The organism is Streptomyces sp. NPDC086147 (genome assembly GCF_040702165.1).
GTDB lineage: Bacteria > Actinomycetota > Actinomycetes > Streptomycetales > Streptomycetaceae > Streptomyces.
This window is the reverse complement of record NZ_JBFBJO010000002.1, coordinates 680,459-738,129: the sequence shown is the minus strand read 5'-3', so window position 1 is coordinate 738,129 and position 57,671 is coordinate 680,459. Positions and strand designations below refer to the sequence as shown.

The window sequence follows — 57,671 nt, the reverse complement described above, 5'->3', positions numbered from 1 at the left end:
ATCCTGGAGATCACCTGGGACGGGGAGGGCCGGGCCACGGGAATGACACCGCGGGAATGAAGCCGTGGGAATGACGCTGCGGACGCCCTGCGTGTTCTCTCCGCCGCGCGGCCCGCGGTGCGCGAGCATACGGACGCCGACACGAGCTCCCCACGCCGTGGGTCCGGTCGGGCGATCCCGGCCGGCGGGCGCCACGGCGCGTGACGAGCGCGGGTCGCAGTGCTCGACGCAAGAACACCGACACAGGAAGAAGGACGGACGTGTCCGGCAGCGAAAGCGAGAACCCGGCGATCCCCGCCCCCACCCCGGCCCCCACCCGGCCCCGGACGAACCGGGACTGGTGGCCCAACCAACTGGACCTCCAGGTACTCCACCAGCACTCGCCCCTGTCCGATCCGATGGGCGGGGAATTCGACTACGCGGCGGAGTTCGCCACCCTGGACCTCGACGCGCTGAAGCGGGACGTCTTCGAGGTGATGACGGCCTCTCAGGACTGGTGGCCCGCCGACTACGGCCACTACGGACCGCTCTTCATCCGGATGAGCTGGCACGCCGCCGGGACGTACCGCATCGCCGACGGCCGGGGCGGCGGCGGTTCCGGTGCCCAGCGCTTCGCGCCCCTCAACAGCTGGCCGGACAACGCGAGCCTCGACAAGGCCCGCCGGCTGCTCTGGCCGGTCAAGCAGAAGTACGGCCGGAAGATCTCCTGGGCCGACCTCCTCGTCTTCGCCGGCAACTGCGCCATGGAGTCGATGGGGTTCGAGACGTTCGGATTCGCTTTCGGACGGGAGGACATCTGGGAGCCGGAGGAGATCTTCTGGGGTCCCGAGGACACCTGGCTCGGGGACGAGCGCTACAGCGGCGACCGGGAACTCACCGGTCCTTTCGGCGCCGTGCAGATGGGCCTGATCTACGTCAATCCCGAAGGGCCCAACGGAGATCCCGACCCGCTGGCCGCCGCCCGGGACATCCGGGAGACGTTCGGCCGCATGGCGATGAACGACGAGGAGACGGCGGCGCTGATCGTCGGCGGCCACACGTTCGGCAAGTGCCACGGCGCGGTCGACCCCTCGTACATCGGCCCGGAGCCCGAGGCCGCCCCCTTCGAGCAGCAGGCCCTCGGCTGGCGGAACACGTACGGCACCGGCAAGGGCGCCGACGCGCTCACCAGCGGTCTGGAGGGCGCGTGGACCTCCCGGCCGACGAAGTGGGACAACGGCTACCTGGACAACCTGTACGGGTACGAGTGGGAGCTGACGACGAGCCCGGCCGGTGCGAAGCAGTGGACGCCCACGGACCCGTCGGCGAAGGACACCGTGCCCGACGCCCACGACCCGTCGCGCAAGCACGCCCCGATGATGCTGACGACGGACATCGCGCTGAAGGTGGACCCGGTCTACGGGCCGATCACGAAGCGCTTCCACGAGAACCCGGACGTGCTGGCGGAGGCGTTCGCCAAGGCCTGGTACAAGCTGCTGCACCGTGACATGGGCCCCCTCTCCCGCTACCTGGGTCCCTGGATCCCCGAGCCGCAGCTGTGGCAGGACCCCGTCCCCGCGGTCGACCACGAGTTGGTCTCGGACGAGGACGTCGCCGCCCTCAAGCGCCGGGTCCTCGACTCGGGCCTCTCCCTGCCCCAGCTGGTCACCACCGCGTGGGCGGCGGCGGCGAGCTTCCGCGGCACCGACAGGCGCGGCGGGGCCAACGGGGCCCGGATCCGGCTCGCGCCGCAGAAGGACTGGGAGGTCAACGCCCTGCCCGAGGTGGCCGGGACCGTGGAGGCCCTGGAGCGGATCCGGGAGGACTTCAACGGCGCGCAGAGCGGCGGGAGGCGGATCTCGCTCGCCGACCTGATCGTCCTGGGCGGCTGCGCGGCCGTCGAGCAGGCCGCCCGGAACGCCGGACACGACGTCACGGTCCCGTTCGCGCCGGGCCGCACGGACGCCTCGCAGGAGCAGACGGACGTGGAGACGTTCGCCGTGCTCGAACCTGCGGCGGACGGGTTCCGCAACTACCTCCGGGGCGGCGAGAAGCTGTCTCCCGAGACCCACCTCCTCGACCGCGCCAACCTGCTGACGCTGACCGCCCCCGAGATGACGGTGCTCGTCGGCGGCATGCGGGTCCTGGACACCGGTTTCGCGGGCTCCCGCCACGGCCGGTTCACCCACCGGCCCGAGGCGCTGACCACCGACTTCTTCGTCAACCTGCTCGACATGGGCACGGAGTGGAAGACGTCGGCCGCGGAGGAGAACGTCTTCGAGGGCCGCGACCGCGCGACGGGCGAACTCAAGTGGACCGCCACCCCCGTCGACCTCGTCTTCGGCGCGCACTCCCAGCTCCGCGCCCTCGCGGAGGTCTACGCCTCCGAGGACGCGGGCGAGAAGTTCGTGCGCGACTTCGTGGCCGCGTGGGACAAGGTGATGAACCTCGACCGGTTCGACCTCGCCTGAGCCCGTCGGCCCGTCCCGTACCGCCCGTCCCGGCCGGCCGTTCTCCGGCCGACCGGGACGGGCCGCGGGGTCCGCCGTGTCTGCCGGGGCGATTGCCGGGTATCCGGGTCCCGTACGGACGATGCGGGCGGCCCTCGAAGGAGTGAAGAGCGTGACGGTCAAGGCGATGGGGTGGGCGCACTCGTTTCCCGTGTCCGGAGGTGTGCGGGCCGGCCGGCAGTGGACGCGGGAGCACCTCGACTCGCTGCCGTGGACGGCGGCGGAGCCCGAGACGGTGGACTCCGTGGTCCTGGCCGTCTCCGAGCTGCTCACCAACGCCCACATCCACGCGCACAGCGACGCGCAGCTCGTACTCACCTGGGACGGCGACTGCCTCCACATCAGCGTCCACGACGAGGACCCGGCGCTGCCCCGCCCCCGCGAGGCGGCCGAGGGCGCGGTCTCGGGGCGGGGCGTGAGCATCGTGCGGGCCCTCGCCGACGAGTGGAGCATGCGCTGCCAGCGGCACGGCAAGACGGTCACGGCGTGCTTCCGCCCCACCCTCCCCCAGGCGGACGAAGACCCGACCCCCGACGACGCCGGGCGATAGCCGACGGGCGGCCGGCCGGTGGCCGGCGGGTGCTCGGGCGGGCCGTCCCCCACGGGGCGGCCCGCCCGGCCGTCTCCCCCGTCAGGGCTTGTTGGCGAGGGCCCCGAGGTACTGGTTCATCTGCTTCAGCCGCGCGTCCACCCGGGTCTCCCGCTCGGACACGGTCCTCAGCTCGTCGCGGACCGCCAGCAGGGCCAGGACCACCGCCCTCGCGGCGGGATCGGACACGTCCTCCAGGGCCGCCCGGGCCTCGTCTGCCGCCGGAACGGGTCGGGATGCCTCTGCCATGGCTGCTCCTCCTGTCCGGCCGCCCATCGGCCGTTCCCGTACGTGTGCCCCGAAACTCCCCGTACGGACAGGGGACTGTCCGTACGGGGGAACCGGCCGGCGGCACGGGCGCCCGCGGCGGTCAGAAGGCGTACCGCACCCGCAGCCACGGGGCGCGCGCGTCGATCAGCCGGCGCAGCGACGCGACGGCGGCCGCCTTGGCCCCGGTGCGGTAGCGCACGTTCCGGGCGCCGTTCTCGGAGCGTTTGGGCTGCTGGAGGTCCGGGCGCCACAGGACCTCCTCGGCGCGGGGGTGCCAGCCGAGGTTGACCTCGTGGAGGTCCTCGTTGTGCGTCAGCATGATGACCTCCGCCGCGGCCTGGTCCTTCACCCTCCGGGGGAGCACGTCGTCCATGGCGCGGAGCAGTTCGTCCCACGCCTGTTCCCAGCCCGGCCGGACCACCACCGGGGAGAGGTTGAAGTGGACCTCGTACCCGGCGTCCAGGAAGTCGGCCGCCGCGGCGAGACGGTCCGGGACCGGGCTCGTCCGGACGTCGAGGAGCCTGGAGTCGTCCGGCGGCATCACGGAGAAGCGGATCCGCGTGCGGCCCCGAGGATCGAGCCGCAGCAGGTCCGGGTTGACGAACTTGGTGGCGAAGGACGCCTTGGCGGTGGGCCACCGGCGGAAGGCCCGGACCAGGTCGGCGGTGTTGTCGCTGATCAGGTCGTCGACCGAGCAGTCGCCGTTCTCCCCGATGTCGTAGACCCAGGCCAGGTCGTCGCACTGGGTGGGCTCCCGCTTCGGTCCGGCGGCGGCGACGTGCCGGCCCAGGGCGGCCAGGACGCGGTCCACGTTGGTGAAGACGGTGACGGGGTTGGCGAAGCCCTTGCGGCGCGGGACGTAGCAGTACGCGCAGGCCATGGCGCAGCCGTTGGAGAGGCCGGGGGCGATCCAGTCTGCGGAGCGGCCGTTGGGCCGGACGCCGAAGGACTTCCGCTCCCCGAGGACCAGGGTGTCGCGCTTGATCCTCACCCAGCGCTCCACGTTTCCGGCGTTGCCGTGCAGGTGCGGGACGCGCCAGTGGGACTCCGTCTCCACGATCCGGGCCCCGGGGAAGCGCGCGATGATCTGCCGCCCCCGCAGGGAGTCCGCGGCGGCGCGCTCGGCGTGGATCTCCGCCACGTCGAGCAGCCGGCGCGCCCGCGCCCCGTCGCGGAACGGGCGGTCGTCCGTCTCCCCGGCGGGAGCGGTCACGAGCTCGCCCAGGTCGAAGAGGCCCTCGGCCCCGTCCCCCGGTCCTTCGGAACGCCGTCGCATGTCCACTCCGCCGTGCTGGGCCGACGCGCGCCGCCGGGGCGGGCTCTGTCGGCGGCCGGGCCTGTGCCGCGGCGTCCTCCAGTGTAGGGAGCCGGTCCGCCGGAGGACCGCACGCGGCGGCTCAGGAAGGGGCGGGTCCGCCGTCCCGGTCGGACGGCGGCCAGACGTACGGGAGGTCGTCGGGCACCCCCGGGAAGAGGTCGCGGTAGATCTCCGGGGCCTTGCGCAGCAGCGCGGACCGGTGGCTGCGGTGGAACGCGGGGTCGCCGAGCCAGGGCGGCAGCTCGCCGGCCGCCGCGAGCTCGTCCTGTTCCCTCACCCCTCCCTCCGGGGCCACGGCGAGGTAGTCGCGCGTCAGGGTGGCGGCGCAGGTGTCGGAGCGGCCCCCGGCCGTCCAGACGCCGCAGACGTCGAGGCCGTAGCGCACCAGGGCCTCTTCGTAACCGGCCCACATCCGCACCGCGGGGTGCCGGCGCCAGCCGTATCCCGGGACGGTGAGCCCCCGGAGGACCTGGAGGGCCTCGACGCGCTGCTTGCCCAGCCGCTTCGGGTCGAGCACGGCGGCCGAGTCGGCGAATCCGGCGTACGGGAGAAAGGTCTGCACGGAACAGCCCTACCCGTTCTCCGGCCCCACCTGTTCTCCGACGGCCTCCGTGGCGTTCGGGAGGGACGCAGGAGGGGCCCGGCGGACGGGATCCCCCGGGAGGGGCCGGTGCGCCCGGGCCGGGCGGAGCCCTAGCCCGTCTCCTCGGGAGTGGCGGTGTGGTCGCGGTGGCCGTGCGTGCGGCGTCGCTCCTTCATCTCGGCCTCGTGGAGGTGGTCGCGGCCCTCGGCGAGGTCGGAGACGGCGTCGCGTTCGAGCGTCTTGAACGGCTCGTAGTACGTCCGGTCGTAGTCCTCGACGACCTGGTACGTCCAGCGGCCCGGGAGGACGTTGCGGCCGAGGACCTCCCGCTCGACGAGGTCGGCCCACTTGCCGTGGCCGGCCTTCCTCAGCAGCGCCACCGCCCTGTCGAGCTCCAGGTCGGCGGTACCGGTCAGCTGGTGGAAGGAGTACAGGTGGCCACGGGCCCGCTCGGTGGTCTCCAGGGCCTTGGAGAGCGAGCCCAGCGCCTCCACCGTGAGGTCGTCGACGTTCTCGGGCCGCACGCGGCGGTCCCGCTGATCACCATCGTTGTCCATGCCCCACCCCCTGCCCCCGGTCCGGGAGGGGCACACCCGGCCGGACCGCATGTGGTCCGGCCGGGTCAACCCGCCGGGCGGCGGGGAGGCGGATCAGCGGCCCTGCGGTCCGGGCCCTCCACGGCCGCGAGGCCGCCGGGCCCCAGCAGGCCCGTGGGGCGCAGGGCGCCCTTCTCCTCCAGGCGGGGCAGGGTCCTGGCCGAGGACCACGCCACGAGCGCGGGCAGGAGGGGGCGGACGGGCTGCACGAGGCGCAGCCAGGGGGGCGCGTAGACGGTGGCGGAGCGGCGGCGGACCGCCTCGGCCAGCCACGACGCCACCTTCTCCACGGGGTACACCTTGCGCGCGGGGCGCGGCATGTGGGCGCGGAGCTCCCGCAGGACGTCGTGGGCGTCCACGTCCCGCACCATGTCGGTGTCCGTCCAGTGCAGGTACGCGATGCCGACCGCGACGCCCCGGTGGGCGCACTCCGCGCGCAGCGACTGGGCGAACGACTCGGCCCCCGCCTTCGAGGCGCAGTAGGCGCTCATCATGGGGGCCGATCCGAAGGCGGCGGTCGAGGCCACCTGGAGGAAGTACCCCCGCGAGGCGAGCAGGCCGGGCAGGAACACCCTGGCCGTGGTGGCGCTGCCCATGAGGTTGACCTCGACGACACGGTTCCACGTGCTCGGGTCGGACGCGGTGAACGGGCCGCCCTCGGCGACGCCCGCGTTGGCGATCACGACGGAGGGCTCCCCCAGGTCGCGCGTCACCCGGCGGGCCGTCCGCTCCATGAGGTCGTCGTCCGTCACGTCGACCTCGTAGCACCGGCTGCCCGCGGGCAGCTCCCGCGCCACCCGTTCCAGGGTCTCACGCTCCCGGCCGAGCAGGGCGATCCGCATGCCCCGGGCCGCCAGGTCCCTGGCGAGGCCGGCTCCCAGGCCGCGCGCCGCGCCCGTCACGACCGCCGTCCGTCCCCGCAGGGGGTTGTCGTGCGACATGTTCCTCCAAGCGGTGGGCCGGGCCTTCCCGGTTCTCCTCCCCGCCGGTCGCGGGCTCGCCCTCCATGGCACCACCGGGCCCCGCGGGCCGCCCTCCGACTGCGCCGATTGCCGCACCGTTCCGATTTTCTCCACGCAGGTGTGAGAACGGGGATCGGGGGCATGCGTCGCCAGGGGTGTGGAGGTCGGGAGGTGTGTGATCGGCGCCCCTGACCGGTGACGTATCGTCGGGACGGATTTTCGGACGGCAGGACAGGGTGAGGGGAAGACTCATGGACAACGAGGACTCGAAGCGGTTGCTGGAGCTGCTGACCACGCGGCAGTCCGAGCTGGTGGCGCAGTGGGAGCAGACCGTCGGAGTCTCGTTGCGCGGGCGCGTGAGCGGCGCGGAGCTCGGCCGGGAGCTCGGCGAGCTGTACGACGCGATCACCGAGGCCGTCTCGCAGAGCGGGCTGGCCGGTCGCGGCGACGGGTTCGCCGTCGTGCGCAGCCTTCTGGTCGAGCTGTCGCGCACCCGGGCCCGGCAGGGGTTCACCCCGACCGAGACCGCCGTGAGCGTCTTCGCGCTCAAGGAGGTCCTGGAGCCCTTCCTCGGCGGGTCCGTCGAGGACGTGCGCGCCTACCTCCAGTTCTCCCGCCTCCTCGACGACCTCGGTCTCTTCACGGTGGAGGAGTACTCCCGGGCCCGCGAGGAGATCATCTCCACGCAGTCCCAGCAGCTCCTGGAGCTGTCCACCCCCGTGGTGAAGCTGTGGGACGGCGTGGTGGGCGTGCCGCTCGTCGGCACGCTCGACTCCGCGCGGACGCAGGTGGTCATGGAGAAGCTGCTCCAGGCCCTCGTGGACTCCAACTCGACGCACGCGATCATCGACATCACCGGTGTGCCGGCCGTCGACACCCAGGTCGCGCAGCACCTCCTCAAGACCGTCGTCGCGGCGCGGATGATGGGCGCGGAGTGCACCATCTCCGGCATCCGGCCCCAGATCGCGCAGACCATCGTGGCCCTGGGCATCGAGTTCGGCGACATCCCGACGAAGGCGACCCTGGCCGACGCCCTGCGCCACGCCCTCGTGGAGATCGACAAGGCCGCCGCGGCCCGTCCGGCGGGTCTGCTGTGAGCGACCGCGTACCGGTCCTGAAGATCGGCGACATCCTGCTGGTCTCGATCCAGGTGGACCTGGAGGACCAGATGGTGCTCGACCTCCAGGACGACCTCTCCCAGCAGATCGTCGCGACCGGCGCCCGTGGCGTGGTCATCGACATCTCGGCCCTGGAGATCGTCGACTCGTTCGTCGGACGCATGCTGGCCACCACGGCCTCCATCTCCCGCGTCCTCGGCGCGGAGACGGTCGTCGTCGGCATGCGCCCGGCCGTCGCCATGACCCTGGTGGAGCTGGGGCTCTCGCTGGGCGGCGTCCGCACGGCGCTCAACCTCGAACTCGGACTGGGCTATCTGCGCCGGGCGCAGGACACTCCTCCGGCACGCCGGTGAAGGAGTATCCGGCCGACGAGGCCTCCCGCGAGGAAGTGGACATCCGGTCCAGCGGCGACGTCGTCAAGGCCCGCCAGGCGGTGCGCGTCCTCGCCCAGCAGGCCGGCCTGTCCCTGGTCAACCAGACCAAGCTGGTCACGGCCGCCAGTGAGCTGGGCCGCAACACCCTCATCTACGGCGGGGGCGGCACGGCACGCGCGGTCATCGTCCGTGACGTGGCGCGCGTCGGCGTGTGGGTGAGCTTCTCGGACACCGGTCCCGGCATCCCGGACATCGAGCAGGCCCTGACCGACGGCTGGACGTCGGGCAGCGGCATGGGCCTGGGGCTCAGCGGCGCCCGGCGCCTGGTCGACGAGTTCGAGCTGGACACGGCGCCGGGCGCCGGAACCACGGTGACGGTGCTGAAGTGGGCGCGGTGAACCCGGTGGCCGGTTACGAGATCGAGGCCGAGGACGTCGTGTGGCTGCGCCTCGACGTGGCCGTCGCCGCGGCGGCCCGGCGTGAGGCGGCACGGTTGGCGCGGCGCCTCGGCATGGATCCGGTCCGCGTGGCCGAGATCGAGCTCGCCGTGACCGAGGCGGCCACCAATCTGCAGAAGCACGCCCGGGACGGCGCCCTGGCCCTGCGGGTGACCACCCTCCGGGGCCGGGCCGCCCTCGAACTCCTCTCCCTGGACAGCGGTCCGGGCATGGCCGACGTGGGCAGCGCGCTCGTGGACGGCGTGTCCGGAAGCGGCACCCTGGGCGTGGGGATGGGGGCGATCGCGCGGTTCGCCGGCGTCTTCGACGTCCACTCCCTGCCCGGTCGCGGTACGGCCCTGCTCGCGCGGTTCTGGGCGGGCGACGACCCCGGCCCGCTGCCCGGCGCGGACGAGCCCGAGGTCGCCGGTCTGACCCGCCCGATCAGCGGTGAGGAGGTCTGCGGGGACACCTGGGCGGCGCGCACCGAGCACGGCCCCGACGGCGCGCGGGCGGTCACGGTGATGATGTGCGACGGGCTGGGGCACGGTCCGATGGCGGCGCTCGCCGGCGAGCGCGCGCGGGCCGCCTTCCGGGCCGGGACCCACGGGAGCCCCCAGGACGTCGTGCGGGCCCTCCACACGGAGCTGCGGGGCAGCCGGGGCGCGGCGGTCACGGTCGCCCGGGCCGACTTCTCCCGGGGGATCGTCGAGCACTGCGGGGTCGGCAACATCAGCGCCTTCCTCGTCGGCGCCGAGAAGCGCGTCACCCTCCTGTCCCTTCCCGGGATCGTGGGCCACCAGCTGCCCGCCCTCCGGCCCTTCCGGACCGCCCTGGAGCCCGGCGCGGTCCTCGTCATGCACTCCGACGGTCTGAGCGACCGCTGGTCGCCGGCCGACTTCCCCGGTCTGTTCGCCCGGCAGCCGGCCCTCGTCGCGGCCCAGCTCCTCGGACAGGCCGGGGTGCGCCGCGACGACGCCGGCATCGTCGTCGCCCGGGCGGCCCGTAGATGAGGCAGGGGCACGTCGACAGTCTCTGCGTCCTTCCGCTGGCCGTCGAACGGGACGGGTTTGAACTGCGCAGGCGGGGACAGTTGGTGTGCCGGGCCCTGGGTCTGGAGGGCCACGAACTGGTGCGAGTGGTGACGGTGCTGAGCGAGGTGGGACGTGATCTCCTGGGAACTCCGGGGCTCCACGTGGACCTGTGTGTGGAGAGCCCCCTCGGGGAACCCGAGCTCTTCCGGGCCCGCTTCACCTGGAGCGGGCCCCGCGTGCCCGGCCGTGACGCGCTCGACGCCGCCGAGCGGCTCCTGGACCACTGCCGGTACGAGGCGTCGGCCGGGGACCACGCGTTGACGGTGGGTCAGCGGCTGCCCGCCTCCCAGGGGCCCCCGGGACAGCGGGCGGAGCACGCCCGCGCGGCGCTCCGCGACTCGGGCGACCTCAGCATGGGCGAGGAGCTGCGGATCCAGAACCGCCAGCTCCTCCAGGCGCTGGAGGAGTCGAGGGCCCAGCAGGAGGAGCTGCAGCGGCTGAACGCCGAGCTGGAGGAGACCAACCAGGGGGTGGTCGCCCTCTACAGCGAGCTGTCCGCGGAGCTGGAGGAGACCAACACGGGTGTGGTGGCCCTCTACGCCGAGCTGGAGGACAAGACCCGGCAGCTGCGTCTGGCGAGCGAGGCCAAGACCCGTTTCTGGGCCAACGTGAGCCACGAGCTGCGGGCCCCGGTCAACTCGGTCATCGCGCTCGCCCGTCTCCTGCTCGCGCCCGGCGCCGACCCGCTGACCGAGGAGCAGCGCCAGCAGATGTCCCTCATCGCCGGCTCCGGCAGCACGCTCCTCGCCCTGGTCGAAGAGCTCCTGGACGTGGCCAAGGCCGAGTCGGGACGGCTCGAACCCCATCTGGTCCGCACCGACCTGCGGACCCTGCTGCACCAGTTGCGCGGAACGCTGCGCGGCATGGCCCGCGACGGGGTGCGCCTCGACATCCCCGACGTCGAGGACGTGCCGGAGCTCGTCACCGACGAGGTCATGCTCACGCGCGTCCTGCGCAACCTGCTGTCCAACGGCCTGAAGTTCACCACGGCCGGCGAGGTCCGCCTCACGGTCGGGACCGAGGACCGGGCGGGCCGCCCCTGGTTCGTCTTCACCACCACGGACACCGGCATCGGGATCGCCGCGGACCAGCAGGACCGCGTCTTCGAGGAGTTCTACCAGGTCCTGGGCACCCACCAGCGGGGGCAGCCGGGCACCGGTCTCGGCCTGCCCTACGCCCGGAGGCTGACCGGCCTGCTCGGCGGCGTCCTCACGCTGACCAGCGAGCCGGGCGCCGGGACCAGGGTGCGGGTCGAGATCCCGGCCTGTCCCGACCTCGCCTCCCCGGACGCGCCGTCCGGCGCCGACGGCGTCCGTACGGATTCGCTGGTCGTCGTGGACGACGACCCGACCTTCGTCGAGCTGCTGCGGCCGGTACTGGGCCGGGTCGCGCGGAAGGTGACGGAGGTGTCGGTCAGTTCGCGGGCCGTTGACGTCATCCGCGCGGAGCGGCCCGACGCGGTCCTGATCGACCTGGCGATGCCGGCCCCCGACGGGTACGTGCTCCTCCAGGTCCTGGCCCGCGACCCGGAGACCGCGCACATCCCGGTCGTGGTCCTGACCTCGACCGACCCCGGTGACGTGGACCGCTCCCGGCTCACCCACGCGCGGGCCGTCCTGGGCAAGACGCACCTGACGCCCGAACGCATCGCCCTGGCCCTGGCCCTCGACCCGGCCGGGCCCGACCACACTCCTCCGGCGAAGACCGGTGAGCAGCACACGTCCGGAGAAGCCACGCCGTGATCGCAGGCCAGCCCCCGTCCGACCACTCGCCCGCGCGCGTTCTGATCGTCGACGACAACCCGACCAACCGCTACGTCCTGCGGACCACGCTGTCCCGCGCGGGCCACACCGTCGTGGAGGCGGAGGACGGCACCGGGGCGCTCGCGCTGCTCAAGGACGCCGAGGTTTTGCCGGAGGTGGCCGTCGTCGACGTGCGGCTGCCCGACATGACCGGCTTCGAGGTCTGCGAGCGCATCAAGGCGGATCCCGCGACGGCGGCCCTTCCGGTCCTGCACGTCTCGGCGTCCGCCATCACCGTCGACGACCGCACCCAGGGGCTCAACCGGGGTGCGGACGCCTATCTGACGGAGCCCATCGCCCCGGACGAGCTCCTCGCCACCGTCACGGCGACCCTGCGCTACGCGCGGGCGCGCCGCCGGGCCGAGCGCCTCGCGGACCGCCTGCTGCACCTGAACGAGGCGACCCTGCTCCTCTACAGCGCGGACAGCGCCGCCGGGGTGGCCCGGGCGGCCGCGAGGGGCGCGGCCATCGTCCTGGGGGCACCCGCCGTGGCGGCGATCATCTCCCCGCACGGGGAGCCGGCCTCGGCGATGTGCGCCGACACGAGCGGGAAGGCCTCACCGGAGGCGGTCGCCGACGTGCGGCTCGACGTCCGCGACCTGCCCGCGTACCACGAGCTGGGGGACCGCACCGGGACGCGGCTGGCCACGGTCCACGCCCACGAGTGGCCCGGTCTCCCGCCCGGCCCCGTGCCTCCCGGCAGGCTCACCGCGGCGGTGGCGCGCGCCAAGCCCGGCCGGCAGCCGGTGTGCCTCGCGGTCCCCCCGGAGGCGGTCGCGACGCCCGACGACGAGCAGCTCCTCGCCCAGCTCGCCCAGGCGTGCGCCCTCGCTCTGGAGGCGCTGCGGAGCTACACCGAGGAACACGACCTGGCGCTGACCCTCCAGCGGAGCTTCCTGCCCGAGACGCTGCCGGACTCGCACCTCGCCGACCTCGCGGTGCGCTACCTGCCGGCCAGCGACCACGCGGAGATCGGCGGCGACTTCTACGAGGCCCTGCCGACGCGGGGAGGATTGCTGCTCGCCGTCGGGGACGTCGCCGGGCACTCCCTGGACGCCGCCATGCTCATGGGGCAGATGCGCCACGCCCTGCGCGCCTACGCCATCGAGGGGCATCCGCCCCACGACATCCTCCGGCGCCTCGACCACCTCCTGACGGCCGTCGGGGCGCGGCTGACGCTCACCCTGTGCATCGTCTTCATCGACGAGGCCACCGGTCTGCTGCACATCGCCAACGCCGGCCACCTGCCGCCGCTGCTGCGCGCTCCCGACGGGAGCGTCCGGTCCGTCGAGGAGCACGGGCCGCTCCTGGGCATAGGTCTCCCCCACCCGGTGAGCACCGAGGTGGCGGCGCCGCCCGGCTCCATCCTCGTCATGACCACCGACGGTCTGGTCGAACGCAGGAACGAGAACCTGGGGCTCTCCCTCGAACGCCTCGAATCCGTGCTCGGGGGCCTCCCGGCGGAGGTGGAGAGGATCTGCGACGGCCTCCTGGAGGCGTTCCCTCCCAACGGGGAGGACGACATCGCGCTGATGGCGGTGCGTTTGACCGGCGGTGGGTGATCCCACACATTGTGTGGCTTGTATGTGCATGTGTCGGACGGGTTGCGATTCCGGTGACGAGTACGAGACGGTTGCCCCAGGACAACTGTCGTCCATAGCAGGAAGGTGGTGAGGCACGCGTCACGCGTGCCTCCGTTTGTGTCTGCTTCCCGCAGTTCCTCCGCCCGTCCGCCCGGTACCGGCGTCCAGCTCGGCGCCACGTGGATCGAGGCCCCCTATCCCGTACTGGTCGTGGACCGGCACGGCGGTCTCGTGCGGATCAACGGGGCCGCGCAGCTCCTGCTGCCCGGCGCCGCGAGCGGTGACTGGCTGCACGACCGGGCGCCATCCTGGCTGGCGGACGCCCACCGGCGCATCTGCGACGGCCTGTCCGACGCCAGGACGGGTCCGCTGACCGGGCGCGTCCGCGACCGTCTCGTCGAGGCGCACCCCACCACGGGCGACGACGGCGACGTGGTGTGGTGGCTGGTCGACGAGACCGACCGGCGTTTCGCCGAGACGGCCCTGGCCGATGTGCAGACGCGTTCCGAGGTCCTCGCCGAGGTCTCCGGTTCCCTGCTGTCCACGCTGAACGTGCGTCGCTGTATGGAGGTGGCCTCCTCGATGGCCGCGGAGCACCTGGCCGAGGCCGCCGTCCTCGTGGCGCCGCCCCAGGGCCGGCGCCACTCACTGACCTTCGCCCACCGGGGCGGCCCCGTCACGCAGTCCGTCCGGCAGGTCGACGTCTCCGCCGTGCCCGGGCTGGCCGAGGCGCTGCAGGGCTTCCCGCCCGTGCCGGCGCGCTGGATCGATCCCGCCGACCTCCCCGACTGGGTGATCCCCGAGGGCTTCACCTCACCGGTCGGTTCCGTCATCGTCACCCCGCTCCCCGGCCACGGGGTGCCCGCCGGGGCGCTCATCCTGCTGCGTTCCGGCACCGAACGGGCCTTCAGCGAGAACGAGGAGGTCTTCGCGCGCCTGTTCGCGGCGCGCGCCGGAGCCGCCCTGTCCGCCGCCCGCCTCTACACCGAACAGGCCGCCATCACCGCCACGCTGATGAACGAGCTGCTGCCGCCGGTGCTGCGGAACGTCCACGGGGTCGAGTACGCCGGCGGCTACCGCGCCTCGAAGGACCACGAACGGGTCGGCGGGGACTTCTACGACGTCCACCCCTGCGCCGACCCCTCCGGGGAGACCCTCGTCGTCCTGGGCGACGTCGCGGGCAAGGGCCTGGACGCGGCGGTCCTGACCGGCAAGATCCGCAACACCCTGCACGCCCTGCTCCCGCTGGCCGAGGATCACCAGCGGGTCCTGAACCTGCTCAACGGCGCGCTGCTCTCCTCGCACCACACCCGCTTCGCCACGCTCGTGCTCGTCTCCGTGCACAGCCGGGACGGCCGGACGCGCCTGCGGGTGACCGGCGCCGGGCACCTGCCCCCGCTCCTCGCCCGCGCCGACGGCACGGTGGAGGAGGTCGCCACCCGCGGCACCCTGGTCGGCGCCCTGCCGACCGTCGAGGCCCGCACCGTGGAGACCGTGCTCGCCCCCGGGGAGACGTGCCTGCTCTACACCGACGGCATCGTCGAGGCGCGGGGCGGCCCCCTCGGGGACGAGTTCCTGGGCACGGAACGCCTGAAGAGGGCGCTGGCCGAGTGCGCGGGCATGCAGGCCGAAGCGGTCGTGGAGCGGATACAGATGCTGGCCGCCCAATGGCTCCGCGAAGGCCGGCACGACGACATGGCCGTCGTGGCGATCACGGCTCCCAGGGCATCGACACTCGCCACGGGCGACGGATACGGCCGGTACGGCGGGAGGAACACGTGAGACAGGCCACCGCGACGGACACGGTGGTGGAACGGCTGTGGACGGCAGCGGTGGAGGGCGACGAGCCCGCCGCCGCCTCCGTCGTGCACGAGGCGCTCGCCACGGGCGTGCCGGAGGAGACCCTGCTCCTCGACGTGCTCGCGCCGGTCCAGGCGAAGGTCGGCGTCGAATGGGCCGCCGACCGCATCACCGTGGCGCAGGAGCACGCCGTCACCGCCATCAACGAGCGGATCGTCGCCTCCCTGGCGCACCGCCGCGCCGGCGGTCGCGCCGCGCCCCACCGGGGCCGCGTCACGGTCGGCTGCGTCGACGGCGAGTGGCACGCCTTCCCCGCCCGCCTCGTCGCCGAGGTCCTCTCCCTGCACGGCTGGCGGGTCGACTACCTCGGGGCGCAGACCCCGACCCCGCACCTGGTGGCCCATCTGCACCGGAGCGATCCTGACGCCGTCCTGCTGTCCGGGTCGATCCCGACCCACCTGCCGGCCGCCCACGCCGCCATCACGGCCTGCCAGGCCGTGGGCGTCCCGGTCCTGGCGGGCGGCCGCGCCTTCGGTCCCGACGGGCGCTACGCACGCACGCTGCGCGCCGACCGGTGGGCCCCCGACGCGCGCGGCGCGCTCGCGGTCCTGGACGAGGGCGTGTCCCGGCCCGGGGTGTCGGCCGGCCGGCACGCGGTGGACGACCTGCCGCACCTGGCCGACCAGGAGTACACGATGGTCGTCCGCTCCCGGCACCAGCTGGTCAAGCAGACCCTGGTCGACCTGGAGGACCGGTTCCCCCCGATGCGCGCCTACAGCGACCTCCAGCGCGAGCGCACGGCGGAGGACATCGCGCACATCGTCGACTTCCTGGCCACCGCCCTCTACGTGGACGACCCCGAGCTGTTCACCGCGTTCCTCGTCTGGACCGCCGACATCCTCCGGGCCCGCCGCGTGCCCACCCGTTCCCTCGTGGCCGGTCTGGACGTCCTGGCCGGCCAGCTGCGCGACTTCCCCCGTGCGACGCACGTGATCGAGCGGGGCGCGGCGGCCCTGGGCGAGCACTCCGTCCGTACCGCACCCGACCCCGGCACCCCCTCATGAACGACTTCACCTCCACCGAGTTCGCCCTCGGTGTCGTCCGCGAACCCGGCTCGCTGCGCGTGCGCGTGAGCGGAGACCTCGACTACGACACCTGCGACGAACTGGTCGACGCGGTCACCGAGAAGCTGGCCGAAGGCGGGCCGCCGCCGCGGGGCATACGCCTCGACTTCGCGGGTCTGACGCACATCGACTCCTCCGGCCTGTCCGCCCTGCTGCTCGTCCACCGCCGGGCCAGTGCCGTGGGCGCCACCCTGTACCTGGACAACCGCCCGGACTTCCTGGAGCGCATGCTCCGGATCACCAACGTCCTGGACCACCTCACCGGCCCGGCGGCCGGTCAGCCGGTGGACTGACGGAGGCGGAGCCGGGCGACGACCTCCTTCCCGGTCTCCACGTCCTTGTGGTCCGGTCGCTCGCACAGCAGGCCGACCAGCCGGAGGCCGTGGCCCCCGGCGCGGCGGGCGTCCTCTTCCCGGAGGACCGGCGGGCGGGGGGACCCGTCGCGGACGGTGATGCTCAGCAGGGAGCCCCCGGGCGACAGTTCGAGGAGGATCCCGCCGGGACCGGGGGCGTGGCGGTAGGCGTTGGTGACCAGTTCGGTCACGACGAGCTGGGCGTCCTGGCTCACCCGGTGCCCGGGGGGATGTCCCGCCAGGGCCAGCAGGGCGCGGGCGGCGTGCCGGAAGTCCGCGACCGGTGTCTCCGCCGCCTCCCAGACGGCGCTGAACCGCAGGGACGCCGGCCTTCCCCGTCCGTCCGGGGCCGGTGCGGTCGAGTCGTCGAACGGGATGGCCATGGCTCCTCTCCCTCGGGTCGCGGGCCTCAGCTGGCCGGAGAGGGGCCCGTGCTGACGACCCGGAAGTGGCCGAGGGTCCCGCTGACGTCCAGGAGCCGCCGCACCGCGGAGTGCAGGGGGCCGATCAGCACCAGCTCGCGCCCGTCCGCCTCGTGGTGGCGCCGGGCTTCGAGCAGCGCGTTGAGGAGCATGCTGTCGGCGAAGGTGACCCGGGAGAGGTCCACCGCCGTCATCGGGGAGGCCGCCTCGACGGACGCCGCCCAGGCGGCTTCGACGTCCTCCGCGTCGTCGTGATCCATCTCGCCGTGCATCGTGATGACGAACACCTGCTCGTGGCTGGTGAAACGCACTTTTCTCTCGGGGGCCGCATGCATGCGGTCATCCTCACATCGGCGAACGCCGCCGCGCCACCTGCCCCCCTCGGATCACCCGACGGCCGCGCCCCCGGAGCCGTGCGGCTCCGGGGGCGCGGGCGGTGCGGGGCGGTGCGGGGTCAGAACTGGAGCGACCAGGCGTTGACGTAGCCGGTGTCGTTGACCCAGTTGTCGGTGACGCGGAGCTTCCAGGTGCCGTTGGCGGCCTTGGCGGAGGCGTCGACGGTGAACGTGCCCTGGACGTGGTCGGCACCGTCGGAGGAGTTGTAGTTCTTCAGTACGAACGCTCCGCCGTCGGGGGCGACCAGCTCGACCTTCAGGTCGCCGCGGAAGGTGTGGCGGACGTCGACGGTGACGGCCAGGTTCGCGGGGGCGTTGCCGGTGACGCCGGTGACGGTGATCGGCGACTCCACGGTGGCGTTGTCACGGATCTGCACGTCGTCGGTGTTCTCGAACCTGCTGCCGGTGGGCGGCGGGGTGGTGCTGCCGGTGCCCGTGTACAGGAGCTTGTTCGGGGAGCCGGTGCGGGGGTCGGTGACCTTGCCGGAGGTGGCGTCGGCGACCAGCTTGTCGCGGACCTGGGCCGGGGTCCAGGCCGGGTTGGCGGCGAGCAGCAGGGCGGCCGCGCCGGCGACGTGCGGGGCGGCCATGGAGGTGCCGCTCATCGACTGGGAGGCGGTGTCGCCGGAGTTGGACGTGGAGACGATGCTGTCGCCGGGGGCGAAGATGTCCAGGCAGGAGCCGTAGTTGGAGCCCTGGCCGTTGTTCCAGCCGGTGGCGCGGGCGTCCCGGCTGTTGGTGGCGCCGACCGTGATGGCGGACGGGGTGGAGGACGGGGAGTAGGAACACGAGTCGGCGTTGTTGTTGCCGGCCGCCACGACCCAGGTGACGCCGGAGGCGATGGAGGCCGCCACGGCGTCGTTCACGGACTGGGTCTTGCCGCCGCCGATGCTCATGTTGGCCACGGCCGGCTTCGCCGCGTTCTTGGTGACCCAGTCGATGCCCGCGAGGACCGGGGCCCAGGTGTCGCCGGAGGTGCCCTGGCAGTTCAGGACCCGGACGCCGATCAGCTTGACGCCCTTGGCGACGCCGTAGGAGCCGCCGCCGACGGTGCCGGCGACGTGGGTGCCGTGGCCCTGGCAGTCGGAGGCGTTGGAGTCGTTGTCGATGAAGTCGTAGCCGCTGACCGCGCGTCCGCCGAAGTCGCGGTGGCTCATGCGGATGCCGGTGTCCACGATGTACGCGTTCACGTTGGAGGCGGTGGTGCCGTAGGTGTAGCTCTTGTCGACCGGCAGGTCGCGCTGGTCGACGCGGTCCAGGCCCCAGGAGGGCGGGTTGGGCTGGGTGTCGACGGCGTACGCCACCGCGTCGGCCTCCACCCGGGCCACCGACGGGTCGGCGGCCAGCTCCTTGGCCTCGGCCTCCGTCATCCGCACCGCGAAGCCGCGCAGGGCGGCGGTGTAGGTGTAGCGCAGGCTGCCGGCGTGCCGCTCGGCGAGCGCCTTCGCGGAGGCGGGCACGTCGGCGCGGGCGACCGAGTCCTCGAAGGTGACGATGTAGGAGCCGTCGACCGCGCCGGGGCGGTCCGCGCCGACGATGCGGCCCTCGCCGCCGCCCGGCGGTACGGGGGCGGCCGTGGCCCCGGCGGTCGAGGCGGCCCCGGCGAGCAGGGCGGCACTGGCGCCGACGGCGAGCAGGCGCCGGAGGGCGCGAGCGTCGAACTCCATGGTTTCTCCCTTGAGAGGTGTCCGGGCCCGGCTCGGGCCCGGAGGGCGGCACCCGTCGCCCCGGTGGACTCCGGACACGCTCCGTCGGTGGTGGGAGGCGCGTGTCCGGAGGGGGACCGCCGGCGCACCGGGACGCGACCCCTGTCGGGATCATGACAATCGCCCGGTCGCGGCGGTCGTGCGGGCGCCTTCGGGTGTCGGCGCCCACGGCGGTGGGGGTGGGGCGGCGCGCCGCACGGAGTCGGCTCCGCACGGCACGGGTCAGGCCACGCCTGACGACCGCGTGGGGTGCGGCCGTCCCCGTACCTCCGTCGGCTGGGGACCACGGTGTACGGGACGGTGTCGCCGGACCGCCCAGAGCTTCGGCCAGGCGGGAGGAACGCAGCAATCCGTAGCGCTACCCAAAGAGTGGGAGCGGGCGGTCGGGACGGGCGCCCGCATTCCGTAGGTGGTGGACCCCTATTGCGACATCGGCCGTCCGGAGGGTAGACCACCTGCCCAAGTACGACGGGCCCTCCGGGCGAGTGGTCGGCGAGAGGCGGAGCCGTGGAGAGACGTTCCTCCGGTACGGGGTCCTGCGGTACGGAGTCCTGCGGTACGGGGCCTCGCGATGCGGAAACCTCCGGTACGGATCCCTTCCGTGCGGGGCCCTTGCGTACGGATCCCCTCCGCGCGGATCCCCGCCCTCCGGGGCCCGGCGGAGGAGCGGCCTGCGGGGGCGGGTTCGTCGGGCGGGCCGGGGAGCGGCGGCGGCTGCGGGAGGCACTGTGGGCGGGGCCGGGCCTCACCGTCGTACGGGGAGCGGCGGGGGCGGGGACGTCCCGGTTGGTGGACGAGGTGCTCGGCCGGGCGGAGTTCGCGCGGTGGACGCAGCTGCGCGGGACCTGCCCCGACACGGCGGACGCGGTGCCGCTCGGGCCCGTCGCCGACGCGCTGGCCGGACTGCCGTACCCGACCAGTCTCCCGGACCGGCCGCTGCCCGCGGTGACCGGGGCCGTCGGCCTCCTCGTACCGGAACTGGCCGACCGGCTGCCGGACCCGCCCGCCGCGGCGGCCGCTCCGGAGGTGCGGCGCGGGCTGCTGGCGCGTGCCATCGGGGTGCTCCTCGCGTCGGTCGGGGACGTCGTCCTGGTCGTGGAGGACGTCCACCGGGCGGACCCCGCGACCCTCGCCCTGCTCCACCGCCTGACGGACGCGATGCCGGCCGGGCTGCGCCTCGTCGTCACCGAGGACACCGCGGCCGGGCTGCCGGTCCTCGGCGTCCGCGCCCCGGAGGGCGTACGGGTCGAGGAGATCGACGTACGGCCCTGGACCCCCGGGGAGACGGGCGAGTTCGTCCACCGCTGGCTCGACGCGCACCGGCCGGGGCGGACGGACGAGCGGGAGGAGCTGGCCGCGCTCGTGCACGAACTGACCGGCGGATTCCCCGGTGACGCAGGGGAGTTGCTGCGGAGCGCCGGGGAACTGCTGCGGGAGCACGGGGAGGACGGCCCCTGCCGGAGGGACGGGACCGAGGGACCGACGGGGGCGTGGACGACGGACCGGGCCGAGCGGGGGGCGGGGTCCGGAGCCGGCGGGGCCGACGGGGCGGGAGATCCCTGGGCGGGCCGGATGGGCCGGGTGGCAGGGCCTCGGGCGGGAGAGGCCGACCGGGTGGCGGGTTCCCGGGCGGGCGGAGTCGATCGGGCGGATGAGGCCGGCCGGGCGGCTGAGGCGTGGACGGGTGAGGCCGGCCGGGTGACGGGGCCCCGCGCGGGCGGGCCTCCTCGGGTGGCGAACTCCCGGGCGGGCGGGCCCCCTTGGATGACTGACCCCCGGGCAGGCGCGTCTCCTCAAGTGGCGGGCCAACCGGGCTGCGGGAGCGACTGGGTGACGGGGCGTCGGGTGGTGGGGCCGGTGTGCGCCGCCGTGTGGGAGGTCGGGGTGCCCGTCCGGGTGCGGCGGGAGCTGGCCCGGCGGTGCGCCCCGCTCGCCGGGGACGCCCGGCGGATCGTCGAGGCGGCGGCCGTCCTCGGGCTCGCGGTGCCCGTCGGCGTGCTCGCCGAGGTCGCGGACCTCGCGCCCGAACGGGCCGAGGAGGCCGTGGACGCGTGCGTACGCCGGTCCGTGCTGCGGGCCGACGGCCCGTGCCCCGTCTTCCGGCACCCGCTGGACCGCCGGGCCGCGCTGGCGCTCCTCTCCGGGCCGCGGCTCGCCCGGCTGAGCCTGCGCGCCGCCCGGGCCCTGCGGCGGGAGGGCGGAGGGCCGCCGCCGCTGGCCGACCTCGCCCGGCTGTACGCGGCGGCCGGACGGGTGCGCGAGGCCCTGCGCTGTCTCGTCGCGGCCGCCGACCGGGCCGCCGCCGGCGGCGACTACGCCACCGCCACCAGCCTCTACACCCGGGCCGTCGCCGAGGACCCCCGCGCGGAGGGCCGGATCCGCACCGCCGCGAAACTGGCCCGCACCGCGCAACTGGCCCGCGCGGGCGAGCCGGTGGTGGCCGCGGTGCGGCGGGTCCTCGACGAGGACGACCCGCCGCCCCGGCTGCGCGGCGAGATCCGGCTGCACCTGAGCGTCGTGCTGCGCAACCAGAGCGGAGGGGCGCTCGACAGCCTCAACGAGGTCGCCCGCGCCATTCCCGACCTGGAGGCGTCCGACCCGCAGACCGCCGCCCGCGCCATGGCGGTCGCCGCCATCCCCTCCATCAAGGGCTGGCCCGTCGACCGCCACCGGGAGTGGCTGGAGCGCGGCGAGGCGCTCGCCGACCGGGTCACCGACCCGGTCGCCCGCGCCGCGATCGCCGCCAACCGCGCCACCGCCCTGATGCTGCTCGGCGACCCCGGGGCCTGGACCGCCGCCGAGGCCCTGCGCGGCCCGGCCGGGTCCGCGATGGAGGCCGCGCACCACGCCCGGGGCTGGACCAACCTGGCGCACGCGGCCAGCGCCCTCGGATACGGCGGGCGGGCCCGGGAGTTCCTCGACCGGGCCGCCGACGGGCTCGCCGACACCAGCAGCCCCTACCTGGAGGGGCTCGTCCAGACCGCCCGTCTGGTGCTCGCCTGGCACGAGGGCCGCTGGCAGGGGCTGCACGCGGCCGCCGACCGCACCGCCCGGCTCTACCGGGAGATACCCGACCTGACCTCCGAGGCCATGCTGGTCCGGGGGCTGACCGCGCTGCACGTGCTCGGCGACGTCCCCCGGGCCCGCCACGACCTGGCGGAGGCCGCCCGTACCACCCGTTACGACACCGGGCTCATCCTCACCGCCTCCGCCGCCGCCACGGCCCGCGTCCATCTGGAGGCCGGGCGGCCGGGGCAGGCGTGCGAGGCCGTGGAGGAGGTGCTGCACCGCCTGGAGCGAACCGGCGGCTGGGTGTGGGCCGGGGAGGTGCTGCCCGTCGCCGTGGAGGCCCTGCACGGCAGCGGGCAGACCGCGCGGGCCCGTCGGCTCGTCGCCGACTTCGCGGCCGGGACCGCCGACAGCGACGCGCCCGCCGCGCGGGCCGCCCTGACCGTGTGCCGGGCGCTGCTCGCCGAGGCCGGGGACCGGCCGGACGAGGCCGTCGGGCTGCTGGCCGACGCGGAGGCGCGGTGGCGGCTGCTCGGCCGCCCCTTCGACGCGGCCCGGGCGGCGGAGGCCCGCGGACGCTGTCTCCTCGGTCTGCGCGGGGAGGCGGCGGCCGACGGGGTGCAGGAGGTGGTCGAGGTCTACGGGCGGCTCGACGCCCGCTGGGACGTGGCCCGCTGCCGGCGGCTGCTGCGCCGTCACGACATCGTCACCACCCACCGCCGCGGCCGGCTCGGCTACGGCGACCAGCTGTCCCCGCGCGAGCAGGAGGTGGCCCGGCTGGTCGTCCAGGGGCGCGCCAACAAGGACATCGCCGAGAGCCTGGTCCTCTCCACCCGGACCGTGGAGCACCACGTGGCCCGCATCATGCGGAAGCTGAACGCCTCGTCCAGGACCGACATCGCCCTGGCGGGGTGGGGGGACGGCGGGGCGGAGCCGCGTCGGCGGTAGCCGCCCCGCCGGGGCCTCCCGGAGATCCGCCCGGAAGGAGTGTCGGACCCCTGTGGCAGGGTGGATCGCGGGCGGAGGGACCGTCCTCGACGGGCCCGGAAGCACAGGGAGCAGCACGTGGACGACCCCGGCACCGGCACGGACGGCCGCCGCGCGGCGCGGAGGCGCTCGGACCTCGCCGCGCTCACGGCCTGGTGGCGCGGGCTCGGCGGCGACGGGTTCCTCGTGCTCCCGCCGCCGACCCGGAGCCGCTTCACCCAGTCCGACGGCCACGAGGACGCCGCCGAACTCGCCTCGGTGCGGGGCCTCCCGACCCCGGTCTCCTTCGCGTACTGGCACTGGCAGTCCCACCGGCGGGCCTTCGACCGCTCCGGCGCCCTGACGGGCGAACTGCTGCTGCACTGGGGCGGCGACCACGGCACCGTCGCCGCCGGGCTCGGCGAGGGGCCGGCCGGCTTCCGGATCGTCGACAACGGGCCGGGGGGCGCCTTCGGTCTGGACCGGATCACCCGCCGGGACGACACGGGCCTGCCCGACCCGGCGGATCCCGACGGCGTGCGCCAGTTCCTCGACGCGCTCGACGAGCCGGTGGACCGCTCCGCCCTCTCCTTCGCGTACCGGCCGCTGTCCCCCGCCGAGACCGCGTGGCTCCACGAGCGGCTGCGCGGCCCCCTGGTCCTCTCCGCCGCGACCCGGTGCGCGGTCGCGCTGGAGCGGCGGGACGGGCTCGCGCCCGACGAGACGGCGCGGCTGCTGCGTGCCTGGCGGGAGGAGTACGAAGGACGGCCGGCGGAGTGGAGCGCGTGGCGGGAGCTGCTCCACGCCCTGCTGCGCCACGGCTTCGAGGAGGCGTGGGAGGTCGTCGCCGAGCTCGGGGCCCAGGCCGCCCCCGTCCTGCGCCGGGTGCCGTCCGAACGGGGTCTGGCCGTCGTGCGGGAGAGCGCGCTCACCGGTGACCGGGGTGCGGTCCACGCCTGGCTGGCGCTGCACCGCGCGCTCCACGAGCCCGACGCGGTACGGGCCGCGGCCGCCCTCGCGGCCGAACTGGAGGCGCACGCCGCGCCGGAGGCCTCGCTGCGCGGCCTGTACGAGGCGCTGGCCGGAGTCGTCACGGCCGACCGGCGCCGGGAGACGGGAGCGGACCACCGGGCCGGTCTGTCCTGGTCGGCCCTGACGGCGGTCCGCCTCAGCACCGACGAACGGCTGCCGCGCGCCCTGCGCGTCCTCGCCGCGGACGCGGCCCGCGACCGGGTGGACCACGTGCGGGAGGAGGCGCTCCGGCCCGGTCACGGCGTGTTCTCCGGTACCGACGACCTCCTGGCCGCCGTGGACCGCTACGAGGCCGCCCGGGACGGGCTCCTGTCCGGCACCGGACCCGACCTCACCGCCTCCGAGGGCGCGCTGGGCGACGTGTGGCATCGGTACCGGACGCTCACCGGCGCCGACGCGGACTGGCTGCGGGAGCGGGTGGCCGATCCCCGGACCGAGCTGCAGGGGCTCGGGTTCTGCCTCGAACTCCTCCTCGCCCACGGCCTGGCCGGGGAGTCCGAGGTCGGGGCGCTGCTGCCGCGCCGGCTGAAGGACCTCACGAGGAAGTACCGGACCACGTACGCCGAATGGCGCCATCCGCTCGTCACCCTGACGTGCCTCGCCCTGGACCTGGACCATCCGGCGGCGGGGAGGCTGGTCGCCTGGTGGAACGGGTCCCGGCCGGTCTGGAAGGACGAGCTGCGGCTCCTCACCCACCTCGGCGCCCCCGACGAGGCCAAGGCCGCCGAGCTGTGGGACTTCGTCACCTCGTCCGCCCACGACGTGGGCCAGCTCATGACCTGGGTGCTGGTGCGGGCCTGCCTCGACGGGGAGCATCCGCTGTTCGTGGCCGACCGGCTGCTCGGCACTCCCGGGATCCACCCGCACACGCTGCGGCGGGTGCTGATCGGCGTGGCCGACCCCGGACAGCCCCTGTGGCACTACGCCGTCGACGACCGCAGCCGGAGCTGGTGGCAGCGCGCCCTGGAGGTCGCCGAGCATCCCGGCCTCTCCCCCGGGGCCCGCGCGATCGGCCTGGAGACCGCCCGCGCGCACGCCCTGGTCCGCCACCCGGACCAGGTGAGACCCGCGCCGAGCGGGGCCGAGCGGGCGGCGGCCCTGAACTGGATCGACCGGCACGCCGACGGCTGAGGCACGCCCGGGAGGGTCCCGGGTCCTCCGGCCGTCCGGTCACCACGCCTCGGTGTCGGAGGAGGCTCGCTCCACCGGTCTCGCGCCGCCGGGCTTCCTCAGCCGGGCCGCCACGAGGGGCAGGACGAGCACGGAGAGCATCGCCGCGCCGACCAGCGCGGCCGCCTTCTCCCCGTCGAGGAGTTCCTGGTCCACCCCGATGGTGGTGATCGCGACGACGAGCGGCAGGCACGTGGCGGCGTGGAAGGCCAGCGCCGAGCGGTCGGACCGGCCGAGGTCGCGGGGCGCGAGGAAGTACACGGGCAGGCCCCGTACGACGAGGAAGAGCAGCAGGAAGACCGGGACGAGCGCGAGCGTCCCGGGATTCCCCAGGAGTTCGTCGAGCCGGAACTCGATGCCGGTGACCACGAAGAACAGGGGCACGAGGAAGCCGAAGCCGATGGCCTCCACCTTGCCGAGGATCTCGGCGCTGCTCTCCGGCGCAGCGGCGTCGAGCACGAGCCGGGTGAGCAGGCCCGCCGCGAAGGCGCCGAGCAGCACGTCGAGGCCGAACGCCTCCGACAGCCCCAGCATCGCCGCGAGCAGCAGCATGACGAAGCGGACGGCGAACTGGCCGCTGCTGTGGAGCGTCTTGACCATCAGGCGCGACAGCCACGGGGCGGGGGGCCGCATCGCCAGGACCACCGCTCCGGCGGTGATCAGCCCGAACGCGACGAGGACGGCCGCGGACTCCGCCGGTCTGCGGCCGCTCAGGAGCAGCGCCATGGCGATCACGGGCCCGAACTCGCCCACCGCGCCGAACGCCATCGTCACGTCCCCGAAGCGGCCCTTCAGCTCCCCGGCGTCCTTGAGGACGGGAAGTACGGTGCCCAGCGCGGTGCTGGTCAGCGCCGTGCCGACGACGAGGGCGGCGGAGACGTCCCCGCCGCTCAGCAGCAGCGCGAGGCCCAGCCCGGCGGCCAGGGAGATCAGCCAGGCCCCCAGCGAGCGGCGCAGGAGTCCGCCCCGTACGTTCGCGAACTCGATCTCGTACCCGGCGAGGAAGATGAGCATCGACAGGCCGAGCTCGGACAGGACGTCGATCGCCTCGTCCGAGCGCGCCCATCCGAGGACGTCCGGGCCGATGACGATGCCCAGGACGATCTCGAAGACGACCAGGGGGACGCGGACCCGGCGGGAGACGCCGTCCGCGAGCAGGGGCGCGAGGACCGCGACGGACATGATGAGGAGGAGGGTGGCGGCGGAGGACACATCCGGTGTCTAGCACGCGGTGCGCGGATCGCCGGTGAGGCCGTTCCGGACGGGCCCGCGGGCTCACGCCGAAGGCGGCGGGGGCCCGGCGGGCGCGTCGGCGGCCAGGAACTCCACCACCGCGAGGGCGAGCAGCAGCGCGAGCGCGAGGCCGGCCACCACCCAGCCGGTGGGGTACGACCAGAAGACGTAGGCGGCGAGCGCCGCGACCACCAGCGCCCGGACGATCCAGGTGCGGTACCTGCGGACGAAGGGCCCGACCGGGCCCGTGCGCAGGCCGGAGCGGTCGGCCGTGGCGCGGGCCGCGCCGATGCCCGAGGCCCACACGCCCCTGACGAGACGGGCGCGCCGGCCGTGGCCGGTGAGCCAGGTGGCCAGGGCCACGACGACGCCCAGGGCGACGGCCGCCCTGACCATGGTGTGGAGCAGCCGGGTCAGGGCGTCGTAGACCGCCCCGGCGGCCTCCGGGGAGACCTCGGCGGGCAGGGCGTCGAGGTAGAACGCGCGGAAGACGCGCAGCCCGATGCCGAGCAGCCCCGTCGTGACGGCCACCGCCAGGGCTCCTGCGACCAGGGCTCTGCGGCTTCGCCGGGCGAGGAGGACACCGCCGGCCACCAGGAGGACCACGAGGACCGGCAGCCAGTCGCTGGCGATCTGGAGGAGCCGTACGCCGTTCCTGACCTTGCCGACATCGTCGGACCGGACGAGCGTGAAGTCGGTGTGGATCTCGGGGATCCGCGCGGCGAACCCCATGCCCTCGTCCACGAGCCGCTGTTTCACCTGCTCGACGACGGGGGCGAGGTCGAGGGTGACCGTGTCGTCCTCCAGCCGGACCGCACCGCCGCCGCTCCCCGTGAGGGCCTTGTCCACGGAGGCGTGGACCTTGCGGTTGGCCTCCGTCCAGACGGTCGCGAAGGCGTCCGAGCCGGTGACCTCCCGCGCCTTCTCGTGCACGAAACTGCGGACCGCTCCTTCCAGGGAGTCACCCAGGCCGCCCAGCGCCTTCTCCAGGCGCGGCCGTTCCTCGGGGGCGGCACCGGACAGCAGGGTCGACAGGTCGATGCGCGTCATGAGCGCGTCGGTGGCCCGGTCGGCGACGGCGTCCTGGACGGCCGGGTCCGAGGCGAGCGGGGCGACGGTCTCCACGTAGCGGTCGGTGTCGCCCACCACGTCCGCCGCCCAGGCGGCGACGATCCCGAGGGGGGCGAGCACACAGCCGAGGACGATCAGGACGACGGCGAGGAAGGACTTCGCACGGTGCTTCGGCAGGCGGCGCGTCCGGTCGGCTTCGAGCGTCGCCACCCGGGCGCGCAGCTCCTGGAGTTCCGCCCGCCCGTCGGCCCGCGCGGCCGATTCGTCGTCCGGCACCGGCGCCTCCTCGTTCGTGGCGATCGCCCCCGGTCCCAGCCGACCTCCGTTCCTCCGCGCGCGCGAACGGGGGTGCTCCTTCCGAGGGGCGCGGGCGTGGCCGCGCCCCCGTGGCGCCTCCGGCGGGGCGGTCACGTCACCGTGGTCTCCGGCCCTTCGGCCCCGAGTGGGTCCGCACGCCGCGCGTGCGCGTCGCCGAAGGCTGTCAGCGCCGCGCGTGCCGCAGGGTAGACGTCCGCCGGGAAGCGCCGTTCGGAGGAGAGCGCAGCTTCGAGGAGGGGTGCCGCCGCGGCGGCCGGGGCGCCGACCGGGCGATGTGCCGGACCGCCGCGCGGCAGGGCCCGTCGGCGTCGCCCGTCCTCAGGGGTTCCAGCGCGGCCAGCAGGACCGGGACGGCGGCGTCCGTGTCGCCGGTGATCCGCCACCAGGCGTGGGCGGCCTGGACGCGGGTCCACGGGCCGGGGGAATCGAGCAGCGGCCGGAGGGCGGGCGCGCAGCGCGTCGCCCGCGGCCCCAACTCCGCCAGGCGGCCGAGGTCGGCACACCCCAGGCCCCGGGACGCCGCGTCCTCCGCGAAGGCCAGGAAGACCCGCGGATCACCGGTGATCCGCCAGTGCGCCCACGCCGCGTTCTGCGCGCCGTGCCATCGCCGTACGCCGTTCGGCAACGGGATGCCGCCGTCGTGGCGCGGTGGTTGCGCGACGCCGCGGACGAAGCGGTCGAGGGTGTCCGCCGCGGGCGCCGCGGCCGGGCCGATGCCACCGAGCGCGTCACAGGCCCACCGGACGTTGCGGGTGGCGAGCGTCGACACGAGTTCCGGGACCGCCCCGCTCGCGGCGGGGCCCCAGGAGGCCAGGGTCGTGAGGACCGGGCGCAGTCCCTCTTTGCCGGCCGAGTCGAGGAGCAGGCGGCGGATTCCGGGGAGCAAGGCGTCGGCGTGGCCCACCAGTGGCCGCAGGACCCGCCCGAGCGACGTCACCTGGAAGAACGGGATCCGGTCGCTCGACGCGAGCCACCGGTGGACCGGGGCGAGGGCTTCCGGACGGCCGAGACGGGCGAGGGCCAGTGCCGCCGGTCCGGCGACCCGGTCGTAGGAGTGGTCGGCGGTCGCGATCAGCGCGGGCACGGCCGATGTGACGTCCGGCGCGGAGTCCGCCGACGCGAGCCGCGCCAGCACCAGCGCCGCGTCGCCCCGGGCGTGGAAGTGGCGGGACTCCAGGCACCGCACCAGGCCGGCCAGCAACTCCGGCCGGGGCGCGCGCCAGCGCAGCAGGATGTTCGAGGCGAGGTCGACCGCGCCCTCGGCCCGCCCGGCTTCCTCGGAGTCGAACCCGTTCACGGCGAGCGCGATCCTCCGGTCCACGTACTCGCGCGCGTCCAGCCGCGGATCGTCCGGATCCACGCCCGCGTCCACGAGCAGCCTGCGTGCCCAGAAGCCGTGCGCCGTCCCCGTTCCAGCCGCCATGGCCCGCAGACTACAGACGCGGTGTTCCCGCGGGTGCCGCGACGGTCGGCGGTCGGCGGTCGGCGGTCGGCGGTCGGCGGTCGGCGGTCGGCGGTCGGCTCGAAACGACGGTCCGGCCCCTGCCGCGCGGGCGTCGGGGCCGGACCGTACGGAGTTCGGAGGTACGTCTCAGTCGTCGTGGAGCGCGGTGGCGAGGAAGTCGACGGCGAGTTTGCGGGCGACGTTGGCGGCGCGGGTGTCGCGCAGGCTGTCCAGGAGGAGGAAGTCGTGGACCATGCCGGCGACGCGGACGGAGGTGACGTCGACGCCCGCCTCGCGGAGTTTGTTGGCGTACTGCTCGCCCTCGTCGCGCAGGACGTCGGCCTCGTCGGTGATGACCAGGGCCTTGGGCAGGCCCTTGAGCTGGTCCAGGGTGGACCGGAGCGGGGAGGCGTGGTGTTCGGCGCGCTGGGCGGGGTCGGTGGTGTAGGCGTCCCAGAACCACTTCATGCCGTCGCGGGTGAGGTAGTAGCCCTCGGCGAACTGGTGGTAGGAGGGGGTGTCGAAGTCGGCGTTCGCGACCGGGTAGAGCAGGCACTGGGCCTTGAGGTCGATGCCGCCGCGTTCCTTGTTCATCAGCGCGAAGACCGCCGACATGCAGCCGCCGACCGACTCGCCGGTGACCGCGACGCGCGAGGTGTCCAGACCGTGCTCGGCGCCGTGTTCGAGGACCCACCGGCCCACGGCGTAGTTCTGCTCGACCTGGGTGGGGTACTTCGCCTCCGGGGCCCGGTCGTAGACCGGGAAGACACCCGCCGCGCCCGCGCCGACGGCGAGTTCGCGGAAGAGCCGGTCGTGGGTCTTGTCGTCGCCGAAGACCCAGCCCGCGCCGTGGATGTAGAAGACCACCGGCAGCGGCCCGGAGACGCCCTTGGGCCGGATGACGCGGGTGCGGACCGTGCCCCACTCCCCGGCGTCGACGTCGACCCACTCCTCGTCGACCTCCGGACGGGGCACGCTCGCGTCGCTCTGCAGGCCGAGCAGGATGTCCCGGCCCTTCTCCGGCGGAACCTCGTAGATCCTCGGATGCGGATCCGTCGCCTCGCACAACTCCTTCGCGGCCGGCTCCAGATACGGGGTAATCGGAGGAGGAAGGTCGCTCATGTCCACTCCCTGGAATGAGAACGGGCACACCAACGCCCTGCTGCGCGCGGCCTCACCGGCCGCGCCCCGATGGGAACGACTGCCCGGACACGGCAACGCCCGGTTCCATCGTTCGCGCCCCGTCCACCCCCCGCAACCCGGCCACCGGGCCCGACGGGCGGTCACTCCGCGGGCAGGACGATCTCCCTCTTGAGGATCTTGCCGCTCGGCCCCAGCGGCAGCGCGTCCACGAGGCACACCCTGCGCGGGTATTTGTAGGCCGCCATCCGCTCCTTGACGTACTCCCGCAGCTCCTCGGGGGTGGCCCGCGCGGCGGGACGGAGCACGACCGCAGCCGCGACCTCCTCGCCCAGCTCGGCGTGCGGGACGCCCAGCACGGCGGCCAGGGCGACGGCGGGGTGCTCGTGCAGGACCTCCTCGATCTCGCGCGGGTAGACGTTGTAGCCGCCGCGGATGATCATGTCCTTCTTGCGGTCGACGATGTACAGGTAGCCGTCCTCGTCCGCCCGGGCCAGGTCGCCGGTGCGCAGCCAGCCGTCGGGAACGGCGGCGGCCGTCTCCTCGGGGCGGTTCCAGTAGCCCTTCATCACGTTGGGCCCCCGGACGGCCAGCTCGCCGATCCCGCCGGGGGCCACGTCCTGTCCCTCGTCGTCGAGGAGCCGCACCTCCACGTCCCGGATGGGGGTGCCGATGGAGCCGGCCTTGCGCGGGCGGTCGGGGTGGTTGAAGGTGACGACCGGGCTGGTCTCCGACATGCCGAAGCCCTCCAGGACCGGACAGCCGAACCGGCGCTCGAAGCCGTGGAGGATCTCCACGGGCAGCGAGGCGCCGCCGGAGATGCACATCCGCAGCGTCGACACGTCCGCGTCGGACGGGTGCTGGAGCAGCGCCGCGTACATGGTCGGGACGCCCTCGAAGACGGTGGCCCGCTCGCGGGCGACGGCGTCCAGGACGGCCCCCGGCTCGAAGCGGGGGATCAGGACGAGCGAGGCGCCGCTGCGGACGGCCGCGCTCATGGTGCAGATCTGCCCGAAGATGTGGAACAGCGGCAGGCAGCCCACCACCACGTCCTCGGGCGTCATCCGCTGGATCTGGACGCCGTTGACCTCGGTGTTGTGCCGCAGTCCGGCGTGGGTGAGGACGGCGCCCTTGGGGCGGCCGGTGGTGCCGGAGGTGTACAGGAGTACGGCCATGTCCTCGCCGTCCGTGGCGGCGACCTCGGACAGCGGCTCGTGCCCGGCCAGGGCCGCGGCGAACGCGGCGGGTTCGACGGCGGTGTGCGGCACGCCCGCGGCGGCGGCTCCCGCGGCCCCCTCGCCCGGCGCCTGGTGCCATTCGAAGAGCCGCACCGCGCCGGAGTCGGCGAGGTGGAACTCGGTCTCCCTGGTCTTCAGGAGCGGGTTCATGGGAACGACGACCGCCCCGGCGCGCAGGACGCCGTAGTACAGGACGACGAACTCGGGGACGTTGGGCAGCATCAGGGCGACCCGGTCGCCCGGCCGTACGCCCTCGGCCCTGAGCAGGGCGGCGGCGCGGGCACTGTGCTCGTCCAGCTCCGCGTAGGTGAGGACGCGCTCCCCCAGGCGCAGTGCGGGGCGCTCGGGCTGTCGCCCGGCCGTCTCCACGAGGAACCCTGCCAGATTGGCCATGACCCGCCTCCGTCACACGAAACCACCACATGTTTACATCGCCGACATCTTGTCGTCATCCACCGGCGCGTCCTATGGCCTGTGCGACAGCGCTCGGCCCCCTGGATTGTCCGCCGCGACAAAACAGGGGGGCTAAGCTGCGGACATGGACCTTTCGGGCGTGGCCGCAGCACTCCGATCGAGGCTGCCGGAACTGGCCGAGAGGATGGCGCTCCGCATCCGCTCGGACGTCGACGCCTACCGGGGCGAGTCGCTGATCCCCCTGGACTCGCTGCGGCGCTCCTGCCACGCCAACGCCGACTTCGTGCTGTCGCACCTGCGCCGCAAGGGCTCCCCGGACGCGGAGGCGGCCCGTGAGACCGGGCGGGCCAGGGCGGAGCAGGGCGTCCCGCTGGCCGACACCCTGCGCGCCTACCGCATCGGCTCGGAACTCCTGTGGACGGAGATCGTCGCGGAGGCGCGCACGCGCCCCGAGGTGTCGGACGACCTGCTGGTGTCGGAGTCCGCGGACTTCTGGGCGCTGTTCGGCCTGTACGCGGAAGCGGTGGCGATCGCCTACCGGGAGACGGCCGCCGAGCTGACCTCACGGGGCCAGGCGAGGCGTTACGCCCTGGTGGAGGCGCTGTTCACCGGTGTCATCACCGACCACACCCTGTGGGAGGCCGCCCGGGAGCTGGGGCTGCCCGAGCAGGGGCCGTACGCCGTCGCCGTCGCGGAGGCCGGCGCCCCGGGCGAGGAACCCCTCGCGGGCGTGGAGGCGGCGCTGCGCCGGGCGGAACTCCCCTCCGCGTGGCGGCTACTGCCGGACCAGCAGCTCGCGCTGATCGCGCTGCCCACCGCCGCGGCGGAGACCGCCTGCCTCCGCGTCCTGCGGCGCAGCCGCGCCCGCGTGGGGTTCAGCCCGTGCTTCTCCTCGCTGCAGGGCGCCCCGCAGAACCTGCGCTTCGCCCGCCTGGCCCTGTCCGGGCTGCCGGGCACCGGTCCCGGTGTGGCCCGGTTCGACGACGACCCGCTGGCGATGGTCGTCGCCGCGGCGCCCGCCGAGGCGGCCCGTCTGGTGGAGGTGACGCTCCGGCCGGTCCTCGACCTGCCGGTCGCGGAACGGTCGCGTCTCCTGAACACCCTGGAGCACTGGTTCGCCTCCGGCGGCTCGGCCGACGCCACGGCGCGGGGCCTCTTCGTCCACCCCAACACCGTCCGCTACCGCCTCCGGCGCGTCGAGGAGCTGACGGGCCGGTCCCTCTCCGATCCGCGCGCGACGACGGACATCGGCGCGGCGCTCCTGGCGGTCCGCGACCGGGCGGAGTGACCCGGCGCCCGGCCGGGCGCCGCCGGGCCGTGGCCCGTACGACGTGAAGACGCCCCGTACCTCCCGTGGCGTACGGGAGGTACGGGGCGGGTGCCGGGGCCGCCGTCGTCCCCCACGGACGTCGGCGGCCCCGGAGTCCGGAGCGGGTCGTTCAGACCCGGGCGGCCGTCTCGCGGCGCGGGGACTCCTCCCCGGCCTCCGGGCGGGCGGCGGATCCGGCCGGCGCCGGGGCGGGCAGGCGCGCGCCCTCGATGTCGACGTCCGGGAGCAGCCGGTCGAGCCACCGGGGCATGCTCCAGGCGCGCCGTCCGAGCAGGGCCATGGCGGCGGGTACGAGCGTCATGCGGACCACGAAGGCGTCGACGAACACGCCGAAGGCGAGGGCGAAGCCGATGGACTTGATGATCGGGTCCTCGTTGAACACGAAGCCGCCGAAGACCGCGATCATGATCAGCGCGGCGGCCACGACGACCCGGGCGCTGCTGGAGACGCCCCTGGCGACGGCCTCGGCCGGGTCCTTGCTGCGCTCGTAGTGCTCGCGCATCCGGCTGACGAGGAACACCTCGTAGTCCATGGCGAGGCCGAAGAGCACGCCGGTGAGCAGGATCGGGAGGAAGCTGGTGACCGGTCCGACGGCCGCCACGTCGAGCAGGCCGTTCAGGTGGCCCTCCTGGAAGACCCAGACCGAGGCGCCCAGGCTCGCGCCGACCGAGAGCAGGAAGCCGAGCGCCGCCTTGAGCGGCACCAGGACCGAGCGGAACGCGAGGGCGAGCAGGACCAGGGCGAGGACGACGATGACGCCGATGAACAGGGGCAGCGCGTCTCCGAGCTTGGCGGCGACGTCGATGGCCATGGCCGTCTGCCCCGTGACGTAGAGGGCGCCGCCCGCGGCGGCGACCTCGGGCGCCTTGTCGCGCATGCGGTGGACCAGGTCGGTGGTGGCCTGGGCGTCGGGGCTCGACCTCGGCACGACGGACATGACCACGACGCCGCCGGAGGGGCCGGCCACCGGGGGCGAGACGGCGGCCACGTTCCGGTCGGCGACCAGCGTGCCGCGCAGCCGGGTCACGGTGTCCTGCCGCTGCTCCGGCGGGATCTTCCCGGTGTCCACCACGGTGATGAGGGTGGCGTTGAAGCCGGGGCCGAAGCCCTCGGTGAGCAGGTCGTAGCTCTTGTGCTGGGTACTGGACTCGGGCTGGGAGGCGTAGCTGGGCAGTCCGAGGCGCAGGTCCTTGGCGGGCAGGGCGAGGGCCAGCAGGCCCAGGACTCCGGCGACCAGGACGACGGCGGGCGTGCGGGTGACGCCGCGGGCCCAGGCCAGGCCCCAGGAGCCGGGGGCCCGGTCCTTGCGAGCGCTCTTGCGCTCGGGCCGGCGCGGGCGCATCCGCTCGCCGAACACGCCGAGCACGGCCGGGAGCAGGCTGATGGCGACCAGGACGGCGATCAGCACGGTCACGGCGCCGGCCAGGCCCATGATCGTGAGGAACGGGATGCCGGTGACGACCAGGGCGGCGAGCGCGATGACGACGGTGGCGCCGGCGAAGACGACCGCGCTGCCGGCCGTGGCGGTGGCGCGTGCGATCGACTCCTCCCAGTCGGTGTCGGGGTCGGCGAGCTGCTCGCGGTGGCGGGAGATGACGAACAGCGCGTAGTCGATGCCGACGGCCAGGCCGATCATCAGGGCCAGGACGGTCGCGGTGCCCGTCATCTCCACGAAGCGGGAGACGAACATCGTGCCGAGCACGCCGACGGCGACGCCCAGGAGCGCGGTGAGCAGCGGCAGTCCGGCCGCGACGACGGAGCCGAGCGCGACGGCGAGGACCACGAAGGCGATGACGACGCCGACCAGTTCGGCCGGGCCTCCCGCCTCGGCCTGCGGGAGCATGGCGGAGCCGCCCAGCTCGACCTGCATCCCGGCGTCGCGGAGGGGCTGGACCGCGGCGGCCAGTTCCTCCTTGGCCTCCTCGGTCACCTCGGGGGCCTCTTCGGTGAACCGGACGTCGGAGTAGGCGATGGTCCGGTCGGACGACACCGCGCCGGCCTCGGCCGGCCGGGAGACGTCGACGACCCCTTCCACCTCCGCCGCCTCGCGCAGGACGCCGTCGAGCGCCTTCCGCTGCTCCGGGTCCGTGACGCTCCGCCCCTCGGGGGCGGCGACCACGATGCGTACGACACCGCCGGCGGCGGGAGGGAACTTCTCCTTGAGGAGGTCCTGCGCCTCCTGCGCCTCGACGCCGGGGACGGTGAACTCGGTGGACGTCTTTCCGTGCAGGGTCGCGCCCAGGCCACCGATGACGGCGAGCAGGAGTATCCAGGTCGCGATCACCCAGCGGCGGCGGACCATCCAGCGCGCCCAGGCGTACAGGCGTGAGGCCATCGGTGCATTCCTAACCGGTAGAAACCCTGACCAGAGGGATCAGAGGGGGATGTGCGTGGTGGAGGGGTCAGAGCGGGGCACCTCCACCACGCAATGCACAGTAACGCATTTTTGCAGTCGACTGTAAATTAGCTACCGATGGTAAGCTTCTCGCATGACGGGTGACAGCCTCAGGGAACGCAGCAAGGCGCGGCGCAGGGAAGCGATCCTCACGGCGGCGTACGAGCTGTTCGCGGAGCGGGGCTTCGACGCCACGAGCATCGCCGACATCGCCGAGGCGGCCGAGGTCTCGCCCCGCACGGTCACGCTGTACTTCCCGACCAAGCTCGAACTGGCGATGGAGCACTTCAACGTGTTCGTCGACCGGCTGGCCGCCGCGCTGCACGCCAGGCCCGCGGGGCAGGGCATCCTCGACACCGTCGAGCAGTGGCTGCGCGAACAGGGCGGTTCCCGGGACGCGTTCGACGAGCTCTACGACCGGATGCTGCAGTCCAACCCCCAGCTCAAGGGGCTCTGCCGGGGCCGCCTCACCGACGTCGTCCAGGACGGCGCCCGACTCCTCGCCGAGGAGCGGGGCTGGCACCCCGACGCCTTCGCCCCGCGCATCCTGGCGGCCACGGTCGCGAGCGTGATCGGCGAACTGACGCACCGGTCGGAGCCGGGCGACCTGGAGACCGCGATGACCTTCATCCGCGCCGCGGCCGCCACCCTGCGGCCCGGCCGGCCGGACGCCGGGGACACCCGGACCTGAAGCCTCGGAGGCGTACGGCGGGGACCCGCTGCCGGGAGTTCCCGGGCCGTACGATCACGGGTCGGCTCCCGGCCGTACCGTCGCCGAGCGGCCCCCGGCCGTACCGCCAGAAAGCGACCCCCGGCCCGGCGGTCGCTCCTCCCGGGATCACTCCCCCGGCGTCACGCCCACCGTCATGCGCGTCATGACGCGGTACCGCTCCGCGAGTTCCCGCGGGGAGTGCTCGCCCCCGGCGCGGTACCACTGCGAGACGCCCGTGCACATGGTGACGACCGCCCTGCTGGCCTCGCGCGGGTACGGGGTCGTGAAGGCCCCCCGCGCCACGCCGTCCTCGACGACGCGGTCCATCAGCCGCTGCTGGCGGTCGCGGGCGGCGATGTAGGTGGTGCGGGCCTCACCGGTGAGGCTGCGGATCTCGCTGTAGGCGATGAACGCCAGGTCGCGCTGGTGGGCGTGGAAGAGCACGAGGCACTCCACGAGCAGGTCCAGCCTCCGCCGGGTGTCGTCGCCGGCCTCCTCCAGGGCGGCGGTGCTGCGCCGCCACAGGTCCTCCATGGCGTGGGAGACGATCGCGACGAGCAGCGCCTGCTTCGAGGCGTAGTGGTAGTAGAGCCCCGGCACGGAGAGCTCCGCCCGGGAGGCCACGGTCCGGATCGTCGTGCCGTGGTAGCCGTGCTCCATGAAACAGGCCAGGGCGGTCTCCAGGATGGACGGCAGTCCGCTGCCCGTGTACGCCCTCCACACCGTCCCGGCATCGGTCTCGGTCACAGCACTCCCCTCGCCCCGGATCTTCGTCGCGCCGGCACGCCAGTATGCAGCGTCGCCCGGTCCGGGCCGACGGCAGACCCCTTGACAGGGCGCTCCCGTCGCATCAATCCTTCACCGAGCGAGCGCTCGGTAACCTCACTTTCGCACATCGTGGACCGAGCGAGCGCTCGGTAACCACGACCCGCGTACGGCGCGGGCAGGAGGGACGAGAGATGACGGTTCCCGAGAACCCCCCTGCGGGCTTCCCGCTCCCCACCGGTGCCGAGGCGAGGACGGCGGCCGTCCACGACTCCCTCGTGGACGCGTGGAGGGAGCGCGTGGTGAGGAATCCGGAGGGCGCCGCGCTGCGCTACTTCGACGGCGTCCTGTCCGCGCGGGAGGTGGACTCCGCGTCGGACGCCCTGGCCGCCGCGTTCGAGGCGCGCGGAACCGGGCGCGGCGACCGCGTCGGGGTGTACCTGCAGAACGTCCCGCAGTACGCGCTGGTGCTGCTGGCCCTGTGGAAGCTGGGGGCCACGGCGCTGGGGCTCAATCCGATGTACCGGCGGCAGGAGCTGCGCCGGATCGTCGACGACGCCGGGGCGGTCGGGCTCGTCTGCGCGGACGCCGACGCCGAGGAGACGCTCGGCACCGTGGCGGGGAGCACGGTCCGGTGGCTGATCAGCACCTCGGCCCTCGACTACCAGTCCCGCGACGACGCCCGGGTCTTCCCGACGACCGAACGCCCCGCCCCCGCGCCGGACGGCGACCTCGTCGCGCTGATCGGGGAGTTCGCCGGCCGCCGCCCCTCCCCGGTGCGGACGGGCCGCGACGACCTCGCGTTCCTGACGTACACCTCCGGTACGACCGGGCCGCCGAAGGGCGCCATGAACACCCACGGCAACGTCCTGAGCGTGGTGGAGACCTGCGCGGCGTGGACCGGCGTGAGCGACGGGGACGTGGTGCTCGCCGTCGCCCCGCTGTTCCACGTCACCGGGGCGGTGGTCAACGCGGCGATCTCCCTGCTCACCGACACCGTGCTCGTCCTGACGGGCCGGTTCCACCCCGAGGTCGCCCTGGAGGCCTTCGCCGAGCACGGGGTGACCTTCACGATCGGCTCCATCACGACGTTCAACGCGATCCACGAGCTGCCGCAGGCCGGTCCCGAGCACTTCGCCGCGGTGAAGACCCTGTACTCCGGCGGCGCGCCGATCCCGCCGGCGACCGTCGTGCGGTTCCAGGAGCGGTTCGGCGTCTATATCCACAACGGCTACGGGATGACCGAGACGACGTCCGCCGTCATCGCCGTGCCGCCGGGGACCAGGGCGCCCGTCCACCCGGCGAGCGGAACGCTGTCCATCGGCAAGCCGCTGCCGGGCCTCACCGCGCGGGTCGTGGACCTGCATGGCAATCCCGTCCCCGACGGGGAGCAGGGCGAGCTGGAGCTGAGCGGGCCGCAGATCGTGCCCGGGTACTGGGGCAAGCCCGAGGCCACCGAGCGGACGATGCCGGGCGGCCTGCTCCGCACCGGTGACGTCGCCGTCATCGACGAGGAGGGCTGGGTCTACCTCGTGGACCGGCTCAAGGACCAGATCAACGTGTCCGGCTACAAGGTCTGGCCGCGCGAGGTCGAGGACGCGCTGTACGAGCACCCCTCGGTGCTCGAAGCCGCGGTCGTCGGTCGGCCGGACGACTACCGGGGCGAGACGGTCGTCGCCTACGTCTCGCTCAAGACGGGCCTGAACGCCACCCAGGAGGAGCTGATCGCCTTCTCCCGCGACCGCCTGGCCGCCTACAAGTGCCCCCGGCGGGTCCACTTCGTCGCCGACCTGCCCAAGACCCAGAGCGGCAAGATCCGGCGCGCCGAACTCCGCGAGACCGGCGCCGCCGGGCCGTCCACCCCTGCGAAGGACTGATCCGTTGAACCAGAACAGCACCGGCCGGGACCGGTTCCGGGGCCGTGTCGCCGTCGTGACCGGCGCCAGCCGCGGCATCGGCCTGGCCGTCGCCGAACTGCTCGTGTCCGAGGGGGCACGGGTCTGCCTCACCGCGCGCAAGGCGGGACCGCTCGAAGAGGCCGCGGCCGCCCTCCCGCCGGGCAGCGTCGTCACGGTCGCCGGCAGGGCGGACGATCCCGAACACCGCCGCGAGGTCTTCGACACCGTCGCCCGCGAGTTCGGCGGGCTCGACGTCCTGGTGAACAACGCCGGGATCAACCCGGCCTACGGCCCCCTCACCGCGCTGGACCTCGACGTCGCCCGCAAGATCCTGGAGATCAACGTCCTCGGCACCCTCGCCTGGGTCCAGGACGCGGTGGCGCGCCGGGACCTGGGCTTCGCCGAACGCCGCGGGGCCGTCGTCAACCTCTCCTCCGTGACCGGGGAGACCCCGGCGCCCGGGATCGGGCTCTACGGGGTGAGCAAGGCCGCCGTGTCGCACCTGACCAGGACGCTGGCCGTCGAGCTCGGCCCGGAGATCCGCGTCAACGCCGTGGCGCCGGCCGTGGTCAAGACGCGGTTCGCCGAAGCCCTGTACGAGGGCAGGGAGGACGAGGTCGCCGGGGACTACCCCCTGAAGCGCCTCGGCCTCCCCGCCGACATCGCCTCCGCCGTGGCCTATCTGGCCTCGGACCAGGCCTCCTGGGTCACCGGTCACGTCCTCACCGTCGACGGCGGTCTGACGGCCGCCGGCGGCACCGCGTGAGAACCGCGCCCGCACGCGCGTCCGGACCCGAACCCCACCCCGTGCCCGCACCCGAAAGGACCGTCATGACCTTCAGCGATCTCCCTCCCGATGTGGAGGAACTGCGGGAGCGCACGCGCCGGTTCGTGCGCGAGACCGTCATCGGCGCGGAACCCGCGCCCGGCGAACGCCTCGACCCGGCCATCCGCGCGCGGCTGCAGGCGGCGGCGAAGGAGGCCGGCGTCTTCGCGCCGCACGTGCCGAAGGAGTACGGCGGGCAGGGCCTGGCCATCGAGCACTGGTCACCGATCCTCCAGGAGGCCGGCTACTCGCCGATCGGCCCCAGTGCGCTCAACTGCATGGCCCCCGACGAGGGGAACACGCACATGCTGAACCTGATCGGGACCGAGGAGCAGAAGGAGCGGTACCTCGCGCCCCTGGCCGCGGGAGAGATCCGGTCCTGCTTCGGCATGACCGAGCCCCATCCGGGAGCGGGTTCCGACCCGGCGGCGCTGCGGACCCGGGCCGTGCGCACCGACGGCGGCTGGATCCTCGACGGGCACAAGCGGTTCACCAGCGGCGCCGTCGGCGCCGGGTTCTGCATCGTGATGGCACGGACCCCGGCCGTGGACGGCGCCCCCGAGGGGGCCACCATGTTCGTGGTCGACATGGCGAACCCCGGCATCCGGGTCGGCGAGCCGATCCACACCGTCGACCGCGCCATCGACGGCGGCCACCCCCACCTGTACCTCGACGACTGCTTCGTCCCCGACGAGGCCGTGCTCGGCGAGGCCGGGCTCGGCTTCCGGTACGCCCAGGTGCGGCTCGGCCCGGCGCGCCTCACCCACTGCATGCGGTGGCTGGGCCTGGCGTGGCGGTCGCTGGACATCGCGCTCGACCGGGCCGGGCGGCGGGAGCTGTTCGGCGGTCCGCTCGACTCGCTCGGCCTGGCGCAGAACCTCATCGCCGAGTCGGTGATCGACATCGAGACGTCCGACGCGATCATCACCAAGACCGCGGCGCTGCTCCACAGCGATCCGAAGGCGGGCTCGGCGATGTCCTCGATCGCGAAGGTGCACTGCTCGGAGGCGATCCACCGGGTGATCGACCGCGCCGTCCAGATCTGCGGCGGGGACGGGGGCTCCGACGGCCTCCCGCTGGCCCAGTACCTCAACGAGGTCCGCCCGTTCCGCATCTACGACGGCTCCAACGAGACCCACCGGTGGGCCATCGCCCGCCGGGCCTCGGCCGGCCGAAAGGCCGAGGTCCGGGCCGGCGAGCCGTACCGGGGCGACGCGGTCGTCGGCCGGGACGGGGGCGCGTGATGCACACGGTCCCCGACGGGGTGGAGGTCGTCGCGAGCCGGGACGCGGCCCGGCACCTCGACAGCCCGCCCCTCCTGGTCGTCGACACGGTCACCGCCTTCCTCGACGCGCACGGCGTCGGGCACGGTCCGATCGCGTGGCGGCGCATCGGCGACGGCCAGTCCAACGTCACGTATCTGATCGAGCGCGGCGGCGACCGGGTCGTCCTCCGGCGCGGTCCGCGCCCGCCGCTGCCGAAGTCGACGCACGACATGGTCCGCGAGGCCCGCGTCCAGAGGATCCTCCGCGGGCACGGGGTGCCGGTGCCGGAGATCCTCGCCGTCTGCGAGGACGAGTCGCTCCTGGGCGTGCCGTTCTACCTGATGTCCCACCTCGACGGGACGGTCGTCACCGACACGGTCCCGGCCCGCCTCTCCCCGCTCGCGCAGCGCCGCGCCACCAGCGAGGCGGTCGTCGACGCCCTGGTCGCGCTGCACCGCATCGACGTGACCGAGGGGGAGCTCGCCTCCCTGGGGTCCCCCGACGGATACCTCCGCCGCCAGGTCGAGCGCTTCAGCGGGCTGTGGGAGGTCAACGCCTCGCGCGGCCTCCCCGCGGTGGAGCGGATCGCGGACTGGCTCGGCCGCAACCTGCCGACGGGCGGGACGGCCTCGGTGGTCCACGGCGACTACCGCATGGGCAACCTCATGTTCGCCCCGGAGGCGCCCGCCCGGATCGTCGCGATCCTGGACTGGGAGATGGCCACGCTCGGCGATCCGCTGGCGGACCTGGGCTATCTGACCGCCACCTGGTCCGAGGCGGGCACGCCCTCCACTCCCCTGGAGCTGACACCGGTGACCCGGGCGCCCGGCTACCTCACCCGGCGCCGGCTGGCGGACCGCTACCGGTCCGGCACCGGCCTCGACCTCACCGCGCTCCCCTGGTACCAGACCCTCGCCCTGTGGAAGGCGGCGATCTTCTGCGAGGCGATCTACACCCGCTGGCGGCGCGGTGAGCGCCCGCACGACACGGACTTCGGTCCGTCCCTCGAAGCGGGCGTCCCCCGCCTGCTGAGCACGGCGGCCCAGTACGCCGGCCTGATCGCGACCCCCCGCGTCTGACGCCCGGCGACGTCCCGGCACCGCCCCACCCCTTCCCCCGCCCCACCCCTTCCCCACGTCCCACCCCACCCCTCGGCGCCGGACGCCACTCCGTCCTGCCCGGGCACAGCGAAGGAGCAGCCATGAGCGACGCGAAGACAGACCCCGGGGCGGCGACCGGGGAGGGGGACGGGACCGCGCCCACCCTGCGGTCGAGGCGCAAGTCCCTCTTCGCCAGCACGGTCGGCAACGTCCTGGAGTGGTACGAGTGGAGCGCCTACGCGGTGTTCGCGCCCTTCATCGCCACCGTCATGTTCCATCCGTCCGACCGGGTGTCGGCGCTGCTGTCGACGCTGGCCGTCTTCGCGGTCGGCTTCCTGATGCGCCCGCTGGGCGGCATCGTCTTCGGGCGGATCGCCGACCGGCGGGGCCGCAAGTTCGTGCTGGTCACCACCATGCTGATGATGGCCGGCGGCAGCCTCGTCATCGGCCTCATGCCCACCTACGCCTCGATCGGGGCCTGGGCCTCGCTGATCCTCCTGCTCGCCCGCATGGCGCAGGGGTTCGCCCACGGCGGCGAGTCCGCGACGGCCAACACCTACGTCGCGGAGATCGCGCCGAGCGAGAAGCGCGGCCTGTGGGGAAGCATCGTGTTCGTCGCGATCTTCGGCGGTTCGGCCCTCGCCTACTCGGTGGGCGGGGCGGTGACGTCCGTGCTGTCCGACGACGCCGTCGCCCGGTGGGGCTGGCGCGTGCCCTTCCTTCTCGGCGCCCTCCTCGCCCTCGCCGCCCTCTACCTGCGCCGGAGCATGGACGAGAGCGAGGTGTTCGCCGAGGAGAAGGCGGGCGACGACACCGGGCCGCTGCCCCGCCGGCAGGTGGTCCGCGCCGTCCTGCTCGTCATCACGATGACCTCGGGGATCACGGCCGCCCACTACACCTGGACCTCGTACGTGTCCACGTACGCCATCACCCGGACGGGGATGGACGCGGGTGTCGCCTACTGGTGTTCGGTCGCGGCGCAGTGCGTCGCCCTGGCCACCCTTCCGCTGTGGGGGCTCCTGTCCGACAGGATCGGGCGCCGTCCGATGATGATCGCGTTCGCGGTGCTGATGATCGCCCTGCAGATCCCGCTCACCGGTTTGATCGGCCCGGAGGGCTGGACGCTCCTGGTGGCGTCCTCGGTGGCGCTCGCCGTGGTGGCGGCCCCGGGGGCGCTCCTGTCGGCCACGATGGCGGAGAACTTCCCGACCCGGGTGCGCACCCAGGGCATCGGGTTCGCGTACTCGGTCTCCGTCGCCGTCTTCGGGGGGACCGCGCCGTATCTGAACCAGCTCTTCGTCGAGTGGGGCGCGGCCCGGCTCTCCAGCCTCTACATCATGCTGCTGTGCGCGTTCACGGGCGTCGCGTGCTACCTGATGCGGGAGACCAGGGGGATCCACCTGAAGGACGCCTGACACGGCTCGCGGCGGGGTGGGCGGCAGGGCGAAGCCGTCGCGCGGGACGGCCCGGCCGGTCAGCGCCTCCTGCCGAGGAGCGGGTGGGTCCGGGAGACGGCCTTGGCGATGAAGGCGAAGGAGCGGGAGGTGTGCGGGGCGTAGACGAGGCTCAGGGTGTCGGGCCTGGTGGGCTTGGAGAGGACCGGCTTGCGGTGGCTGAAGGTGTCGAAGGACGTCCTGCCGTGGTAGGCGCCCGTGCCGGACTCCCCGACGCCGCCGAACGGCAGGTTCGGGACGCCGAGGTGGATCATCGGGGCGTTGTAGACGAGTCCGCCCGAGGAGGTCTGCGTGAGGAGGGCCCGCCGGGCCTTCCTGTCGCGGGTGAAGGCGTACAGGGAGAGGGGCTTGTCGCGGGCGTTGACGAAGTCGACGGCCTCGTGGACGTCGCGCACGGTCAGGACCGGCAGGATCGGGCCGAAGATCTCCTCGGTCATGACGGGGGCGCCGGACGGCACGTCGGTCAGCACGGTGGGGGCGATGTAGCGGTCCTCCGTGTCGCAGGCGCCTCCGGTGAGGAGCTCGCCCTCCGCCGTGAGGCCGGTCAGGCGCCGGAAGTGGCGGTCGTTGACGATGCGTCCGTAGTCGGAGCTGGTGCGGGGGTCGGGGCCGAACATCCGGTGGACGGCCTTCGGCAGCGCGTCCAGGAGGGAGTCGCGGGCGGTCCGTGTGACGAGGACGTAGTCGGGGGCGACGCAGGTCTGGCCGGCGTTGGTGAACTTGCCCCAGGCCAGCCGGCGCGCGGTGACGGCCATGTCGGCGGTCTCGTCGACGAAGACGGGCGACTTGCCGCCGAGTTCGAGGGTGACGGGGGTCAGGTTCTTCGCCGCGGCGGCGGCCACGACGCGCCCGACCGTGCCGTTGCCGGTGTAGAAGATGTGGTCGAAGCGCTGCGCGAGCAGCAGGGTCGTCTCCTCCACCGCTCCTTCGACGACGGCGACGGCCTCCACGTAGCGGGGCAGGAGGTCGGCGAGCAGGGCGCTGGTGGCCGGGGCGAGTTCGCTGGGTTTGACGACGGCCGCGTTGCCGGCGGCCAGGGCGCCGACCAGCGGGTTCAGCGTGAGGGTCACCGGATAGTTCCAGGGCGCGATGATCAGGCAGACGCCGAGGGGCTCGGGGTGGATGCGGGCCGTCGCCGGTTTGATGTTCAGGGGGACGGAGACCCGCCGGGGCCTCATCCAGCGGTCCAGGTGGCGCAGGGCGTGCTCGATCTCGGCCAGGACTCCGCCGATCTCGGTGAGGTGCGACTCGGTGCGCCCCTTGCGCAGGTCGTCGTAGAGGGCTTCCTCGATGGCCGGGGTGTGGTCCCGGAGGAGGCGGCGCAGGGCGTGGAGCCGGCGCCGGCGCCCGGCCGCGGGCCGGGTGACGCCCGAGTCGAAGACGGCCCGGAGGTGTGCGACGGTCTCCGCGATGTCCTGTTCCTGCCGGGCCACGGACGCGGCGGCGGTTCCGGTCATGGGTACGCGTGCCTTCCAGGTGGTTCCGGTGGTGTCGTGCCGGATCGTGGGTGGCGGCCTTCCATGGGGGACTCTCGTGACGGGTCGTGGGTGGTGACCTCCCGTGCGGGTGCTCTCGGACGGGTCGTGAGCGGCGGCCTCCCGTGCGGGGACTCTCGTGCCGGATCGTGGTCAGCGGGTCTTCGCCGCCGCGGTGACGTCGGCGACGATGCGTTCGGCGAGGCGTTCGGAAGAGGGCGGGTTCTGCCCGGTGTACAGGTTGCGGTCGACGACCACGTACGGCCGCAGGGGCAGCCGGGCCTTGGAGTACTGCGCGCCGCTCTCCCGCAGCCGGTCCTCAAGCAGCCAGATCGCCCTGCGGCCGAAGCTGTTGAACTTCTCCTCCAGGTTCGACAGGCCCGTCATCCGGTAGCCGGTGAAGGGCCAGGACCCGTCCTCGTTCTTCGCCGCGAACGCCGCCGCCGGCGCGTGGCACAGCAGCGCCAGCGGCTTGCCCGAGGCCAGGACGCGGGTGAGCAGCGCGCCGGAGACCGGGTCGACCGACAGGTCCTCCATCGGGCCGTGTCCGCCCGGGTAGAAGACCACGTCGAAGTCGTCCGGATCGATCTCCTCCAGCGGCCGGGGGCTGTTCAGCTCGCCCCGGATCATCTCCAGGTACGCGGCCACCTCGCGCAGCTTCGAGGGCCACCCGGCGGTCTTGGACATGCTCAGCCGGTCCAGCGTCGGCACCTTCCCGCCCGGCGTCGCGATCGTGATCTCCCACCCGGCCCCGGAGAAGATCTTGTGCGGCATCGCCAGTTCCTCGCCCCAGAAACCCGACGGATGCACCTCCCCGTCCCGCAACGTCCACCGATCGGCCGCCGACACCACGAACAGCACCCTGGTCACCACGGACCCTCCTCCTGCCGAAACCGGTTCACCGGCGTTCCGACGGGCGCGTCGACCGGGACGCGCCGCGCGGGGCTCACTCCATCATCCGCCCGGGGCGGGACGCGGGCGACCGGGCTTCCCCGTCGGCGGCCCTACGTCCCCGGCGCCGTGCGCCCCGCAGCCCCGCCCGTCTCCGTCCCGGAAGGTCCCGCGTCCGCGGCGCGGCGCTGCCGCAGCACCGCCGCGAGCATGGTGACGAGGACGCCGACGACCGCCCAGGCCGACAGCACCAGCAGGGCGGACGTCATGCCGTTGCCGTGGAAGTAGGAGACCGAGCGGGCCGCCCAGGTGCCCGCGCCCGGTGGCAGGGCAGGGCCGATCGCCTGCCAGAACGGTGGCAGCATCGGCGCGGGGAAGGCGCCGCCCGCGCTCGGGTTGCCCAGGATGACGACGAGCAGGATCGCCAGGCCGATGCCGATGACGCCGAAGAGGCCCTGGAGGGCGAGCGTCGCGGCGCCGACGGCGAAGATGAGCAGCGCGCCCAGCCCCCACAGCGCCCAGACGCTGCCCGGCAGGGCGTCCAGGACCGGCCCGACGATGATCGCGCCGCCGAGTCCGCCGGCGAGCGCGACCAGCGTCATCGTGCCCAGGCGGGTCGCCGCGCGGGTCGGGTTGGCCGGGCGGGCGCCGGCGCTGATCGCGAGGATCGAGGCGCACAGGTAGGCGCCGACGCACCAGCCGATGACCAGGTAGAACGACGACAGGCCGTTGAAGTCGTGCGGGGAGGCCGGGGCCACGTCGACCGTGCGGACGGTGCGCCCCTGGGCCTTGTCCACGGTGGCGATGAGCGTGCCCAGCGCGAGGGACAGGGCCCTGCCGCCGCCGGAGGCGACGAGCAGCGTGTCGGTGGTGCCGGCCGGGTTCACCACCAGCGCCCCGTAGAGGTCCCGGTTCACGATCTGCTCCCGGGCCGTCCGCTCGTCGGGCAGCGCGCGCGGGTCCAGCGGCGAGCCCGGCAGCCCGTCCAGGCGGTCCACCGTCTGCCCGGCCACGGCCTGCGGCGCCACCACGCCGAAGGACACGTCCTTGAGCCTGGGCTCGTGGAGGGCTCCCACGTAGGAGGCGACGAACAGCAGTTGGAGGGCGATCACCCCGATCACCAGCAGGGTGGCCCGTGGAGTGACGGCGTCCTTCACCTCGGACAAGGTGCTCTGTCTCATGGTGTCCACGGTCCGGGAGGAGAGGCCCCCGCGCAGGCGGGAAGCACCCGAACGGCTGTCGACACGCCGGGGGACGTGCCGGGGCCCCACCGGTGGCCGGGCGCGGGCCGCCCGTCCGCGACGCGGCCCACACCCTTCAATGTTTGCACCGATTACATACATGCCCTAATGTGAGTAGTGCAAACATCGTAGGCGATCGAGTGATCACGAAGGAAGAGAGAATCCGTATGACCAGCGAGCTGTTCTCACCGCTGCCCCTGCGCTCCGGGCAGGTGCTGAAGAACCGGATCGCGAAGGCGGCCATGGAGGAGAACATGGCCGGTGACGGCCAGCTCCCCGACGAGCAGCTGTTCACGCTGTACCGGAGCTGGGCCGCCGGCGGCACCGGGCTGCTGATCACCGGCAACGTCATGGTCCACGCCGAGGCGCTGACCGGCCCCGCCGGCGTCGTGCTCGACGAACACGCCCCACTGGCGCCGTTCACCGAGTGGGCGAAGGCCGCCAAGTCCGGGGGCGGCGCGATATGGATGCAGATCAACCACCCCGGCCGCCAGGTGGCCTCCGACATGCCCGGCGTGGTGTGGGGCCCGTCCGACATCGGCGTCAGCCTGGGCAGGCACAGCGGCCGCTTCGGCCGCCCGACCGCCATGACCCCGCGGCAGATCGAGGAGACCGTCACGCGGTACGCCGTGACCGCGCGACGCGCCGAAGAGGCCGGCTTCGACGGCGTCGAGGTCCACGCCGCCCACGGCTACCTGCTGTCGCAGTTCCTCTCCCCCCTGGTCAACAAGCGCACCGACCAGTGGGGCGGGTCCCTGGAGAACCGCGCCCGGATGCTGCTCGACATCGTCCGCGCGGTCCGGGCCTCCGTCTCCCCCTCCTTCGCGGTCGCGGTCAAGCTCAACTCCGCCGACTTCCAGCGCGGCGGCTTCGACGCCGACGACGCCCGCCAGGTCATCGGGATGCTCGAACCCCTCGGCGTCGACCTGGTCGAGCTCTCCGGCGGCAGCTACGAGAGCCCGGCCATGACCGGCCGCTCCACCGACACCCGTACGCAGGCGCGCGAGGCGTACTTCCTCGACCTGGCGAAGGATCTCGTCGGGACGAGCCCGCTGCCCCTGATGCTCACCGGCGGCATCACCAAGCGCGCGACGGCGGAGCGGGTCCTCGACAGCGGCGTGGCGGTCGTCGGCATGGGCACCGCCCTCGCCGTCACCCCCGACCTGCCCGACCGCTGGCACCGGAGCCGCGAGGCCGACCGCCCCATGCGGCCGGTGAACTGGTCCGACAAGGCCCTCGCCTCCGCCGCGAGCATGGCCCAGGTCCGCCACCAGATGCGCCGCCTCGCCCGGGGCAGCGGCACCAGGCCCGGCACCCACCCGGTGATCGCCCTGATCTCCGAACAGCGCAAGCAGCGCAAGGCCCTGCGGAGCTACCGCACGTGGCTGGCCAAGCCCCGGGGCGCGGCCTGAGCGGTCCCGCCCACGGAAACAGGGCCGGCGGGGACGGCGGAAGGGAGGCGGCGGGCAGGACGGCCCGCCGATCGTCCCGGTTTCCTCTTCCCTCTCGATCACCTAGGATGTATGCGGCGTTCACATTAGGGAGAAAGTGTGATCACCATGGACATTGAGGATGTGCGATCCATGCCCCAGCCCGGCACCTATCACCACGGCGACCTGCGCGCCGCCTGCCTGCGCGCCGCGCGCGAACTCCTGGAGGAGGACGGCAGCGCGGGACTCTCGCTGCGCGCGGTCGCCCGGCGGGCCGGGGTGTCGGCCACCGCTCCCTACCGCCACTACGCCGACCGCGACGCGCTCGTCTCCGCCGTGGCCGCCGAGGGGTACCGCGAACTGGCCGGACACCTGGCCGAGGCCCACCCCGCGCCCTCGACGCCCGACGAACTCGCCGCGGTGGCCGTCGCCTACGTGCGGTTCGCACTGGAGCACCCGGCCCTGTTCCGGGCGATGTTCGCCGAGCCCTGCGACCCGACGAGCGAGGAGCGGGTCGCCGCGACCGCCGCCATCTCCGAGTACGTCCGCGGGATCGTGCGCGCCACCTTCCCCGGCGTGGACGCGGACGCCCTGTCGACCACGGTGTGGGCCCTCGTCCACGGGCTCGCCTTCCTGCACCTCGACGGCAAGCTCGACACCTCCACGCCCGAGGCCGTCGCCGCCCAGGTCGACGGCGCCGTCCACGCGCTGTTCCACGCCTCCCCGGCGATGTCCCGGACCGCGGAGACCGCGCGGACGCCCGGCTAGCCCCCTCGACACCGGCACCGTTGCGGATCGACGTCGTCCCGGACCCGTGCGCCCGGTCCGGCGTCAGCGGTGGTCCGCGGCGAACCGCTCCACGATCCGCTCCAGGCCGCCCACCAGCAGGTCGACGAGTTCGGGCCCGGTGACGACCTCGTCGGTGGCGCCGAGGGCCATCTCCTCGGCCATGGCCGGCCAGCCCCGTACGGCGAGCCGGTGCAGGGGCGTGGGGACGTGGACGCCGGCGGCCTCCAGAACGCGGTCGGTCAGCACCTCGCGGTTCTCCTCGAAGACCTCCAGGACCAGTTCGTCGCCGCCCGCCGCGGCCCGTACGACGGCCACGTAGTTGCTCCTGCGGCGCTGGACGAAGGAGACGAAGCCGTCGACGATCCCCCGGACCCGCTCCGTCGGCGTGCCCTCCTCCGGCGCCTCCGCGTGCGTCAGCAGCCGGCGACCGCCCGCCCGGACCACGGCGACGTAGTGGTCGCGCTTGCTCGGGAAGTAGTGGAAGAGCAGGCCCCGGGAGATGCCGGCCTCGGCGGCCACCTCGTCGACGGACATCTCGTGGATGGGACGGGTGGTGAGCAGACGCAGTCCGATGTCGATCAGCTGCGCCCGGCGTTCCTCCGGCTTCAGCCGCACACGGGTCGGCGCGGTCCTCGCGGTCACGGTCACCCACCCTGGGCCGCTGAGCATTGCTCGACAAGGCGCCGCCTACCCCTGCTCGTCGCCGCCGAGGGGTTCGCGGCGCAGGCGCCTGGAGCGCAGGACCAGGAGCATCTCGAACCGGCGGTCGGGGTCGTCGAGCACGTCGCCCCACAGTTCGCGGATCTGCCGCAGGCGGTAGCGGGCCGTCTGGGGGTGCACGCCCAGACGGTGGGCGACCTCCGGGGCCCCGCCGGAGGTCTCGATCCAGGCGAGCAGCGTGTCGGCGAGACGTCTCGCCTGGGCGGGGGCGACGTCGTTCAGGGGCGTCAGGCAGCGCGCGGCCGCCGCGTCCATGAGCTCCTGGGAGGGCAGCAGGAGCAGTTCCTCCACGCGGTCCGTGCAGTGGTGCAGTCCGCCGTGGGACAGGAGGCCGTCCTCGATCAGCCGGACGGCGGTCTCCGCCCAGCGCAAGGACTCCACGGCGGCGGCGAGCGGCACCGTCGGCCCGATCGCGCCGGACCAGCCGGCCGTGGCCCGGCGGACGTGGTCGGCACGGCCGGCGACGCCCGGGTCGGGGACGACCACGCGGGGCTGTTCGCTCTCCATGTCGAGGAGGACGCCCCGGCCGAGCGCGGGGGCGACCGCCTCGCGGGCGGGCCGGATCAGCACGCCGATCGCGACGGTCTCCGGCAGCTCCCAGCCGATGCGGGCGGCGCGCTCCCCGAGGGCCTGGGCGGGGTCGGAGTGCCGGCCCGACAGCAGCCGGTCGATCAGCCTCCGCTGGAGGCGCAGGCGCTCGCCCTCCTGTCGGGCCGCCGCCTCGGCGTAGCCGCGCACCGACTGCTCGACCAGGCCGTCCAGGTACTTGAAGCCGGCCTCGGCGAGTTCGTACATGGCGGGCGCCGCGATGTCGACCTGCTGGCCGATCTCGGCGAACCGCCGCCAGGCGAGCCGGACGCCGAGGCGGTAGACGGCCTGGAGTGAGTCGAGGCTGCGTCCTCTCAGACCCTCCACCCGGCCGAACTCCTGGAAGACCTCGTCGGGCACGCGCGAGTCGGCCTCCCCGGACAGGAGCTGCTGGACGAAGCCCTCGATGGCGCGCCGGATGCCGACGAGGGACTTCGGTTCGCCGGACTCGGGCTCCACGGGGCGCTGCCGGGGGAAGTCGTGGCGGATCGCGCGGAGGATCTCCCCCGCCAGGTCCGCCGACTCGGACAGCACGATGGCGGCGAACCGGTCCACCTTCGGTTGGGGGACATCGCCCCAGACGAGTCGGGTCATCGGCTCGCCGGGGCCGTGTCATAGGTGACCAGCGGCACGTTCGGCTGCTCCGGTACGGCGTCGAGCACGGCCACGATCCCGAAGGCGGCGCCCACGGCCAGCACCGCGGCGATCACGACGGTTCCCGTTGCGGCGATCAGTCTGCTCATTGTGTCGGGTCAGCTCCTCGTTGGAGACGCCCTACCCCGGCCCCCACAGCCGACGCACAGTGTCAGCAGGACATTGACATCTCGTCAAGTGCTGCCTAGCGTCATCGGCCACAAGGGCTTGACCGGGTCCTGAGGTCCGTGCGTCTCCGTGCGAGTTGTCCCCACCAGGAGTCCCGGATGCGCCGTACCGCCTCACCATTGTCCCTGATCCTGCTCGGAGCAGGGGTTTTCCTGCTGGTCCTCGCGCCGCTGCTGACGAGCCACGTCCTGCCGGAGGCCAAGCGCACTCCGCTCGACGTCGACACGACGACCGTCTTCACGGGCACCGGCAGCTATTTCGACACCAAGCGGCTCAAGACCGTGCGCGAACAGCCCCTCACCGTCACGCGGCAGGTCCGCGGCGACGTCGCCGAGGGCGTGAAGAGCGGGAACGCCGTGTGGGACGTGTCCACGTCGGTGGACATCGACGCCACGCTGCCGGCCTCCGACACCCGGGACTCCCTCCAGTGGACCCTGGAGCGGTGGGTGACGGACCGGCGCACGAACGAGCCGGCGCACTGCTGCGGCGAGTCGCCCGTCTTCGACGGCGAGGCCTACCTGAAGTTCCCCTTCGACGTCGAGAAGCGCGACCACCGCTGGTGGGACGGCACGCTCGGCGCCGTCGTACCGCTCCGCTACGAGGGTCCCGGCACGGTGCAGGGGCACGAGGGGCTGCGCTTCACCGGCAGCGTCCCGCCCACCCGCACCGGGGTGCGCCAGGTGCCGGGCAAGCTGGTGGGCCTGCCGAACCGGCCGCAGGTCCTCGCCGAGGAGTGGTACGCCAACGGCGGGATCGAGCTGGTCGTGGACCGGCCCACCGGGCGGATCCTCTACGCGGCGATCGGGCCCCGGAAGACCCTGCGCGCGCCCGAGTCCGACAAGGACGCCGTCGTGCTGCTGGACAGCGGGAAGCTCGCCTTCACCGAGGCCACGCAGCGGCAGCAGGTACGGCTCGCGGCGGCGGACGGCGGCAAGCTGCGGCTGCTCGGCAGCACCCTTCCCGTGGGGGCGGGCGTGCTCGGAGCGGTGCTCACGCTGATCGGCGGGATTCTGGTGGCGCGGGGGCGAATTGCCCCAACCGCGCGCGGCTGACGCTCACTTGGCGACGCATCGCCCCGTCTGAGCGGCGGCCAAGTTGTCATACCGGTGAGTAGCCCTGCGTCGATCACCTGTCGAAGACTGACGTCCCCAACCAAGCACGACCTCATCCCGGTCACCCCTGCCCGCCCCCGTTCCCCTCCTTTCCCCTTCCTTCCCACCGCCGTCCCACCCCTGTCCCACACCCGTCCCGGCCTTGTCCCCACCCCGGCCTTTCCCCGGGCCCCGTCCCCACCCCCGTCACGCCTTCCGCCTTCCCGAACGAGTTGGAGCGCGCATGCCCCAGCACGTCCCTTCCCCACCGCTCGCGCCGGTCCCGCCGCCTCCCCACCAGCCCATGGTCGGGACCGTCCAGCCCCGCGCCCGCCGGAGCGAACCGCCCCGGCGCATCGCCTTCCTCGCCCACCGCGGCCTGGGCAACCCCGCCGCGGGCGGTTCGGAAGTCCTCATCGACCAGATCGCCTCCGGACTGACCGGGTTCGGTCACGACGTGACGCTGCTGTGCGGAGGCACCGCGGCGCGACGCCCCTACCGCGTGGTGTCCGCCGGGGGCCCGCTCGGGCACTTCGCCGGCGCCCGGTCCGCCTTCGCCCGGCACGTCGGGTCGTGCGACCTGCTCGTCGAGGTGTGCAACGGCATGCCCTACCTGTCGCCGCTGTGGCACGACGGCCCGACCGTGTGCCTGGTCAACCACGTGCACACCGACCTGTGGGGGATGCGTTTCCCCCGGCCCGTCGCCCGTACGGGACGGCTGCTCGAACACTGGGCGCTCGCCCGGGCCCACCGGGGCAACCTCCTGGTCGCCGTGTCCCCCTCCACCGAGGAGGCGCTCCGCGCGATCGGGGTGCCGCCGGAGCGGATCCGCGTCGTGCACAACGGCGTCCACGAACCCGCGCCGCGGACCTCCCGGTCGGCGACCCCGGTCTTCGTCGCGCTCGGCCGGCTCGTCGACTACAAGCGCATCGACCTCCTGCTGCGCCTGTGGGAACGGGTCCGGCCGGTGACCGGCGGCCGGCTCGTCGTCGTCGGCGACGGGCCGGAGCGCGAGCGGCTCGAACGACTGGCGGGCGCCGGCGTCGAGTTCACCGGTCAGGTGTCCGAGGAGGAGAAGCACCGGCTGCTGTGCGAGGCGTGGCTGCTGCTGCACCCCGCGGCCGTCGAGGGCTGGGGGCTCGTCGTGACCGAGGCGGGCGCGCGCGGCACGCCGACCGTCGGGTTCGACGTGCCGGGGCTGCGCGACTCCGTCCGGGACGGTGTCACCGGCGTCCTGGCGCGCGGCGAGTCGTCCTTCGCCGCCGCCTGGTGCACGCTCGCCCTCGACGCCCCGGGCCGGGAGGCCATGGGCGAGGCCGCGGCCCGGCACGCCGCCGCGTTCCGGTGGAGCGGCACGGTGCGCCGCTTCCGCGCCATCGCGACGGAAGCGGCGGAGCGCGCCCGGCCGCGCGGCCGGGGCGGGCCGGCGGAAGGCGCGCGCACGTGAGGGACCCGTCGTTCCGCCGTTCCCTGGCGCTCTTCCGGGCCTTCCTGCGCGAGCAGGACGACCCGCACACCGCGTACGAACTCCTGGCGAGGGACGCCGCCGACCAGATCGAGCGCCACGTCCGGCTGGACGGCAGGATCGTCCTGGACGTCGGCGGCGGGCGCGGCTACTTCGCGAGGGAGTTCCGGCGGCGGGGCGCCCACAGCTACCTGTTCGAACCCGACCTCGCCGAACTGGCGCCCGGTCAGAGGTCCGGGGCCGTCGTCGCGGACGGCTATCTGCTGCCGCTGGCCGACGGCACGGCCGACGTCTGCTTCTCGTCCAACGTCCTGGAGCACGTGCGCGATCCCGGCACGTTCCTCAGCGAGCTGGTGCGGGTCACCCGGCCCGGCGGCCTGATCTACGTCTCGTTCACCAACTGGCTCTCGCCGTGGGGCGGCCACGAGTGGGCGCCCTGGCACTACCTGGGCGCCGAGCGGGCGCGGGCCCGCTACGAGCGGCGCACCGGCCGGGCCGCCAAGCACCGGCTGGGCGAGAACCTGTTCGTGATCGGCGTCGGCCCGACCCTGCGCCGCGTCAGGGAACGGGACGACGTCGAGATCGTCTCCGCGCGCTCGCGCTACTGGCCCGTCCTCCCCGGGGCCGTCACCCGGGTGCCGGTGCTCCGCGAGTTCGCGACGTGGAACCTCCTCCTCCTACTCCGGCGGTGCCCATGACCACCACGCTCCACGCCCGTCCGCCGGCCCCGCCCGGCCCCGAGACCGGCACGGCGCCGGCTCCGCCGCCGAAGGCGTCCCGGCGCTGGCTGCTGGGCTTCTGGGCGGCGGTCCTCCTCGCCTTCCTGGCGGTCTCACCGGGCCGGATGACGTTCGACACCAAGCTGGGCGTCGTCACCGACCCGTGGAAGTTCCTGAACGACCTGGGCCAGTTGTGGCACGACCGGGCCGGTTTCGGCGGCATCGCCGACCAGTACGTCGGCTACGTGATCCCGATGCTGCCCTTCCACGCCGCCGCCGACCTGGTGCGGCTGCCGGTCTGGCTGGCCGAACGGCTCTGGCTCTCGATCGTGGTCACCACCGCGTTCTGGGGCGCCCTGCGCCTGGCCGAACGGCTCGGCGTCGGCGCGCACGGCCCGCGGCTCGTCGGCGCGGCCGCCTACGCGCTGTGGCCGACGTTCACGATCGTCGTCGGCTCCACGTCCGCCGCCGCCCTGCCCGGCGCGATGCTGCCGTGGGTCCTGCTGCCGCTCACCCGCCCGGACACGGGCCCGCGGCTGGCCGCGGCACGCTCCGCGCTGCTGATCCCGCTGATGGGCGGGGTGAACGCCGCGTCCACGCTGGCGTCGCTGCTGCCCGTCGGCCTGTACCTGCTGTCCCGGCCCCCGGGGCGCCGCAAGTGGGCCCTGATCGCGTGGTGGACGCCGTGCGTGGTCCTCGCGACGGCCTGGTGGATCGTCCCGCTGCTGCTCCTGGGGGCGTACGGGGAGAACTTCATGCCGTACGTGGAGACGTCCCGGACGACCACGGCGACGATGTCGGCGACCGAGGTGCTCCGCGGCGCGGGGAACTGGGTGGGCTACCTGAACTTCGGCGAGGCGTGGCTGCCCGCCGGCTGGACCGTCGCCGCGTCGGCGCTCGTGGTGGTCTGCTCGGCGCTCGCCGCGGCGCTCGGCCTGGCGGGCCTCGCCCGCCGGGACCTGCCGGAGCGGCGCTGGCTGGTGCTGACCGTCACCGTCACCGCCCTGATCACGCTCGCCGGGTACGGGGGCGCGTTCGGCGGCCCCTTCCACGCGACGGTGCGGGAGTGGCTGGACGGGCCGCTGGTGCCGTTCCGGAACGTCTACAAGTTCCAGACGGGCCTCGCCCTCGCGCTGGTCCTCGGCCTCGTGCACCTGACCGCCACGGGCCTGCCCCGCCCGCTGTCGGCCCGGGCCCGCCGCCTCGGACCCGTCGCGGTCGCCGCCCTCGTCCTGCCCGGCCTCGCCTGGCCGTACCTCAACGGGACGATCCTCCAGCCGGGGGCGTTCCGGAAGCTGCCCTCGCACTGGGAGGCCACCGCCGACTGGCTGGCCGAGCACGCGCCCGAGGACCGCGCCCTCGTCGTCCCGGCGACCGCGCACGGCATCCACACCTGGGGCTCGACGATCGACCAGCCCCTGGACGTCCTCGCCCGGTCCCCCTGGGCGCAGCGCGACTACGTGCCGTTCGGCACCCCCGGCAACCGGCGCGCCCTGGACGCCGTCGAGCAGGCCCTGGCGACCGGCGGCGAGGTCCCCGGCCTCGCCGCCTACCTGACCCGGGCGGGGCTGTACCACGTCGTCGTGCGCAACGACCTCGACCCCGACCAGCTCGGGCACGTGCCCACGGCGACGGTGAAACGGGCCCTGGAGGCCTCCGGGTACCGCCGGGTCACCGGCTTCGGCCCGCTCCTGACCGACGGCCGCATCCCCGACGACGCGCCGCTCCAGGTCGAGGGGCTCTATCCGCGCCAGCGCGCGGTCGAGATCTACGCGCCCCCGTCGGACACGCCGCGCCCCGGCCCCGCCCGGATGACGCCGGTGTCCGACCTGGCGGTGGTCAGCGGCGGGCCCGAGTCCCTGCTGCCCCTGTCGGCGTCGGGCGCCGTGACCGGCCGGCCGGCGGTCCTGGCCGGCGACGCCCACCCCGGCACGGACGCCCCGGCGCTCCACGCGGCCGGCGACGGGCTGCGCCGCGCCGACACCCGGTTCGGCCTGGTGAACTCCGGCACGTCCCACACGTACACCGCCGAGGAGCGCAACGCCGAACGGGCGGTCCAGGACCCGGGGGCGGAGCCGCGCCAGATCCTGCCCGTCTCCGGCGTGCGCCACCAGACCACCGCCGTCCTGCGGGGCGCGGAGTCGGTGACGGCCTCGTCGGTGGGCAACTGGCTGTTCCACCTCCCCCAGTACGACCCCGTCAACGCCTTCGACGGCAACCCGGACACCGCCTGGGCCGAGGGCTCCCCCGGTTCGCCCCGGGGCGAGTGGCTGCGGATCGCCTTCACCGGACCGACCCCGGTCCCCGGGAGCCTGGACCTCACCCCGCTGCCCGGCGGCGCGCTGCGCGCCGCGCCCACGTCGGTGCGGATCGAGACCGACCGCGGCAGCCGGGTCAGCCCGCTCCGCCCCGACGGCAGCACCCAGCGGGTCGCCGCGCCGGAGGGCGAGGCCACCTGGCTGAAGGTGACGGTCCTCGCGTCCCAGCAGGGCCGCCCGGGCCTGACCGGCGCCGGCTTCTCCGAGATCGCCGTCCCCGGCGTGCGGGTCACCCGGATGCTGCGGCTGCCGGACGACGCGCCGAGCGGGGTCACCGGCGCGGTGGCGTACTCGCTCAACCGCGGCAGCGACCCCGGCGGACTGTCC

Annotated in this window: 48 protein-coding genes (2 of these 48 running past the window's edge); 27 read left to right on the top strand and 21 right to left on the bottom strand. The window is 74.1% G+C overall.

Going from position 1 to position 57,671, the window contains the following annotated elements; all coding sequences use genetic code 11:
* The 3 genes from AB0398_RS07880 to AB0398_RS07870 all read left to right on the top strand — a co-directional run.
* Window positions 1–60, top strand: the end of a protein-coding gene (locus AB0398_RS07880; protein ID WP_366372969.1) for a DUF952 domain-containing protein. The gene continues 303 nt to the left of window position 1, outside the view; only the last 60 of its 363 coding nucleotides appear in the window; the start codon falls outside the window, past its left edge; its stop codon occupies window positions 58–60.
* Window positions 61–260: 200 nt separating this feature from the next.
* Window positions 261–2,450: a catalase/peroxidase HPI gene (gene katG / locus AB0398_RS07875; protein WP_366372968.1), complete on the top strand. Its 2,190-nt coding sequence runs from the start codon at window positions 261–263 to the stop codon at window positions 2,448–2,450.
* 151 nt (window positions 2,451–2,601) lie between these two features.
* Window positions 2,602–3,039 (top strand): ATP-binding protein, encoded by a 438-nt coding sequence (locus AB0398_RS07870; RefSeq protein ID WP_366372967.1) that lies wholly within the window; start codon window positions 2,602–2,604, stop codon window positions 3,037–3,039.
* 81 nt (window positions 3,040–3,120) lie between these two features.
* Here the strand turns inward: AB0398_RS07870 and AB0398_RS07865 are convergent, their stop codons facing one another.
* The 5 genes from AB0398_RS07865 to AB0398_RS07845 form a co-directional block, all read right to left on the bottom strand.
* Window positions 3,121–3,327: a hypothetical protein gene (locus AB0398_RS07865; protein ID WP_366372966.1), complete on the bottom strand. Its 207-nt coding sequence runs from the start codon at window positions 3,325–3,327 to the stop codon at window positions 3,121–3,123.
* A gap of 121 nt (window positions 3,328–3,448) precedes the next feature.
* Window positions 3,449–4,624 carry a spore photoproduct lyase family protein gene (locus AB0398_RS07860; protein ID WP_366372965.1) on the bottom strand — a complete coding sequence of 392 codons (1,176 nt, stop codon included), beginning with the start codon at window positions 4,622–4,624 and terminating at the stop codon, window positions 3,449–3,451.
* Between the two features lie 121 nt (window positions 4,625–4,745).
* On the bottom strand, window positions 4,746–5,228 hold the full coding sequence (locus AB0398_RS07855) for an MSMEG_6728 family protein (protein ID WP_366372964.1): 483 nt from the start codon (window positions 5,226–5,228) through the stop codon (window positions 4,746–4,748).
* A gap of 131 nt (window positions 5,229–5,359) precedes the next feature.
* Window positions 5,360–5,806 (bottom strand): hypothetical protein, encoded by a 447-nt coding sequence (locus AB0398_RS07850; RefSeq protein WP_366372963.1) that lies wholly within the window; start codon window positions 5,804–5,806, stop codon window positions 5,360–5,362.
* Window positions 5,807–5,871: 65 nt separating this feature from the next.
* The gene (locus tag AB0398_RS07845) at window positions 5,872–6,786 is read right to left on the bottom strand and encodes an SDR family oxidoreductase (RefSeq protein WP_366372962.1); all 915 of its coding nucleotides are present in this window, start codon (window positions 6,784–6,786) and stop codon (window positions 5,872–5,874) included.
* A gap of 272 nt (window positions 6,787–7,058) precedes the next feature.
* Here AB0398_RS07845 and AB0398_RS07840 point away from each other — a divergent pair, with 272 nt between their 5' ends.
* The 9 genes from AB0398_RS07840 (at window position 7,059) to AB0398_RS07800 (ending at window position 16,432) form a co-directional block, all read left to right on the top strand.
* The gene (locus tag AB0398_RS07840) at window positions 7,059–7,904 is read left to right on the top strand and encodes an STAS domain-containing protein (protein ID WP_366372961.1); all 846 of its coding nucleotides are present in this window, start codon (window positions 7,059–7,061) and stop codon (window positions 7,902–7,904) included.
* Complete coding sequence (locus tag AB0398_RS07835) at window positions 7,901–8,278, top strand: STAS domain-containing protein (RefSeq protein ID WP_366372960.1); 378 nt, start codon at window positions 7,901–7,903, stop codon at window positions 8,276–8,278. The genes AB0398_RS07840 and AB0398_RS07835 overlap by 4 nt, the downstream gene beginning before the upstream one ends.
* Window positions 8,275–8,697: an anti-sigma regulatory factor gene (locus tag AB0398_RS07830; protein WP_366372959.1), complete on the top strand. Its 423-nt coding sequence runs from the start codon at window positions 8,275–8,277 to the stop codon at window positions 8,695–8,697. The genes AB0398_RS07835 and AB0398_RS07830 overlap by 4 nt, the downstream gene beginning before the upstream one ends.
* Entirely contained in the window at window positions 8,685–9,749 is a 1,065-nt protein-coding gene (locus AB0398_RS07825) for an ATP-binding SpoIIE family protein phosphatase (RefSeq protein WP_366372958.1), read from the top strand. The genes AB0398_RS07830 and AB0398_RS07825 overlap by 13 nt, the downstream gene beginning before the upstream one ends.
* Window positions 9,746–11,572, top strand: coding sequence for an ATP-binding protein (locus AB0398_RS07820; RefSeq protein WP_366372957.1), 1,827 nt, complete (start codon window positions 9,746–9,748; stop codon window positions 11,570–11,572). Before AB0398_RS07825 ends, AB0398_RS07820 begins: the two co-directional genes overlap by 4 nt.
* A complete protein-coding gene (locus tag AB0398_RS07815; protein WP_366372956.1) occupies window positions 11,569–13,194 on the top strand; it encodes a fused response regulator/phosphatase in 1,626 nt (541 codons plus the stop codon). The genes AB0398_RS07820 and AB0398_RS07815 overlap by 4 nt, the downstream gene beginning before the upstream one ends.
* Window positions 13,195–13,332: 138 nt before the next feature.
* Window positions 13,333–14,997 (top strand): PP2C family protein-serine/threonine phosphatase, encoded by a 1,665-nt coding sequence (locus AB0398_RS07810; RefSeq protein ID WP_366372955.1) that lies wholly within the window; start codon window positions 13,333–13,335, stop codon window positions 14,995–14,997.
* The gene (locus AB0398_RS07805) at window positions 14,994–16,079 is read left to right on the top strand and encodes a cobalamin-dependent protein (protein ID WP_366372954.1); all 1,086 of its coding nucleotides are present in this window, start codon (window positions 14,994–14,996) and stop codon (window positions 16,077–16,079) included. Before AB0398_RS07810 ends, AB0398_RS07805 begins: the two co-directional genes overlap by 4 nt.
* On the top strand, window positions 16,076–16,432 hold the full coding sequence (locus AB0398_RS07800; protein ID WP_366372953.1) for an STAS domain-containing protein: 357 nt from the start codon (window positions 16,076–16,078) through the stop codon (window positions 16,430–16,432). The genes AB0398_RS07805 and AB0398_RS07800 overlap by 4 nt, the downstream gene beginning before the upstream one ends.
* Here the strand turns inward: AB0398_RS07800 and AB0398_RS07795 are convergent.
* From AB0398_RS07795 to AB0398_RS07785, 3 genes are all read right to left on the bottom strand, one after another.
* A complete protein-coding gene (locus AB0398_RS07795) occupies window positions 16,417–16,875 on the bottom strand; it encodes an ATP-binding protein (protein WP_366372952.1) in 459 nt (152 codons plus the stop codon). The two genes, AB0398_RS07800 and AB0398_RS07795, sit on opposite strands and share 16 nt — an antisense overlap.
* Window positions 16,876–16,901: 26 nt before the next feature.
* Window positions 16,902–17,249, bottom strand: coding sequence for an STAS domain-containing protein (locus AB0398_RS07790; protein ID WP_366372951.1), 348 nt, complete (start codon window positions 17,247–17,249; stop codon window positions 16,902–16,904).
* Between the two features lie 119 nt (window positions 17,250–17,368).
* Window positions 17,369–18,976, bottom strand: a complete 1,608-nt coding sequence (locus AB0398_RS07785; RefSeq protein WP_366372950.1) for a S8 family peptidase — start codon at window positions 18,974–18,976, stop codon at window positions 17,369–17,371.
* A 546-nt stretch (window positions 18,977–19,522) separates the two neighbouring features.
* Here AB0398_RS07785 and AB0398_RS07780 point away from each other — a divergent pair.
* Together AB0398_RS07780 and AB0398_RS07775 are read left to right on the top strand one after the other, a co-directional pair.
* Entirely contained in the window at window positions 19,523–22,972 is a 3,450-nt protein-coding gene (locus AB0398_RS07780; protein WP_366372949.1) for a LuxR C-terminal-related transcriptional regulator, read from the top strand.
* Window positions 22,973–23,089: 117 nt separating this feature from the next.
* Window positions 23,090–25,153: a hypothetical protein gene (locus tag AB0398_RS07775; protein WP_366372948.1), complete on the top strand. Its 2,064-nt coding sequence runs from the start codon at window positions 23,090–23,092 to the stop codon at window positions 25,151–25,153.
* A gap of 39 nt (window positions 25,154–25,192) precedes the next feature.
* Here the strand turns inward: AB0398_RS07775 and AB0398_RS07770 are convergent, their stop codons facing one another.
* From AB0398_RS07770 to AB0398_RS07750, 5 genes are all read right to left on the bottom strand, one after another.
* A complete protein-coding gene (locus AB0398_RS07770; RefSeq protein WP_366373034.1) occupies window positions 25,193–26,374 on the bottom strand; it encodes a cation:proton antiporter in 1,182 nt (393 codons plus the stop codon).
* A 93-nt stretch (window positions 26,375–26,467) separates the two neighbouring features.
* Window positions 26,468–27,772 (bottom strand): hypothetical protein, encoded by a 1,305-nt coding sequence (locus AB0398_RS07765; RefSeq protein WP_366372947.1) that lies wholly within the window; start codon window positions 27,770–27,772, stop codon window positions 26,468–26,470.
* A 205-nt stretch (window positions 27,773–27,977) separates the two neighbouring features.
* Window positions 27,978–29,237, bottom strand: a complete 1,260-nt coding sequence (locus AB0398_RS07760; protein ID WP_366372946.1) for a hypothetical protein — start codon at window positions 29,235–29,237, stop codon at window positions 27,978–27,980.
* A 168-nt stretch (window positions 29,238–29,405) separates the two neighbouring features.
* Window positions 29,406–30,380, bottom strand: a complete 975-nt coding sequence (locus AB0398_RS07755; RefSeq protein WP_366372945.1) for an alpha/beta hydrolase — start codon at window positions 30,378–30,380, stop codon at window positions 29,406–29,408.
* Between the two features lie 161 nt (window positions 30,381–30,541).
* Window positions 30,542–32,029 carry a long-chain fatty acid--CoA ligase gene (locus tag AB0398_RS07750; protein WP_366372944.1) on the bottom strand — a complete coding sequence of 496 codons (1,488 nt, stop codon included), beginning with the start codon at window positions 32,027–32,029 and terminating at the stop codon, window positions 30,542–30,544.
* A gap of 160 nt (window positions 32,030–32,189) precedes the next feature.
* On the opposite strand from AB0398_RS07750, the gene AB0398_RS07745 reads away from it, so the two are divergent.
* Entirely contained in the window at window positions 32,190–33,338 is a 1,149-nt protein-coding gene (locus tag AB0398_RS07745) for a helix-turn-helix domain-containing protein (RefSeq protein ID WP_366372943.1), read from the top strand.
* A 151-nt stretch (window positions 33,339–33,489) separates the two neighbouring features.
* On the opposite strand, the gene AB0398_RS07740 is transcribed toward AB0398_RS07745, so the two are convergent.
* A complete protein-coding gene (locus AB0398_RS07740) occupies window positions 33,490–35,715 on the bottom strand; it encodes an MMPL family transporter (RefSeq protein ID WP_366372942.1) in 2,226 nt (741 codons plus the stop codon).
* Window positions 35,716–35,869: 154 nt separating this feature from the next.
* Between AB0398_RS07740 and AB0398_RS07735 the strand changes: the two genes are divergently transcribed.
* A complete protein-coding gene (locus tag AB0398_RS07735; protein ID WP_366372941.1) occupies window positions 35,870–36,466 on the top strand; it encodes a TetR family transcriptional regulator in 597 nt (198 codons plus the stop codon).
* Window positions 36,467–36,613: 147 nt separating this feature from the next.
* Here the strand turns inward: AB0398_RS07735 and AB0398_RS07730 are convergent, their stop codons facing one another.
* Window positions 36,614–37,234, bottom strand: a complete 621-nt coding sequence (locus AB0398_RS07730; RefSeq protein WP_366372940.1) for a TetR/AcrR family transcriptional regulator — start codon at window positions 37,232–37,234, stop codon at window positions 36,614–36,616.
* Window positions 37,235–37,446: 212 nt separating this feature from the next.
* On the opposite strand from AB0398_RS07730, the gene AB0398_RS07725 reads away from it, so the two are divergent.
* From AB0398_RS07725 to AB0398_RS07705, 5 genes are all read left to right on the top strand, one after another.
* The gene (locus AB0398_RS07725) at window positions 37,447–39,129 is read left to right on the top strand and encodes an AMP-binding protein (RefSeq protein WP_366372939.1); all 1,683 of its coding nucleotides are present in this window, start codon (window positions 37,447–37,449) and stop codon (window positions 39,127–39,129) included.
* 4 nt (window positions 39,130–39,133) lie between these two features.
* A complete protein-coding gene (locus AB0398_RS07720; protein ID WP_366372938.1) occupies window positions 39,134–39,916 on the top strand; it encodes an SDR family oxidoreductase in 783 nt (260 codons plus the stop codon).
* Window positions 39,917–39,981: 65 nt separating this feature from the next.
* On the top strand, window positions 39,982–41,220 hold the full coding sequence (locus AB0398_RS07715) for an acyl-CoA dehydrogenase family protein (RefSeq protein ID WP_366372937.1): 1,239 nt from the start codon (window positions 39,982–39,984) through the stop codon (window positions 41,218–41,220).
* On the top strand, window positions 41,220–42,320 hold the full coding sequence (locus AB0398_RS07710) for a phosphotransferase family protein (protein WP_366372936.1): 1,101 nt from the start codon (window positions 41,220–41,222) through the stop codon (window positions 42,318–42,320). The genes AB0398_RS07715 and AB0398_RS07710 overlap by 1 nt, the downstream gene beginning before the upstream one ends.
* A gap of 122 nt (window positions 42,321–42,442) precedes the next feature.
* A complete protein-coding gene (locus tag AB0398_RS07705) occupies window positions 42,443–43,756 on the top strand; it encodes an MFS transporter (RefSeq protein WP_366372935.1) in 1,314 nt (437 codons plus the stop codon).
* Window positions 43,757–43,815: 59 nt separating this feature from the next.
* Here the strand turns inward: AB0398_RS07705 and AB0398_RS07700 are convergent, their stop codons facing one another.
* The 3 genes from AB0398_RS07700 to AB0398_RS07690 form a co-directional block, all read right to left on the bottom strand.
* The gene (locus AB0398_RS07700; protein WP_366373033.1) at window positions 43,816–45,297 is read right to left on the bottom strand and encodes an aldehyde dehydrogenase family protein; all 1,482 of its coding nucleotides are present in this window, start codon (window positions 45,295–45,297) and stop codon (window positions 43,816–43,818) included.
* Window positions 45,298–45,423: 126 nt separating this feature from the next.
* Entirely contained in the window at window positions 45,424–46,140 is a 717-nt protein-coding gene (locus AB0398_RS07695; protein WP_366372934.1) for a type 1 glutamine amidotransferase domain-containing protein, read from the bottom strand.
* Window positions 46,141–46,274: 134 nt separating this feature from the next.
* Window positions 46,275–47,342 carry a DUF3533 domain-containing protein gene (locus AB0398_RS07690; protein ID WP_366372933.1) on the bottom strand — a complete coding sequence of 356 codons (1,068 nt, stop codon included), beginning with the start codon at window positions 47,340–47,342 and terminating at the stop codon, window positions 46,275–46,277.
* A gap of 227 nt (window positions 47,343–47,569) precedes the next feature.
* Here AB0398_RS07690 and AB0398_RS07685 point away from each other — a divergent pair, with 227 nt between their 5' ends.
* Complete coding sequence (locus AB0398_RS07685; RefSeq protein WP_366372932.1) at window positions 47,570–48,814, top strand: NADH:flavin oxidoreductase/NADH oxidase family protein; 1,245 nt, start codon at window positions 47,570–47,572, stop codon at window positions 48,812–48,814.
* 171 nt (window positions 48,815–48,985) lie between these two features.
* Window positions 48,986–49,600: a TetR/AcrR family transcriptional regulator gene (locus AB0398_RS07680; RefSeq protein WP_366372931.1), complete on the top strand. Its 615-nt coding sequence runs from the start codon at window positions 48,986–48,988 to the stop codon at window positions 49,598–49,600.
* A 63-nt stretch (window positions 49,601–49,663) separates the two neighbouring features.
* Here AB0398_RS07680 and AB0398_RS07675 read toward each other — a convergent pair whose 3' ends face one another.
* The 3 genes from AB0398_RS07675 to AB0398_RS07665 are packed head-to-tail and all read right to left on the bottom strand — an operon-like array spanning window position 49,664 to window position 51,672.
* Entirely contained in the window at window positions 49,664–50,263 is a 600-nt protein-coding gene (locus tag AB0398_RS07675; RefSeq protein WP_366372930.1) for a TetR/AcrR family transcriptional regulator, read from the bottom strand.
* Between the two features lie 45 nt (window positions 50,264–50,308).
* Window positions 50,309–51,523, bottom strand: coding sequence for a helix-turn-helix domain-containing protein (locus AB0398_RS07670; RefSeq protein WP_366372929.1), 1,215 nt, complete (start codon window positions 51,521–51,523; stop codon window positions 50,309–50,311).
* Window positions 51,520–51,672, bottom strand: a complete 153-nt coding sequence (locus AB0398_RS07665; protein WP_167345333.1) for a hypothetical protein — start codon at window positions 51,670–51,672, stop codon at window positions 51,520–51,522. The genes AB0398_RS07670 and AB0398_RS07665 overlap by 4 nt, the downstream gene beginning before the upstream one ends.
* Window positions 51,673–51,849: 177 nt before the next feature.
* Between AB0398_RS07665 and AB0398_RS07660 the strand changes: the two genes are divergently transcribed.
* From AB0398_RS07660 to AB0398_RS07645, 4 genes are all read left to right on the top strand, one after another.
* Window positions 51,850–52,803, top strand: a complete 954-nt coding sequence (locus AB0398_RS07660; RefSeq protein ID WP_366372928.1) for a DUF3068 domain-containing protein — start codon at window positions 51,850–51,852, stop codon at window positions 52,801–52,803.
* 343 nt (window positions 52,804–53,146) lie between these two features.
* A complete protein-coding gene (locus tag AB0398_RS07655; protein ID WP_366373032.1) occupies window positions 53,147–54,289 on the top strand; it encodes a glycosyltransferase family 4 protein in 1,143 nt (380 codons plus the stop codon).
* Window positions 54,286–55,005 (top strand): class I SAM-dependent methyltransferase, encoded by a 720-nt coding sequence (locus AB0398_RS07650; protein ID WP_366372927.1) that lies wholly within the window; start codon window positions 54,286–54,288, stop codon window positions 55,003–55,005. Before AB0398_RS07655 ends, AB0398_RS07650 begins: the two co-directional genes overlap by 4 nt.
* Window positions 55,002–57,671 carry the 5' portion of an alpha-(1->3)-arabinofuranosyltransferase gene (locus tag AB0398_RS07645; RefSeq protein WP_366372926.1) on the top strand. The gene runs 1,581 nt beyond the window's last position, so only the first 2,670 of its 4,251 coding nucleotides appear in the window; it begins with the start codon at window positions 55,002–55,004; its stop codon lies beyond the right edge, outside the window. Before AB0398_RS07650 ends, AB0398_RS07645 begins: the two co-directional genes overlap by 4 nt.

Coding starts and splice junctions, on each gene's coding strand:
- AB0398_RS07865 (WP_366372966.1), bottom strand. CDS start 3,327: ATGGCAGAGGCATCCCGACCCGTTCCGGCGGCAGACGAGGCCCGGGCG.
- AB0398_RS07860 (WP_366372965.1), bottom strand. CDS start 4,624: ATGCGACGGCGTTCCGAAGGACCGGGGGACGGGGCCGAGGGCCTCTTC.
- AB0398_RS07850 (WP_366372963.1), bottom strand. CDS start 5,806: ATGGACAACGATGGTGATCAGCGGGACCGCCGCGTGCGGCCCGAGAAC.
- AB0398_RS07845 (WP_366372962.1), bottom strand. CDS start 6,786: ATGTCGCACGACAACCCCCTGCGGGGACGGACGGCGGTCGTGACGGGC.
- AB0398_RS07840 (WP_366372961.1), top strand. CDS start 7,059: ATGGACAACGAGGACTCGAAGCGGTTGCTGGAGCTGCTGACCACGCGG.
- AB0398_RS07820 (WP_366372957.1), top strand. CDS start 9,746: ATGAGGCAGGGGCACGTCGACAGTCTCTGCGTCCTTCCGCTGGCCGTC.
- AB0398_RS07800 (WP_366372953.1), top strand. CDS start 16,076: ATGAACGACTTCACCTCCACCGAGTTCGCCCTCGGTGTCGTCCGCGAA.
- AB0398_RS07795 (WP_366372952.1), bottom strand. CDS start 16,875: ATGGCCATCCCGTTCGACGACTCGACCGCACCGGCCCCGGACGGACGG.
- AB0398_RS07790 (WP_366372951.1), bottom strand. CDS start 17,249: ATGCATGCGGCCCCCGAGAGAAAAGTGCGTTTCACCAGCCACGAGCAG.
- AB0398_RS07785 (WP_366372950.1), bottom strand. CDS start 18,976: ATGGAGTTCGACGCTCGCGCCCTCCGGCGCCTGCTCGCCGTCGGCGCC.
- AB0398_RS07770 (WP_366373034.1), bottom strand. CDS start 26,374: ATGTCCGTCGCGGTCCTCGCGCCCCTGCTCGCGGACGGCGTCTCCCGC.
- AB0398_RS07760 (WP_366372946.1), bottom strand. CDS start 29,237: ATGGCGGCTGGAACGGGGACGGCGCACGGCTTCTGGGCACGCAGGCTG.
- AB0398_RS07755 (WP_366372945.1), bottom strand. CDS start 30,380: ATGAGCGACCTTCCTCCTCCGATTACCCCGTATCTGGAGCCGGCCGCG.
- AB0398_RS07750 (WP_366372944.1), bottom strand. CDS start 32,029: ATGGCCAATCTGGCAGGGTTCCTCGTGGAGACGGCCGGGCGACAGCCC.
- AB0398_RS07740 (WP_366372942.1), bottom strand. CDS start 35,715: ATGGCCTCACGCCTGTACGCCTGGGCGCGCTGGATGGTCCGCCGCCGC.
- AB0398_RS07735 (WP_366372941.1), top strand. CDS start 35,870: ATGACGGGTGACAGCCTCAGGGAACGCAGCAAGGCGCGGCGCAGGGAA.
- AB0398_RS07725 (WP_366372939.1), top strand. CDS start 37,447: ATGACGGTTCCCGAGAACCCCCCTGCGGGCTTCCCGCTCCCCACCGGT.
- AB0398_RS07715 (WP_366372937.1), top strand. CDS start 39,982: ATGACCTTCAGCGATCTCCCTCCCGATGTGGAGGAACTGCGGGAGCGC.
- AB0398_RS07710 (WP_366372936.1), top strand. CDS start 41,220: ATGCACACGGTCCCCGACGGGGTGGAGGTCGTCGCGAGCCGGGACGCG.
- AB0398_RS07705 (WP_366372935.1), top strand. CDS start 42,443: ATGAGCGACGCGAAGACAGACCCCGGGGCGGCGACCGGGGAGGGGGAC.
- AB0398_RS07690 (WP_366372933.1), bottom strand. CDS start 47,342: ATGAGACAGAGCACCTTGTCCGAGGTGAAGGACGCCGTCACTCCACGG.
- AB0398_RS07685 (WP_366372932.1), top strand. CDS start 47,570: ATGACCAGCGAGCTGTTCTCACCGCTGCCCCTGCGCTCCGGGCAGGTG.
- AB0398_RS07680 (WP_366372931.1), top strand. CDS start 48,986: ATGCCCCAGCCCGGCACCTATCACCACGGCGACCTGCGCGCCGCCTGC.
- AB0398_RS07670 (WP_366372929.1), bottom strand. CDS start 51,523: ATGACCCGACTCGTCTGGGGCGATGTCCCCCAACCGAAGGTGGACCGG.
- AB0398_RS07665 (WP_167345333.1), bottom strand. CDS start 51,672: ATGAGCAGACTGATCGCCGCAACGGGAACCGTCGTGATCGCCGCGGTG.
- AB0398_RS07660 (WP_366372928.1), top strand. CDS start 51,850: ATGCGCCGTACCGCCTCACCATTGTCCCTGATCCTGCTCGGAGCAGGG.
- AB0398_RS07655 (WP_366373032.1), top strand. CDS start 53,147: ATGGTCGGGACCGTCCAGCCCCGCGCCCGCCGGAGCGAACCGCCCCGG.